The organism is Paenibacillus sp. FSL R7-0273 (assembly GCF_000758625.1).
GTDB lineage: Bacteria > Bacillota > Bacilli > Paenibacillales > Paenibacillaceae > Paenibacillus_AQ.
In genome coordinates this window covers 4,275,082-4,332,752 of sequence record NZ_CP009283.1, presented here as the reverse complement: position 1 = coordinate 4,332,752, position 57,671 = coordinate 4,275,082, and the positions used below count along the sequence as shown (strand labels likewise).

At 46.8% G+C, this 57,671-nt stretch carries 53 protein-coding genes (2 of these 53 only partly in view); 38 read left to right on the top strand and 15 right to left on the bottom strand.

The genetic code is table 11. The features are described from left to right. From R70723_RS18410 to R70723_RS18390, 5 genes are all read left to right on the top strand, one after another. Window positions 1-475 carry the 3' portion of an ABC transporter ATP-binding protein gene (locus R70723_RS18410; RefSeq protein ID WP_039874112.1) on the top strand. The gene continues 1,265 nt to the left of window position 1, outside the view, so the window shows 475 of its 1,740 coding nt (coding positions 1,266-1,740); the start codon falls outside the window, past its left edge; the stop codon is at window positions 473-475. After that, window positions 472-2,211 carry an ABC transporter ATP-binding protein gene (locus R70723_RS18405; protein WP_039874110.1) on the top strand — a complete coding sequence of 580 codons (1,740 nt, stop codon included), beginning with the start codon at window positions 472-474 and terminating at the stop codon, window positions 2,209-2,211. The genes R70723_RS18410 and R70723_RS18405 overlap by 4 nt, the downstream gene beginning before the upstream one ends. A 332-nt stretch (window positions 2,212-2,543) precedes the next feature. Continuing rightward, on the top strand, window positions 2,544-3,077 hold the full coding sequence (locus R70723_RS18400; protein ID WP_039874108.1) for a TetR/AcrR family transcriptional regulator: 534 nt from the start codon (window positions 2,544-2,546) through the stop codon (window positions 3,075-3,077). Between the two features lie 13 nt (window positions 3,078-3,090). Continuing rightward, window positions 3,091-3,420 (top strand): DMT family transporter, encoded by a 330-nt coding sequence (locus R70723_RS18395; protein WP_039874106.1) that lies wholly within the window; start codon window positions 3,091-3,093, stop codon window positions 3,418-3,420. A 36-nt stretch (window positions 3,421-3,456) separates the two neighbouring features. After that, window positions 3,457-3,798 carry a DMT family transporter gene (locus R70723_RS18390; protein WP_039874103.1) on the top strand — a complete coding sequence of 114 codons (342 nt, stop codon included), beginning with the start codon at window positions 3,457-3,459 and terminating at the stop codon, window positions 3,796-3,798. Between the two features lie 72 nt (window positions 3,799-3,870). Here the strand turns inward: R70723_RS18390 and R70723_RS18385 are convergent, their stop codons facing one another. The 3 genes from R70723_RS18385 to R70723_RS18375 form a co-directional block, all read right to left on the bottom strand. Then, window positions 3,871-4,887 (bottom strand): aminoglycoside phosphotransferase family protein, encoded by a 1,017-nt coding sequence (locus R70723_RS18385; RefSeq protein WP_039874098.1) that lies wholly within the window; start codon window positions 4,885-4,887, stop codon window positions 3,871-3,873. Next, complete coding sequence (rsgA, locus tag R70723_RS18380; protein ID WP_039874096.1) at window positions 4,884-5,906, bottom strand: ribosome small subunit-dependent GTPase A; 1,023 nt, start codon at window positions 5,904-5,906, stop codon at window positions 4,884-4,886. Before rsgA ends, R70723_RS18385 begins: the two co-directional genes overlap by 4 nt. A gap of 395 nt (window positions 5,907-6,301) precedes the next feature. Beyond that, window positions 6,302-7,684, bottom strand: a complete 1,383-nt coding sequence (locus R70723_RS18375) for a WD40 repeat domain-containing protein (protein ID WP_039874093.1) — start codon at window positions 7,682-7,684, stop codon at window positions 6,302-6,304. Window positions 7,685-7,879: 195 nt separating this feature from the next. On the opposite strand from R70723_RS18375, the gene R70723_RS18370 reads away from it, so the two are divergent. Next, the gene (locus R70723_RS18370) at window positions 7,880-8,530 is read left to right on the top strand and encodes a hypothetical protein (protein WP_144027041.1); all 651 of its coding nucleotides are present in this window, start codon (window positions 7,880-7,882) and stop codon (window positions 8,528-8,530) included. A 17-nt stretch (window positions 8,531-8,547) separates the two neighbouring features. Continuing rightward, window positions 8,548-9,054: a hypothetical protein gene (locus R70723_RS18365; RefSeq protein WP_039874087.1), complete on the top strand. Its 507-nt coding sequence runs from the start codon at window positions 8,548-8,550 to the stop codon at window positions 9,052-9,054. 617 nt (window positions 9,055-9,671) lie between these two features. On the opposite strand, the gene R70723_RS18360 is transcribed toward R70723_RS18365, so the two are convergent. After that, the gene (locus R70723_RS18360) at window positions 9,672-10,736 is read right to left on the bottom strand and encodes a hypothetical protein (RefSeq protein WP_039874084.1); all 1,065 of its coding nucleotides are present in this window, start codon (window positions 10,734-10,736) and stop codon (window positions 9,672-9,674) included. Further along, window positions 10,736-16,168, bottom strand: coding sequence for an AAA family ATPase (locus R70723_RS18355; RefSeq protein ID WP_052421380.1), 5,433 nt, complete (start codon window positions 16,166-16,168; stop codon window positions 10,736-10,738). The genes R70723_RS18360 and R70723_RS18355 overlap by 1 nt, the downstream gene beginning before the upstream one ends. A gap of 431 nt (window positions 16,169-16,599) precedes the next feature. Here R70723_RS18355 and R70723_RS18350 point away from each other — a divergent pair, with 431 nt between their 5' ends. The 11 genes from R70723_RS18350 (at window position 16,600) to R70723_RS18300 (ending at window position 29,267) form a co-directional block, all read left to right on the top strand. Next, window positions 16,600-16,935, top strand: a complete 336-nt coding sequence (locus R70723_RS18350) for a helix-turn-helix domain-containing protein (RefSeq protein WP_039874082.1) — start codon at window positions 16,600-16,602, stop codon at window positions 16,933-16,935. A 171-nt stretch (window positions 16,936-17,106) separates the two neighbouring features. Continuing rightward, on the top strand, window positions 17,107-19,350 hold the full coding sequence (locus tag R70723_RS18345) for a U32 family peptidase (RefSeq protein WP_039874079.1): 2,244 nt from the start codon (window positions 17,107-17,109) through the stop codon (window positions 19,348-19,350). A gap of 140 nt (window positions 19,351-19,490) precedes the next feature. Next, window positions 19,491-20,174, top strand: a complete 684-nt coding sequence (locus tag R70723_RS18340; protein ID WP_039874075.1) for a response regulator transcription factor — start codon at window positions 19,491-19,493, stop codon at window positions 20,172-20,174. Next, on the top strand, window positions 20,175-21,176 hold the full coding sequence (locus R70723_RS18335) for a sensor histidine kinase (protein WP_039874071.1): 1,002 nt from the start codon (window positions 20,175-20,177) through the stop codon (window positions 21,174-21,176). Between the two features lie 101 nt (window positions 21,177-21,277). Next, window positions 21,278-22,216 carry a VanZ family protein gene (locus tag R70723_RS18330; protein WP_039874069.1) on the top strand — a complete coding sequence of 313 codons (939 nt, stop codon included), beginning with the start codon at window positions 21,278-21,280 and terminating at the stop codon, window positions 22,214-22,216. A gap of 24 nt (window positions 22,217-22,240) precedes the next feature. After that, complete coding sequence (locus R70723_RS18325) at window positions 22,241-22,924, top strand: ABC transporter ATP-binding protein (protein WP_039874067.1); 684 nt, start codon at window positions 22,241-22,243, stop codon at window positions 22,922-22,924. Then, window positions 22,921-25,512, top strand: coding sequence for an ABC transporter permease (locus R70723_RS18320; RefSeq protein ID WP_039874065.1), 2,592 nt, complete (start codon window positions 22,921-22,923; stop codon window positions 25,510-25,512). The genes R70723_RS18325 and R70723_RS18320 overlap by 4 nt, the downstream gene beginning before the upstream one ends. Before the next feature lie 53 nt (window positions 25,513-25,565). Next, window positions 25,566-26,486, top strand: coding sequence for a helix-turn-helix transcriptional regulator (locus tag R70723_RS18315; RefSeq protein WP_039874064.1), 921 nt, complete (start codon window positions 25,566-25,568; stop codon window positions 26,484-26,486). Window positions 26,487-26,881: 395 nt separating this feature from the next. Further along, window positions 26,882-27,550: a type 1 glutamine amidotransferase family protein gene (locus R70723_RS18310; RefSeq protein ID WP_039874061.1), complete on the top strand. Its 669-nt coding sequence runs from the start codon at window positions 26,882-26,884 to the stop codon at window positions 27,548-27,550. A gap of 20 nt (window positions 27,551-27,570) precedes the next feature. Then, window positions 27,571-28,245: a DNA alkylation repair protein gene (locus R70723_RS18305; RefSeq protein WP_039874060.1), complete on the top strand. Its 675-nt coding sequence runs from the start codon at window positions 27,571-27,573 to the stop codon at window positions 28,243-28,245. Then, on the top strand, window positions 28,242-29,267 hold the full coding sequence (locus R70723_RS18300; protein WP_039874058.1) for a polysaccharide pyruvyl transferase family protein: 1,026 nt from the start codon (window positions 28,242-28,244) through the stop codon (window positions 29,265-29,267). Before R70723_RS18305 ends, R70723_RS18300 begins: the two co-directional genes overlap by 4 nt. A 112-nt stretch (window positions 29,268-29,379) precedes the next feature. Here R70723_RS18300 and R70723_RS18295 read toward each other — a convergent pair whose 3' ends face one another. After that, on the bottom strand, window positions 29,380-31,080 hold the full coding sequence (locus tag R70723_RS18295; RefSeq protein ID WP_076418336.1) for an ABC1 kinase family protein: 1,701 nt from the start codon (window positions 31,078-31,080) through the stop codon (window positions 29,380-29,382). 302 nt (window positions 31,081-31,382) lie between these two features. Here R70723_RS18295 and R70723_RS32170 point away from each other — a divergent pair, with 302 nt between their 5' ends. Both R70723_RS32170 and R70723_RS18285 read left to right on the top strand, forming a co-directional pair. Next, window positions 31,383-32,558, top strand: coding sequence for a discoidin domain-containing protein (locus tag R70723_RS32170; RefSeq protein WP_052421378.1), 1,176 nt, complete (start codon window positions 31,383-31,385; stop codon window positions 32,556-32,558). Window positions 32,559-32,850: 292 nt separating this feature from the next. Beyond that, a complete protein-coding gene (locus R70723_RS18285) occupies window positions 32,851-34,734 on the top strand; it encodes an AraC family transcriptional regulator (RefSeq protein WP_231574746.1) in 1,884 nt (627 codons plus the stop codon). A gap of 764 nt (window positions 34,735-35,498) precedes the next feature. Here the strand turns inward: R70723_RS18285 and R70723_RS18280 are convergent. After that, window positions 35,499-35,969 carry a pyridoxamine 5'-phosphate oxidase family protein gene (locus R70723_RS18280; protein ID WP_039874056.1) on the bottom strand — a complete coding sequence of 157 codons (471 nt, stop codon included), beginning with the start codon at window positions 35,967-35,969 and terminating at the stop codon, window positions 35,499-35,501. Window positions 35,970-36,163: 194 nt separating this feature from the next. Here R70723_RS18280 and R70723_RS18275 point away from each other — a divergent pair, with 194 nt between their 5' ends. The 6 genes from R70723_RS18275 (at window position 36,164) to R70723_RS18255 (ending at window position 40,350) form a co-directional block, all read left to right on the top strand. Continuing rightward, window positions 36,164-36,730, top strand: a complete 567-nt coding sequence (locus R70723_RS18275) for a TetR/AcrR family transcriptional regulator (protein ID WP_039874054.1) — start codon at window positions 36,164-36,166, stop codon at window positions 36,728-36,730. Between the two features lie 126 nt (window positions 36,731-36,856). Beyond that, a complete protein-coding gene (locus tag R70723_RS18270; protein WP_039874052.1) occupies window positions 36,857-37,978 on the top strand; it encodes an ABC transporter permease in 1,122 nt (373 codons plus the stop codon). Then, window positions 37,978-38,715, top strand: coding sequence for an ABC transporter ATP-binding protein (locus tag R70723_RS18265; protein WP_039874050.1), 738 nt, complete (start codon window positions 37,978-37,980; stop codon window positions 38,713-38,715). The genes R70723_RS18270 and R70723_RS18265 overlap by 1 nt, the downstream gene beginning before the upstream one ends. A 201-nt stretch (window positions 38,716-38,916) precedes the next feature. After that, the gene (locus R70723_RS32985; protein ID WP_081957426.1) at window positions 38,917-39,159 is read left to right on the top strand and encodes a helix-turn-helix transcriptional regulator; all 243 of its coding nucleotides are present in this window, start codon (window positions 38,917-38,919) and stop codon (window positions 39,157-39,159) included. Between the two features lie 80 nt (window positions 39,160-39,239). Beyond that, on the top strand, window positions 39,240-40,040 hold the full coding sequence (locus tag R70723_RS18260; RefSeq protein WP_039878973.1) for an SDR family oxidoreductase: 801 nt from the start codon (window positions 39,240-39,242) through the stop codon (window positions 40,038-40,040). Between the two features lie 22 nt (window positions 40,041-40,062). Continuing rightward, entirely contained in the window at window positions 40,063-40,350 is a 288-nt protein-coding gene (locus tag R70723_RS18255; RefSeq protein ID WP_039874049.1) for a Dabb family protein, read from the top strand. Between the two features lie 53 nt (window positions 40,351-40,403). Here the strand turns inward: R70723_RS18255 and R70723_RS18250 are convergent, their stop codons facing one another. Beyond that, window positions 40,404-40,862 carry a hypothetical protein gene (locus tag R70723_RS18250; RefSeq protein ID WP_039874046.1) on the bottom strand — a complete coding sequence of 153 codons (459 nt, stop codon included), beginning with the start codon at window positions 40,860-40,862 and terminating at the stop codon, window positions 40,404-40,406. 39 nt (window positions 40,863-40,901) lie between these two features. Further along, window positions 40,902-41,780, bottom strand: coding sequence for an AraC family transcriptional regulator (locus R70723_RS31640; RefSeq protein WP_047171160.1), 879 nt, complete (start codon window positions 41,778-41,780; stop codon window positions 40,902-40,904). Window positions 41,781-41,967: 187 nt separating this feature from the next. Between R70723_RS31640 and R70723_RS18240 the strand changes: the two genes are divergently transcribed. Further along, window positions 41,968-44,040: a beta-galactosidase gene (locus R70723_RS18240; RefSeq protein WP_039874044.1), complete on the top strand. Its 2,073-nt coding sequence runs from the start codon at window positions 41,968-41,970 to the stop codon at window positions 44,038-44,040. Between the two features lie 49 nt (window positions 44,041-44,089). Here R70723_RS18240 and R70723_RS18235 read toward each other — a convergent pair whose 3' ends face one another. Next, window positions 44,090-44,710 carry a flavin reductase family protein gene (locus R70723_RS18235; RefSeq protein WP_039874042.1) on the bottom strand — a complete coding sequence of 207 codons (621 nt, stop codon included), beginning with the start codon at window positions 44,708-44,710 and terminating at the stop codon, window positions 44,090-44,092. 95 nt (window positions 44,711-44,805) lie between these two features. On the opposite strand from R70723_RS18235, the gene R70723_RS18230 reads away from it, so the two are divergent. Then, the gene (locus R70723_RS18230) at window positions 44,806-45,501 is read left to right on the top strand and encodes an ArsR/SmtB family transcription factor (protein ID WP_039874041.1); all 696 of its coding nucleotides are present in this window, start codon (window positions 44,806-44,808) and stop codon (window positions 45,499-45,501) included. Window positions 45,502-45,621: 120 nt separating this feature from the next. On the opposite strand, the gene R70723_RS18225 is transcribed toward R70723_RS18230, so the two are convergent. Then, window positions 45,622-46,422 carry an AAC(3) family N-acetyltransferase gene (locus R70723_RS18225; RefSeq protein WP_039874038.1) on the bottom strand — a complete coding sequence of 267 codons (801 nt, stop codon included), beginning with the start codon at window positions 46,420-46,422 and terminating at the stop codon, window positions 45,622-45,624. A 241-nt stretch (window positions 46,423-46,663) separates the two neighbouring features. Between R70723_RS18225 and R70723_RS18220 the strand changes: the two genes are divergently transcribed. From R70723_RS18220 to R70723_RS18180, 9 genes are all read left to right on the top strand, one after another. Further along, a complete protein-coding gene (locus R70723_RS18220) occupies window positions 46,664-46,933 on the top strand; it encodes a hypothetical protein (RefSeq protein ID WP_039874034.1) in 270 nt (89 codons plus the stop codon). A 129-nt stretch (window positions 46,934-47,062) separates the two neighbouring features. Further along, the gene (locus R70723_RS18215) at window positions 47,063-48,022 is read left to right on the top strand and encodes a sigma-70 family RNA polymerase sigma factor (RefSeq protein ID WP_039874031.1); all 960 of its coding nucleotides are present in this window, start codon (window positions 47,063-47,065) and stop codon (window positions 48,020-48,022) included. A 97-nt stretch (window positions 48,023-48,119) separates the two neighbouring features. After that, a complete protein-coding gene (locus R70723_RS18210; protein WP_039874029.1) occupies window positions 48,120-48,542 on the top strand; it encodes a VOC family protein in 423 nt (140 codons plus the stop codon). A 285-nt stretch (window positions 48,543-48,827) separates the two neighbouring features. Beyond that, window positions 48,828-49,712, top strand: coding sequence for a DegV family protein (locus R70723_RS18205; RefSeq protein ID WP_039874027.1), 885 nt, complete (start codon window positions 48,828-48,830; stop codon window positions 49,710-49,712). Between the two features lie 201 nt (window positions 49,713-49,913). Next, window positions 49,914-50,306 (top strand): transporter, encoded by a 393-nt coding sequence (locus tag R70723_RS33785; RefSeq protein ID WP_076418338.1) that lies wholly within the window; start codon window positions 49,914-49,916, stop codon window positions 50,304-50,306. A gap of 123 nt (window positions 50,307-50,429) precedes the next feature. Further along, entirely contained in the window at window positions 50,430-51,284 is an 855-nt protein-coding gene (locus R70723_RS18195) for a manganese catalase (protein ID WP_039874022.1), read from the top strand. 203 nt (window positions 51,285-51,487) lie between these two features. Further along, window positions 51,488-51,970, top strand: coding sequence for an NUDIX hydrolase (locus R70723_RS18190; RefSeq protein ID WP_039874021.1), 483 nt, complete (start codon window positions 51,488-51,490; stop codon window positions 51,968-51,970). A gap of 24 nt (window positions 51,971-51,994) precedes the next feature. Next, on the top strand, window positions 51,995-52,930 hold the full coding sequence (locus tag R70723_RS18185; RefSeq protein WP_039874020.1) for an alpha/beta fold hydrolase: 936 nt from the start codon (window positions 51,995-51,997) through the stop codon (window positions 52,928-52,930). A gap of 65 nt (window positions 52,931-52,995) precedes the next feature. After that, window positions 52,996-53,373, top strand: coding sequence for a hypothetical protein (locus R70723_RS18180; RefSeq protein ID WP_156123830.1), 378 nt, complete (start codon window positions 52,996-52,998; stop codon window positions 53,371-53,373). 86 nt (window positions 53,374-53,459) lie between these two features. On the opposite strand, the gene R70723_RS18175 is transcribed toward R70723_RS18180, so the two are convergent. Next, entirely contained in the window at window positions 53,460-54,734 is a 1,275-nt protein-coding gene (locus R70723_RS18175) for an MFS transporter (protein ID WP_039874013.1), read from the bottom strand. A gap of 41 nt (window positions 54,735-54,775) precedes the next feature. Further along, on the bottom strand, window positions 54,776-55,399 hold the full coding sequence (locus R70723_RS18170) for an NUDIX hydrolase (protein WP_039874011.1): 624 nt from the start codon (window positions 55,397-55,399) through the stop codon (window positions 54,776-54,778). Window positions 55,400-55,572: 173 nt separating this feature from the next. On the opposite strand from R70723_RS18170, the gene R70723_RS32165 reads away from it, so the two are divergent. Next, window positions 55,573-56,658: a stalk domain-containing protein gene (locus R70723_RS32165; RefSeq protein WP_179088020.1), complete on the top strand. Its 1,086-nt coding sequence runs from the start codon at window positions 55,573-55,575 to the stop codon at window positions 56,656-56,658. A gap of 107 nt (window positions 56,659-56,765) precedes the next feature. Here the strand turns inward: R70723_RS32165 and kduD are convergent, their stop codons facing one another. Both kduD and R70723_RS18155 read right to left on the bottom strand, forming a co-directional pair. Next, on the bottom strand, window positions 56,766-57,521 hold the full coding sequence (gene kduD / locus R70723_RS18160) for a 2-dehydro-3-deoxy-D-gluconate 5-dehydrogenase KduD (RefSeq protein WP_039874009.1): 756 nt from the start codon (window positions 57,519-57,521) through the stop codon (window positions 56,766-56,768). Between the two features lie 37 nt (window positions 57,522-57,558). Next, window positions 57,559-57,671, bottom strand: partial view of a DeoR/GlpR family DNA-binding transcription regulator gene (locus tag R70723_RS18155; RefSeq protein WP_039874007.1) — the end only. Its footprint extends 643 nt past the window's final position; only the last 113 of its 756 coding nucleotides appear in the window; its start codon lies beyond the right edge, outside the window — the gene reads right to left on this strand; its stop codon occupies window positions 57,559-57,561.

The following is a 57,671-nucleotide window of genomic DNA, read 5'->3' as shown; positions in this document are numbered from 1 at the left end:
CACCGGCACGATTGCCGATAACATCCGCTGGGGCAAGCAGGAGGCTACCCGTGACGAGCTTATGCAGGCTGCTGCGGTGGCTCAGGCGGAGGAGTTCATCAGCAAGCTCCCGGAAGGGCTGGAAACGCCGGTAGCCCGGGGCGGCCTGAATCTGTCAGGCGGACAGAAGCAGCGTCTGACCATTGCCCGCGCCGTAGTTGGCCGTCCGCCGGTTCTGATCCTGGACGATTCGTCCAGTGCACTTGACTTTGCAACAGATGCCGCGCTGCGCAAGGCGCTTAAGGAATACGGACGGGAGATGACCGTGCTGCTTGTATCTCAGCGGGTCAGCACGGTGCAGCATGCGGATCAGATTATTGTTTTTGACGAGGGACGGATTGCCGGAACCGGTACTCATGAGGAACTGCTTGCATCCTGCGCCGTTTACCGTGAGATTTGTGAATCACAGCTGTCCAGCCAGGAGGTGGCGCAATGAATACCAAAGAAACATGGAAGAGACTGCTGAATTATACAAGGCAATACCGCGGTATTTCTGTGGGGGCCGTGATTTGCGCCATCCTGAGCGTGGCTGCCAGTCTGGTCGGTCCGCTGCTGATCGGGCGGGCTATCGACCGGATGATCGGGCCGGACAATGTTGATTTTCCGGAAATTCTCCGGCTGCTGCTGGTTCTGGGCGCTGTTTATGTGGTTGGCAGCTTTTTCGGCTGGCTTTTGACCTACTACACCAACAAAATTGCTTATAAAACGGTCTACGATTTGAGACATGATTTATTTGATAAACTGGATACCCTGCCGCTGAAGTTCCACGACAATCACCCGCAGGGCGACAGCATCAGCAGGTTTGTCAACGATATGGATGCCGTCTCTGACGGGCTGCTGCAGGGCTTCTCGACGCTGCTGACTGGTATTGTTACGATTGCCGGTGCCATCGGCTTTATGCTCTATATCAGTCCGGTTATGACTGTGGTGGTGCTATTATCCGCGCCGGTGACCTATTATGTCGCCAAATTCATTACTACACGCTCCCAGAAGCTGTTCCGCGAGCAGGCGAAGATTCTCGGCGGACTTAACGGCTATGTAGAGGAAATTGTCGGCGGGCAAAAGGTTGTGCAGGCCTACCATTATGAGGACCGCTCTTTTGCACGCTTTTCTGAACGCAACAATGAGCTGTATCAGACCGGGGTCAAATCGCAGTTTTACGGCTCGCTGGCTAATCCGACAACCCGGCTGGTCAATAACATTACATTCTCAGTCATTGCAATGATCGGCAGTGTGCTGGTGATCGGAGGACATTTCTCGGTCGGGGAACTGTCGAGCTTCCTGATCTACTCCAACCTGTTCGCTAAGCCGTTTAACGAAATCACCGGTGTTATCACCCAGCTGCAATCGGCGACGGCTTCGGCCCAGCGGGTGTTCAAGATTCTCGATAGGGTGCCGGAAATACCGGATGCTCAGGGCGCTCATGTGCTTGGTGTAAGTCAGGGGACGATCACTTTTGACAAGGTAAGCTTTGCTTATACGCCTGAGCGGCCGCTGATCCGTAATTTCAGTCTTGAAGTGAAGCCGGGTACCCGTGTTGCCATTGTCGGCCAGACAGGAGCAGGGAAGACGACGCTCGTTAACCTGCTTATGCGCTTCTACGATGTGGATAGCGGCAGCATCCGGATTGACGGTGTGGATATTAATCACATCACCCGTGATAGCCTGCGGCAGAACTTCGGGATGGTGCTGCAGGATACGTGGCTGTTCGGCGGCTCGATCCGCGACAATATCGCCTATGGCAAGCCTGAGGCGACAGATGAAGAGGTTATTGCCGCTGCTAAGGCGGCGAGCGCCCACAGCTTCATCAAGCGGCTGCCCGAGGGCTACGCCACCAAGATCAGCGGCTCCGGGGACAATCTGTCCCAGGGCCAGAAGCAGCTGCTGACGATCGCCCGTGTCATGCTGGCCGATCCGCCGATGCTGATCCTGGATGAGGCGACCAGCAGCATTGATACGCTGACTGAAATCCGTATCCAGAAGGCTTTTCTGCGGATGATCTCCGGCCGGACCAGCTTCGTCATCGCCCACCGGCTGTCCACGATCCGCGAGTCGGATATTATCCTCTACATGAAGGACGGGGACATTGTCGAGAGCGGCACTCATGAGGGGCTGCTGGCCAGCGGCGGGCATTATGCGAACCTGTATAACAGCCAGTTTGCGGCGGTGTAAAGCTTTAATATGCGATAAAGACTGCATGCAGTGATATTTTACTGTGTGCAGTCTTTTTGTATGTGTCAATAACAACTCGGGAGCTTATCTTCTTCTGCGGTCATTCATTGTCATAACCATTGCAATAAAAATAACAATTATGATGACTCCGGCTGCTATAAGAATATCCTGCAAATGAAACTCACCTCCGGCAGTAAATAAAAATGGGAATAATTAGGATGAATTGCTGTTACGTAATGATAACACAGCCTATGTCTGTCTCAAAGATCATGCAAATTTTGCTTTGACACCAAAACCGTCCAGACGGTATAGTAAATCCAGAGGTGAATCATATGAACGTTAATTCCAGGCGGGGGGTTATTTTGACGGCCGCATCCTTAATTATCAGGAGCCAGGGAGTGGAGAAGCTTACGCTCGAGGCGGTTGCCAGGGAGGCCGGTGTTAGTAAGGGCGGGCTGCTGCACCATTTTCCGAATAAAAATGCTTTGATCCAGGGGCTGGTCGAAGAGCTGACGGACGGGTTCGTGACCGATGTCCAGGAGCGGGCGGCGGCTTCAGCTGTTAATGATGGTAAGTGGAGCAGGGCATACACGGAGTCTGTGGCCTGTGATATCAAGGACGGGAACGGGATCAGCACGGCGCTGACCGCGGCGCTTTTCAGTAAGCCCGAGCTGCTTGAGAAGCTGCAGGAGCAATATGCGCTATGGCAAAAAGACATTGAAAACGACGGGATCGACCCGGTGCGTTCCACCATTGTACGGCTGGCCGCCGACGGCCTGTGGTTCTCTGAAATGTTCAGCTTAGGGAAGCTGGATGCGGAGCTGCGCGAACAGGTCATACAGGAACTGCTCAAAATGACGGTGTAGGAGGAATAGAATTGTGAACCCCTTTGTGTTATTGGCTTTTGCCATCGTGTCAGAGGTCTGCGGCAGCTCGCTGCTCAAATTAACCAACGGCTTCAGACGGCTATATCCATCTCTTGGGGTGGTAATTGGACTCGGCTCAGCCTTTTACTTTCTGTCGCTGGCGCTGCAGTCGATCTCACTCGGCACGGCTTATGCGATCTGGTCCGGGGCGGGTACGGCGTTAACGGCCATGGTTGGAGTATTCTTTTATAAAGAACGGCTTAACCGGAAAAAAATACTAGGACTGCTGCTGATCATCGGCGGTGTCATTACACTGAAGCTTGCTACAGGCGGGGCGCATTGATTGATTTTACGGGCAAAGAAGAGGATGGGGATTCAATTGAAAAGTTACATGTACCTGGCTATGGCCATCTGCTTTGAAATATTCGGGACAACGATGCTTAAGTTATCGGACGGGTTCACGAATCTGCTGCCCGGGTTGGGTGTAGTAGTGGGGATGGGGTTATCTTTTTTCTGCTTATCCATGAGTCTGCGGGTTATTCCCCTAAGCTTCGCATATGCGGTCTGGTCAGGCGTCGGGACAGCTATTACAGCCCTGCTTGGTGTGGTGGTGTGGGGCGATCCGTTCACCTTTGTGTCCTTCATCGGTATCGCGGCCATCATCGGCGGTGTGGTGCTGCTGAATGCTTCTAATCATCCGGAGAAAGCTCCACAGGGATAATTGTGAATATAAAAGAAACTCCGAAACCCGCTGCATTCGCGGATATACGGAGTTCTTTTTTTGAGATTAAATTCAGCTCAGGACAGGAGTGTTCTTCATTTCATAGATTTTTTGGAGTGTCTGGAGGTTAAGCAGCTTCCCGTCTTCGTTCTTTGCATGGAGATACCCTTCCACAAGCCTGTACCCGAAAATGATCAGGATCAGCTCGCAAACGCAATGCTCTGTCACAGGGGGAGTATCCGCATGCTCTGCAAAGCCTTTGTAGTACGCAGGGACGCACCGCTGGTAGTATTCGATCATGTGATTAAGATCCACTTCATCCGCAAGCAGGCTGGCGAGATCCTCGCCCAGGTAGCCCCATCCGGAGGTATCCCAGTCGATGAGCGCTATTGTCCCGCCTGAATAGATCAGATTGGTCACCCAGAAGTCCCGGTGGCACAGCACAAGCGGCAATTGCTCGATGCGGGCGAAAATATCGTCAGCGTGTTCATCGATATCAATCATCATCTGACGCACATGCTGCGGGAATTCACATTCCTCCGAACGGATATAGTCGTAGACGAGCGGCCAGGACCGGTAATGCAGGTACGTGTTCTTCACGAGATCCGCCCGGCTCAAGTTGGTTAGACTCTCCAGTACAGCAGGCTGCTCCGCATACAGCTTGCCCTGATAACGCCCTAACTCCAGTGCAGCCTGCTCATACATGTCACCGGTCAAGTCTAAGCCGGATACGCCATCGATGAATTCCAGCCACAGCTGATATTCATTCTGCCCGGTATTCATTTCAGCGTGATAGCATTCCGGCCAGCGGAAGGTATCCGGGAAGGTATCTCCCAAGTCAGATGAATAGAGATCATACTCCCGGCGCCATGACCCCGGATCATTGTAGCGCTCCCATTGTTTCTGGATCTTCAGCACGACACGGTACGGCAGCTTCTCTCCATCAGCAGCTTCGGCGGTTCCTGTTACCAAATGCACATTTCCCACAGTTCCGCCCTGTAAAGCTACGGTCTGGTAGTCAGCTGTGATAATATTCTTCTTAAACTGTTGGCTTAAGGCATATATCAGTGTTTCGTTTGTAATATTCATTTTTTCCATCCCCCGTTTGTTTTGGTTTGCTTCGTTCTTTTCTGGACATATTTGTGCTCATGCTGCTGGGTAAGATAATGCTCCAAGCGTTCACGCGGCAACGTACCGTCTTCCAGTGCGGCTAGAACGGCACAGCCCGGCTCGGCCACATGACGGCAATCGGCGAAGCGGCACTTCGCAAACCATTCCTCCACATCACTAAAGCTTGCTTGTAAGCCTTCACCGGCATCAAAAAGCCCAAGCTCACGCATCCCCGGCGTATCAATGACCATCGTGCCGGAGGGGAGCATGAACAGCTGACGGTGTGTTGTCGTATGCCGCCCCCTGCTGTCAGCCTCCCGGATGGACTGGACCTTCATTACATCCTGTTCCATCAATGCATTTAACAGTGAGGATTTGCCGACACCGGACATGCCGAGAAAGACGGCAGTTTTGCCCGGCATCAGGTAAGGTGCGAGTTGGTCCAGCCCCAGGCGGGAATGACTGCAAATGGCGTGAACCGGCACACCGGGAATGCTACTTATAACTTCTGCGAGCAGGGGATGATAATCTTCAACGAGATCAGCTTTGGTCAAAATAACGACCGGCTGGCCGCCGCTCTGTCTGACTTGGGTCAAATACCGTATAATTCGGGTTACGTTGAAATCCAGGTTAAGCGAAGTCACTATAAACACATAATCAAAGTTGGTGGCGACGACCTGCTCCCGGATGGTTTTGGCATAGCCTGCAGCATGCCCGGAGTAATCAGCGCGTGAGAACTTGGAGCGGCGGGGGAGTACGGTAACGATGAGCGAATCTCCGCTTCCGTTGTGCTGCAGCAGGACGAAATCACCGACGCATGGAAAATCTGAGCGCATATCAGCACCGTGATAAAAGGCCCCTTTGAGCACAGCCGTAACTTCGCCGTGTCCGGTCATAACAGTAAAACGCTCGCGCCGCAGCTCCGTCACTCTGCCGGGCACTAATCCTTCTTGAATATCCTCTGTTTCAATATAGCCATAGGTTTTTAAATCGGTCATGGTTGTGTGGTTAGCTCCTTTAATGTTGTTTTTTGGACGCAAAAATGCCGCGGACCAGCAGCCTCAAAAGAAGCTGCTGATACACGGCATAAGAACGCACCTGAAGATACGATCCTTATCGTATCCTGTAAACAGCAATTTTCACGAAAGGTTACTTTGGATGGCATCACAAAGAATACGGGCAAAATCCCGCGTTGTTCATGAATGCCTGCTATTCGATTCTAAGACGAAACCACCATATTAGTAGTAGTTGCCATTAAAATCACATCCCCTTTCGTGTACGGAACTTGCTTATCGCTAAGCTTTCTTAAAGGTATCCTATTATGGAAAAATGTTCAATGTACTAAATGATTATAATTAAAGTGCACACTTATCGTCGTAGTAACCCGGATTGCTCAAAAAGTATAAGCATGGCCTCCAACATCTGCCCAGGCGAGCGTCCCGTCCGGCATCCAGCCAAGCAGAACGCCTGCTGCCACGAAGGTTATGGTCCGTTCTTGTTTGTCATACAGACGGATTGTACTTGTGCCGGAGGTGTAAGCCGCGAACCTGCCGTCCGGCGACCAGGTGAGGGTAGACAGAACATAATAACTCTGCTGCCGCTCATGCTCCCAAATATCCTTTTTAACCTGCTCCGTAATCCGATTGTCCGGCATGACGTCAGAGGTTCCTTTGCCGGTGTCAAAACGGATTTTGCCAAGCAGGTTGCTCTTCCCGTTGTCTGCAGGAAGGATAAGGATCGAGTTGTCCTCCCAGGCCAGCGGATACACGAACAGGAAGCCGTCACTGTGCGAGAGGAAAGCTGCGTTCTCCCGGGACAACAGCGTATTTCCCTTCTGGTCCAATACCAGTAAATCCGCTCCGGGGCCGATGTAATCATCATGGGCGTATAATACGGCGATGCGGGTACCATCCGGTGATGAGGACATTCCGTAGACAGGCTTGTCAAAAACATGAAGCTTCTTACGGCTGAAATCCTGCAGGTCTACCCGGTACAGCGTTTTGTTGCCCGATACCATATAGGTGTAGCCGGGATAAAAGCGGTCGGAATACATCTCATCGTAACCATAATCATTGCCGTAAGCGCCCTCCTCCCGGGGAAAAGAAGGGATCGTAAGCTCCCGGCCTGTCATAGCCTGAACCAGATGATGCTCTTCTTGTCCATAGAACAGAAAGGAAGGGACCGTATATTCCTGGTTATCGACGGCCTTGACCCAGCCCGTATTCCAGACTGGAATCATCCGCTCAGTGCCGGATACGATGCCTTTGAAATGTACACTGCCCTGATCAGTCAGGGATCTGACAACGACAGTATTGCGGTACGGCTGCTCTGTGCTCGCATAGCTTCGCCCATCTGCTGTGTTAGCTTCATCCAGATTAAATGTCCCGGAAAAAGCGGTATCCTCGTCCATCTGCAGACGAATCTGTACAAACCTCGGTGACTCCCATTCCATCGTATAGTTGAACGCTGTCTGCGGATTGCTGGTCTGCAGGCTTTTTTTCAGTGCGGACTCCAGTGAAACTTTATCTATATCGGTATTGGACTTCACCTGCACCACTTGCCCGTATCCTCCCAGGCTCTTCATCTGCTCTATATAGAGAAAAGGCTCCTCCTGGTTTAAGGATGCTGCGGATGAAGGTGTGGCCGGAGTAGCTGTAGCTGTCTGGAGCGTTGCCGAAGGCGGGAGCGGAGAAGGGTCCGTTTGTTCTGCTGTGTCATTCTTCTGACATCCTGCCAGCATAGCAGTCGCCAGTATAAGAACTGTTAAATAACGCATAGATAAACCTCCCAGCTGAATAGTTAGAGTTTTCCATATTGATATGGACGTTGTTTAGGCGGATAAGTTGCTGAGACTGACTATTTAGCAGGGCTGCCCGGATAAGATAATCGTTAGTGCATTGACTAGTCTGGAAGCAGCAACGTATAATTTTTCCAAATGTGTTTTAAAGTTTGATGTTAAAGGGGATTTAGGATGAAGCGATTATGGTGGAACATATTGATCTATTCCGTGCTGTTTGTGGTTGTATTATTCCTGGTATTGAATGACTATTCACCGGTGCTGATCGCAGGATTTACTTTCATGGCGATCCTTATTGCTTTTACAATTCAATTCTATTATCCGGCGGTTTTGGACAAGCGAGTGGACCGTGTGGAATCTTTTTTACGCAGCCAAAAAAATAATCCGGGCTTGTATATCCAGTATGTTCTTGCGAACAAACTTGAGGACGAGGCAAAAATAGTTATGGAGCAGATTATGGGTAAATATAAGCGGACAACGGCACAGGCACCGTTCAAGGCGGCCTACGGGCTTTACCGTAAAGATATGGCTATTGTGCAGGAAGCTGTGAAGGATATCCGTTATCCCGATTACCGGGCTTATTACGAAGCAGCAATAATGGTGGAGGACGGCAAAAGTACTGAGGCTCGGAAACATCTGGAGTCTATAAAAAAGCGGTGGATGAGATCTGCACTGCTCTCAGAAATAGAACGCAGAGCGGGAGACATCGAAGCCGCAGTCAAACACGCCAGGGAAGCTGTGGACGCATCGGGAGGCGCCCAGCGTTATATTTTACATAAGGAATATGAAAGAACGTTACCGCAGGCGGTGGAGCGGGTATCGTGAGGCTGGAGGAGTAAAATATGAGGAAAACAGACTGGATTAAAGTACTCCTAGCAGTATCGCTAATCGGCAATGCGACTTTATTTATCAATCATAAACGTGACAGCCAGAGACAGGAACTAAGATATGAGTTGTTAAATGCATACATTTACCGTGATCTAACTCAACTAGAAATGACTATTCAGCATCAAATAGATAATAACTGGGTAAGCGAACCTCTCGTTCCTCAGAAATTGGATGATGCCATTGATTCGGTTATCCTACATATGGGAATGGAACAAGACGATGATAAGGAAGCTACGCTCTGGACATTACATGATTACTTGAAGGGATTCAGCGTAAATGACGATACCTACTCGGTAAGCTTAACGGATAAGCAGCGGGCAGATTACATTCGTTTGGGGGAGGAGCTGCGCTCCAGCGGATGGAACTACGGTGTAGGTTCTGATACTAAGTGGGATGCTTTTGAAGCAAGGGTGGAGGAGCTTGTATTGGATACAAAAAAATTTAAAAATGAAGCTTTTTGATGAGGGGTTGCTGGGGGATTCATTGAAAGTTTACTGCGGAGAGCCGTATCATAAGTAGGGCAAGTTTTTTGTGGGAAAACTCGCAGGAGCCTGTATTTGCAACATACCGAGGATAGGAGCAGGGTAGGCAACACTCCTGTCGGAATGGTGCGTAAATGGGCTTCTGCGGGTTAATTTGTGCTATAGAATGATGATGTACTTTGAAGGGGACTTTTGCCGATTCACAGCAAAAGCCCTTACGCCGTTTCGGCAGAAGGGGCCAGTTCAAAAAAATGCTGTTGCACCTGCGGGTTGAATTCCAGTTCTACGCTTCGCATGTCCTTCGTGACGCCGAAGTGAATCTGCCTAATGACGCATGGAAGAGGGTCTTCTGCGTCTCAGGGGGCGAAGTGCTGAGAACACATGGGAATGGCTGAGCAATCCCTACGCCGTAGTATAATAGTTACTGATTACCCTCGGAGGCATTTTATTAGACCGATTGAGGGATAGAGATATTCTATGCTACATAGACAAATTCGTTAGTCTGCTCTTCTAGTCAACAAGAATACCAAAATGGTACTGAAGGCAACTTTCGTGAAAACAAAGATCATCCAACTGGTTGGATGATCTTTGTTTTTCTATTTCCGAAGTATTTTGTCACTTTTCAATGCAAAGATACTCTTAATGACTTGTCCGCTTAATAGATTGAGATGAGCAAGATCATTTCTGCTGTTATAAATGAGCTTGAAAGTATTATTGTCTTTATTACTTTTAAAACCACCATTGATTTTAAGATAGTAATAGCGAATATGGCGTAATTCTAAATCCTCGGGAAGCTCAATCTTTCTCCCGAATTCATCTGTAACAGGAAGGACATTTAGGAGTTCATGATAATAAGATTCAATTATTTTACGTCTTTCTTGTTCAATAATGGGAAAAACAGTTTGGATTTGTGCTTCCCAAAGAATTTGTTCTACATGTGTTTTCCTTTCCGGAATAAGTGCAGCATCAGGAATGCTCTGTGCAAGGCGGCTTAATAACCCGAAAATATCATCTGTGAGTTCTTCAACAGCCAATTCCTTGCAAAGCTCGGGGTTATTTCCAGCTAAGCTTGATGCAATTTGTGTAATATAATTTTTCATCATAAACGATAAATTAGAGAGGTTGGATATGCAGTAAGAAGCAAATAACTGCATATCATAAGTGGTAATGTACTTATTTAGTTCAAGTACTGCAATTTTTTTTTGTTTATTTAGTTGTGGAATTCCTTCACTAAAAGTAAATAAAATTGAGCCGCTGTTTAATGAGCAATATTTGGCGAATTCAGTTGCAATATCAACCCAACGCTTATCCTTCTCTATTTGACGAACAATTAGAACTCGTCCATTTAATAAATTGTTTTTAGCAATAATTTTTGAAGGAGGGCCCTCCATGGGATGATAATTGTGATCGGGTGCATATTTTTGAAGTAGATATTCTTCAATATTTTCTAATTGAAAAAAATCATCGGCATTACAGTTAATAATTTGCAATTTGCTATTTTTATAGAGCAGCTTGTCTTTAAGTACGGAGAAGAATTGATCCATGTATGTTGTTTCTTCGAGGACAGTTACTCCACCGTTTGAAACAGACTCAAGAGTATCCTGTAAGTATCGGGATGGCCCTGATACTTGACTCCACCAGAGAGCTTCCTCATTTAACATTATTGTACTCCTTGTTCGGCATATTTTTCTAATTGTTCCCATACGTTTTCAAAACTTCCTAGCATTTGAAAGAAGCTATACCGATTGAATATATATTTTTCTGAGCCCATTTGCTCTTGTCTAAGAATATTAAGTTCATCCATTTCTTCAAGAAGAGCCTTTAAATTGTCTTCAGACATACGACAAATTTTCTTGATTTCAAAATCTTTGCAAACATTCATAATGTCCTTTACTGCGGCGGCTTTACCTATACCTTCAGAGTAATAGTAATATGCCATTGCATTTGCCAAGATATCATAAAGATCATCTTTATCCAATTGCAGAGTAATACGGAATCTATCCTCAATCATTTCCAAAAATTCCGATTGTCCCAAAAGTGTTTTCAGATGCTTCTCGTCAAGTAAATATGGAGGAGCAGAATTTTCATTGTAACTCCCATTTCTGTAACTGTCGACGGTAGCTTCAATCAGTTTTTGACAGTAAAAATGAATTAGTCCAGGATAGTAATTAGTTTTAGCCAAAATTAGGCTGATCATGTAATCATCGGTTTCATCAATACGGAAACCTAAGTATTGTAAAGGTTTTTGTAACAGATCACAGGCATCAGTATATGCAAGAGGACGTATTGTGATATGCCCCATGTGTGCTAGAACACTATTACCGCTTAAACGACGCTTGTTAAAACGAACAACGTCGCGAAGTCCAGCTAACACAAATTTAAATTGATCATTAAAAGAATCTTTAAGTTCCTTAAGGATCTCAAGTGGTCGATTATTGTCCTGTTCACAACTTGAGAGAAATCTATCTGCTTCATCTAGTAATAATAACAGCTTATGAATTGGTTTTTCTTTACTATTAAGACGGATTTTCAGAGCTGTTTTTAATTCTTCCCAAGTTGAGTATTCCCGGTCTAAAATGTTAGAAAAAACAAGTTCTTCACTAATTTTTTTTGGAGCGGTATGGCAATTATCCTGTTTGAGATCAATAAAAACAGCATAACTTCCTTTTTCAGGATGGTGATCAAGGTTTTTAGCTTGACGGAGTAAAGCTGTTTTTCCAAGTTGTCTACCACCATATACCAATACAGGTCCTGTTAGGTTTCGAATTCTATTAAGTTCATCTGTTCGCCCAATAAACATTTCAGGAGGAATAATTCCATTGGGAATATAAGGTTGGACATTGCTGGAAGGAAGTGCAATCTGTAACATTACATTACCCCGTTCTAGTTGGTTATATCCAGCAAGAAAAAGTGCCATTACACGATCAACAACCAAGATGATTTCCGGAATTCCTCTAAGTTTAATGGATTTGGCAAGAAGCGTACGTTCTGCAAGTGGTAGTGCATAATCTAACAGAACTATTGTCGAAGCTGCTCCACTAGCTCCATACTGTATCATTTCGTCTAATATATTCTCAGCTGATCTAGTTCCAGCCATGTGAATAACACGTAAACCTTTTTGAAAAGCTTGTGTTCCAAAAGCAGCAAAAGGATGACTGTACTGACCAAGGGTACCATCAATGGCTTCAGGAAAAATAAAAAGTTCTTTATTTTTCCCCGATGTAACTTTTTTGATTTCATGGAATGACAAATGTTTTATTATAGACTGAATATTCTCAGTATTAGAGAGTTTCGACCATAAGCGAATAAATTCATCAGCATTTACTGTGTTGCGGTTACGTTGATTTGCAAAGAAGCTTGACTTAATCTCTTTTTCATAAATACGATTTAAATCAACACTCTTGTTCGTATTACAAGCAGTATAAAGACTTTGGTAGCGTTCGTAGAAAAGGCTAAACGGATCGGAAGCATACTTTTGAATTGACGGTATATCTTTCTGTCCATAACCATTGTTTGCTAATTGGATATAGTCCTCTGCAACCGTCATATTACGTTTCTCAAGCATTTGATCGATTTTATCAAGAATAGGCCAACTCTTAAATATTACTTCTGTATCTATATTTTCCGAATTTTTTTCTGCGGCTTGAAGAATATTGTGCTTAAGTTCCTCCAGCCTAGCTTGTGTTGCTTCCATACGTTCCTTAGAATCCTGTTTTATCTGTTTGTTGCAAGCGTCAAGAAGTCTGTTATAAAATCCACAATTACTCATCTTTTCTGCATGCTGTTCCGCTGCAATAGCAAGGCGGAAGTAATTGTCCATAATTCCCTTGCTAGAAATTTGTCCATAGTTCTGTGCAATTTCCACGCTGGTCATAAATTCTTCTTTGTAACGAGTTATCTGAGAGGGTGCTTTTTTACGGGTACTATTCACAGCTGATTCATCAAAAGAAATTTCCTGACTGAACCTACGGATAATTAAATCATATCTACCCATATCATAATCACGAAGTGCGTTTAACGCCGCATCTTGCCATGTATAGTTATGGTCATCGCAATGGCGAATTGCTCTTTCCCATAAACGAAAACCTGCAACGTGGGGCAACTCGTACATCCAATTATCTAGTACTGGTAAGTAATGATTATCAAGTTCAATTTCCCCCGTGAGAAGTAAATTTTCGTAGAAGTATGATTCCTGTTCAATATCTTCATTTAGAGAATCTTGAAGTTGTTTAATTACTACACAAAGAAATGAAAAACCTGGATCTCCAAGATCATCTTGTTTGTATTGAGAAAGTTGCTGTAAAACCTCCAACATAAGTTCACTTGCTGTATTACGGTATTTATTGACAGCCTCTGGGCTAACTAAATCCATCATACCTTGCTTTTCTGCGTTAAACCGGTAAATATAGTGATTTATCAATGGGGTAACAGCTTCACGAAGCCAACTACGTTGATGATCACGCTCCTTCCCTAAAAAGGAAACATTTTTTCCGAAGTTAGATTTGAAATCCATCGTGTCCCAATATTTATCAATGAATTCTTCTAGTTTTTTATCATCGGGATTGGTATTTAGAAAAGGAGTGTTAGACAATAAATCTATAACAGTAAACTGCTGACAGAAGGCTCTTAATTCATCCAAAGGCATTGAAGGGGCTTCTCGTACTTTCTCCGTCATTAATCCATTATTTCCGTAGAACTCTAAAACCAGCTGATGAGCTTTTCTATGGCCAATCTTGGCCTTGATGTTACGAGTATTAAAGATACTAAGAGCTTCTATGAGCTGTTGATTGGTTTGATTAAGTTTATTAGTTAGTTCCATTTGAATGCGTGCAGTTCCTGAGGTGCAGAACTTGAACCCAGTATGATGGCGCTCTAGGAACAACCAAAAGTGACTAATTAGCTGTTTTAGAGCAGGACAGTTTTGCAAAACAGGATTGGAATAATCACTACTGATTTGTCCCCAACGTGATTTTAAGCGATGGTCATTAGGATTATCAGGATTGAAAAAAATACGTAGCCACATTGCAATATTCAAGTAATCATTAACTGTATCAACATTTTTCACAGAAAGATTGACTGGAGTGTCGCTTAATGTGAATAAATCTTCATATTTGCATAAAGGATCCTCCAGAATAAAAGAGATCTTGTCCTTTAATATTTTTGCTTCAGGTGAGAAATTGGCTACAGAATGAAGCAATATCATGGCTTCTGCAAATTTGTTCTCGGTAACCATAAGTAAGGCTTTTTCAATAACTGATTGTAAGTCTCCATTCTCAATATATGGCATAAGTTCAGCTGATGTTTCCTCGCTCTTAGACAGATTAGTATCTTCATTTGGCATTTCATCTTCTTGTCTGACTAAATTAACCATTTCAGGTTTTTCAATATTATCTAATATAGAATTAAGTTCTTCGTCTTCAAGGAAATGATTTGTTTCCTCTTGTTCTTTAACACTAGAAATTTGACTTGTAACTGTGACGGTAGCATCGAAGGTATCCACAATTCCCACTTCCTGGGCCCTTTTCTCCGCAATTAGGTTTATTTGATCAAAAATTAATGAGAAGCAATCTAAACCCTCTTTATCACCTAAAAATAGTATATTATCATCGTTTGTGAGGAAATATACTGAATGGCTAGTCCCTGATAAAGCTTGGGCCCAAGTGCAGCCAGCTATACGAGAGGACGTCCAAATAATTGGAATACAATCTGTTTTCATTTGAAGGATCTGCTCTATGTAGTTTAACTCATTTTTTGAACTTTCAAAATTGGAGAATGGTGCTATAAGTACTACACGAATTCCTGACTTTCTAAACTCAAGATCTCTATGTGGGATAGGGGTGAGAGTTCTCCAATCATCTAGAATAAAGTTTGATTTTAATGCTTTTTCTAATAGTCCCTGTGCTTGATTTATCATGCTCAGTTGACGTGCAATTAAAAATGGGCTTTCGTAATCTTCTAAACTCCAAAGTTCTTCCCCGGCTTGTCGATAAATAGGTCTAAGTGATGAATATAACAGTAACTGCTTACGGCTAGTTTCTTTTTGAAATGCATCAATACCAATAGGACTAAGAGTATAAAAGACAAAGTTGTTATCACTGTCTAAACTAACTGTACAAGAAGTTAGATATCCTTTCTGGCATAAACCTTGTAGTATCATTCGAAAGTAATTGAGTTTCTCTTCAGAAGATGAAGAAGTGTCTGAAATGAATAGTGGTAACTCATCTTCCCCTAATATTCCATAATTATTTATGTAGGTTAAAAGAAATGAAGAAGGACCCCGACGAGAAGAAATTCGCTTTAAATCCTGTTCAAATTTGCTTGCTGAAAATCTCTGTAATTTTTTCCCGGAGTAGACGATTTTATATTCACCAGTAAAGAGAAGATCATCTTTTAGTTGGACATGGCTATCCTCATTCAAAACAAGTGTAAGTGGATCATTTGAATCGCTATTAAAAGGATTAATGGTTGGAAAAATCTCAGCTGAGGCAGCAACTAAGTCTTTTGCAGCTGGAATACTGAATAACCCTTTTCTCAATGCATAGCTTGTAGCAAGTCCAATTTCTTTTGTTATTCGGCTATAATGATTAGCATCAGGAATGATCAGTTTGAAGGCAATCTTTATGGCCAAATCATATTTTTCCCCTAATTCAATAAGCATTTCATTTGATGAGTAACTTTCAAGCAACTCTTTAGCAGTTGCTTGCTGTTGCTTGATTTCTTCTATAAAGTCTTCATTAACACATTGTAAATTAATGAATTTAGAGATACTTTGTTTCATGTTTTCAACTGTTTCAAAAATTTGTTCATTGAGTTCGATTTCTTTTAAGATTTTATCAATATCTTGTAGAGTGACTATCTGTTGTTCATCGTTAATCGATAAATAATCAAGTAAATCTTTTTGCTTAATCGAGAGATTGGAAAGTGCTTTAAGCGCATCATTGAGAGTGGCTTCAGAGGGGAATTTATCACTATTTATATCTGCAACTATTGGCTCAATGCTGTTAATTGTATAATGTCGTAAATTAACTAATGAATCTACTTTTTGTTTTAAATTTATGGTTTTAGAATATGTAGCGATTTGATCAGTAGACAAAATAATACCTCCAATTATTAATGAGTTTTTTCTGAAATAGATCCTTTCAATCTGAATTTTATATTGATTTTGCGATTAACAATTACATTATAGAGTTATTGTACTGTCGTTTACTGTCGCTTTATGCTGTCGAAAAGAGAACTGATAATAAAGTTAGGTATAATGACTTAATAAGAATAAAAAAAGTGGGTTTCTAGGTACAGAAATCCCACAGAAAAGAATAGTTGTCCGAGATATACCTTAAAGAACTAGAATGAACCTCGAAGGGGACTTTTGCCGATTCACAGCAAAAGCCCCTTCCGCCGTTTCGGCAGAAGGGGCCAGTTCAAAAAAATGCTGTTGCTAAATATTAAATTAAATAATAATAATTATTGTTTGGTGTTTACCTTTATCAAACTTGTCTACACTTTTGACATGGAGAGGTGAATACCGTGATGGATAAGGAAATATTGAAGCTCGTCGGAACCCGGATTCGTGCTCTTCGGAAAGAGCGGGGTTTATCGCAGGAAGCACTTGGGGAGAAAGGCGGATTTCATTTTTCATACATAGGGCAGATTGAGCGTGGTGAGAAGAATGTTTCTTTATTGAATTTACATAAGATCGCGGAATCGCTTGAAGTTAATTTAGTTCAGCTGTTTGCGTATCAGGATGAAGAGTTCATGGTCACCGCAGCAGAGAGTGATATTCAGCAGATCGTCAGTATGCTTCGTGACGCTAATGATGAGAAGGTACGCGTGGCCAAAAATGTACTAAAGGAATTATTATAAAGAATAATGATGATGCAAGCTCTCAGGGCGAATTAGGTCTTTAGAAACAAAAGCGCAAACCATTGGTTTGTGCTTTTTGCCGTAGCTTAAGTGTAAATCTTATTTTATGATCAATGGTGCTGAGTTTGACTTATATAGGCTTAACAAAAAATATCCCATACGGAGGAAGAAATGACTGAATTATTAGCTCCAGCAGGAAATATGGAAGCTTTAAAAGCTGCAATATCTAACGGTTGTGATGCAATATACTTAGGAATGCAAAAATTTGGTGCACGCGCATACTCTTCTAATTTTGATGTTGAATCGTTAAAAGAGGCTGTTACTTATGCGCACCTGAGGGACGTTAAAATCTATGTTGCCATGAATACCATCGTTTTCGAAAACGAAGTTGAAGAGATGAAGGCGCAGATACGCGAATTAAATGAAATCGGTGTGGATGGCGTTATCGTCCAGGACCTGACTGCTTTTGATTACATCGTCAAAAACTTTCTTGATATGGAAGCACATTGTTCAACGCAAATGGGAATCGACGATGTAGACGGAACTTTATTATTTAAAGAACTTGGTGCTAAGAGAGTTGTTCTGTCCCGTGAGGTTAAGATTGAAAAAGTAAAAGAGATCAAAAGAATAGCTGAAATCCCTTTAGAAATTTTCGTTCACGGTGCTTTATGTGTATCTTATTCCGGGAACTGTCTAATGTCAGGATTACTCGGCAATCGGTGCGCAAACCGCGGAAGATGTGTGGGTTCATGCCGTAAGGAGTATGAGCTAATGGATAAGACGACAGATACCTCTTTAGGGAAAAGCTATATTCTATCTACTAAGGACTTAAACACAATCGATTACGTTGATGATTTAAAAGAAATCGATTCTTTGAAAATAGAAGGCAGAATGAAAGCACCTACGTATGTTGCTAATGTTGTATCCAAATATCGCCGGGCCTTAGATCATAAAGTAACCGAAGAAGATAAGGAAAATTTGAAAAAAACATTCAATAGAACCTTTACTAAAGGATATTTGTTTAACGAAGACAGGAGAAATATTACAAACATCTCAAAGCCTAATAACTTTGGTTATGAAATTGGAACAATCAGCAAGGTGGATAAAGACCGGTATGAAATAACACTTACACGTACTCTAAATCAAAACGATACGATCCGGATAAATCATAACAATGAAGATGTTAATTTAATGGTTGCAAAGCTGTACGATAAAAATGGCGAATTAATCAGCAAAGCACAGGATGTCTGCTATATCAAAATCAAAGAAAAGTTGGCTACAGGAGATTTAGTATATAAAACGAAGGATTATTTCTATACCAAAGAATTAGAAGCATCACTGGAAAAAGAATTTAAGCGGTTTAACCTGGATATTAGAGTATATGCAAGTCCGGGTTCAAAGCTTTTCATAGATGCGGAGGGCTTAGGCTTTCATTATTTTTATGAGAGTGAGGAAATACTAGGCGAAGCCATTAATAACCCAACAACAAAAGACCAGTTAATCAAGCAATTCTCAAGATTAAATGATACAATATTCGAACTTAATGATGTCGATTTTGAGGAATGCAATGCATTTATTCCGGCTAAACTGTTAAATGCAGCAAGAAGAGATATTGTGCAGGGATTATATGACTTAAAGCTTAACAGCCGGAAGAAAAGAACCAAGGCTTTAATAGCAAAAGAAAAAATAAGCTTTGCCCCTGAAAAGCCATACCTTACGGCCTCTGTAACGAATAAGGAGCAGTATGATGCTTGCGTGAGCTGCGGGATTAAGGAAATCTATTTTGAAAATGTAGTTAGAAGAAATGAGAATGATTATAAGGACAAAGAAGGGCAGCTGCTAATCGGAGGATATGGCGGTATTTATCACTACAGAGCAACAAATCCGTTTGTTACGGACTATTCTTTAAACGTTATTAATGCTACCAGCTGCTATGAATTGTATAAATTAGGTGCAAAACGGGTTACTTTATCTCATGAATTGAATAAGAGCCAAATTGATGATTTAATGAATGCCTATTATGAAGAAAATGATGGCTATCCTGCACTGGAAATGATTGTATACGGCAGGGCTCCTTTGATGTTTACGAAATATTGTCCGATGAAAAAAATGAATCAATGCAGAATCTGTAAAACGAAGAGCTATGAGCTAAAAGATGAACACGGAACGTTCCCTATCCTTTCCCATGAGGATTGTACAACGACTATTCTTAACGGGAAGACGCTTAATCTTTTAGATGAGCTGCCAGACATCAAAGGAATCGAGGCGCTCAGATTAAACTTCACAGTTGAATCTAAAGAGCAGGTTGTGAAAGTGATTAATATGGCCTCAGGCAAATTAAATGGCTCCATGAATAATGCTGTCTTTAATCAGGAAACAGACACCCGAGGACATTTTAATAAAGAGATTGTGTAGGTTGCCTGGTTCTGTTCAAATTCAAAAATTGAAGACCCCTTACGCAAGGGGTCTTTGTGTGTTGTAAGATCATGGTATATGCTATTCGTTGAATTCATTAAATTTTCTAAAATCAAAATAATCATAAGGATGACCTTCAGATGAAAATATTATTAGTTGAAGATGATAAGACGATCGCGTCGGGACTGGAATATTCGCTGCAGCAAGAGGGTTATTGGACCGTTCTCTGCCATGATGCCGCATCAGCCCGAAAGGTGCTCGCCGAGGACATCGATCAGTTCACTTTATGCCTGTTCGATTTACAGCTTCCAGACGGAACAGGCTATGAATTATGCAAGCAGGTGAAGGAACGACGGGATATTCCGGTCATTTTCTTAACGGTGATTGATGATGAGGTCAACGTCGTGATGGGACTCGATATGGGAGCCGATGATTACATTACCAAACCTTTTCGGGTTCGCGAGCTTCTCTCCCGGATCAAGTCCGTCCTGCGGAGATACCAGAAGCTGTCCCACGCCGGAGCGGTCATCGACATTGACAATGTGCGCATCCATACGCTGGAAGGCAAAGTATATAAAAATGGTGCCGAAATTTCGCTAACCGCCTTGGAATACCGCTTATTGCTGATCTTTGGGAACCACGTTGGACAGGTCCTCAGCAGAAATCAGCTCCTGGAGCAAATCTGGGACGTGGCCGGCGACTTCGTTAATGACAATACGTTAACGGTCTATATCAAAAGGCTAAGGGAAAAGCTGGAGGATAATCCGGAGCAGCCGGCTCTGATCAAAACGGTACGCGGTTTAGGCTATAAGGTTGGTGAATAGATGCTGCGCAATCGGGAAAATCAAATATTATTACTCGTCATGGGCTCGATCAGCTTATCGGCGATCGTCATTGCTGCCTTCATTTCGTCCGCCGCCGCAGCCCTCGTTATTATTGTATCCGTACTGCTTACCGGCACAGCTTTATTATTCACAAAACGGAGATATTACGAGCTAGAGAAGCTGTCCGTCTATTTGCGGGAGATTAGCAGCGGCCGGGACTCCCTTGACCCTCGCGATAATCAGGAAGGTGAGCTTAGCATCTTAAAGAATGATATTTACAAGGTGACACGCATGCTCTCCGAGCACCGGTCGCTATTGCAGCGGGATAAACTTCAGCTGACCGATGCCATCTCCGATATTTCACACCAGCTCAAAACACCGATCACCTCTATGACAGTCATGGCAGATCTGTTAAGCGCGCCTGACCTGCCTCCACTCAAAAGAGCGGAGTTCACCCATCATATTCGCATTCAGCTTGAACGGATCGATTGGCTTGTTTCATCCTTATTAAAGCTAGCGAAAATGGAAGCGGGAACCATCCCGTTCAAAAAAGATCGAATACACATTAAAACCCTTATCCAAAAGGCACTGGAGCCGGTTATGATTCCGATGGATATTAAGGGACAGACCGTTTCCGTCACGGGGGATGACAACGTCTCATTTACAGGCGATTTCCGTTGGACTGCTGAAGCGGTTATCAATATTTTAAAAAATGGAGTGGAGCATACACCTGAAGGCGGTGCGATTACCATCACATTTTCCGACAACGTGCTATTTACAGAAATTGTTATTGCTGATAACGGAGAGGGCATTCCGAGAGAGGATTTGCCTTATATTTTCAAACGCTTTTATAAAGGAAAGAATGCTAATGAAGGAAGCATTGGTATAGGGCTTGCGATGGCTCACAGCATCATTGCAAGCCAGAACGGCGTAATTGATGTAACGAGCGACAGCGGGACGGGTACACAGTTTCGGATCAAATTTTATAAGCATGTGATTTAAAAGCACTCCTTAAGTGACTGAATTGTCACCTCCAACGTCACTGTAAAGTCATTTTGGACAGATAAAATGATATTCATCAGATGAACGATGGAGGTACAACCATGCAAGTGAAGCAGCAACGCAAGATTACTTTTATTATCACCATAGGCTACACCCTGATTATTCTTTATTTTATGCTTTTTGCTTTTGGCAGAGCGGATAAGGTGGATCAAATCAGTCAGTATACCTTTATTTTTTTGCCGGACAGTTTTTTTAGGGTGCCGGGTCTTTCCGATCTTCAGCATCCGACACTGATGGACTTGGTGGGTATTGGAAACTTTGCAGCCTTCATACCTTTTGGCATACTGCTTCCGTTGTTATACCGCACCAGCTTTGTTCGCTTCATGACAGGGTTTATCCTGTCCATTCTTGTGGTGGAGACCATCCAGGCACTAACATTCCTCGGCAGCTTTGACACGAACGACGTCATACAGAACTCATTGGGCGCTGCTATAGGATTCGGGGCGTACAAGATTGGCTTTCGTACAAAAAATTACTGGAGAAATATCGCTGCTACGGGAATTGCCAGTGCTGCCTTAATGCTCGGCGTGTGGGGGGTCTTCGGAATAGTGGATCAAGTGCTCACCAAAGAGGTGGGCCCTTTTGTAGCGATAAACGAATGGAAGGATAGTACCGGAAATCCATTAACGGGAACCAGACAGGACCGTCTTAAGATTGGCGGTCAAGACGTGAAACCCGAATATAATGTGTATGACACCAACGGTAAAAAGAAGGAAACCTATACGTATTCGTTAGGCAATAAGGGAGAGCTGTATCTTAGCTTGAATTATGGAATTCCTGATCATAAGGATTTTCAGGGCAGCATTAAGGTTACCGTTGACGGGCAAGAGCTCCTGTCTGTATCTGCAGAAGATCAGCTCCATGAGCCGGATATGAGGATCCTTTATATCACCCGTGCTAAGGAGCTTAAGATAACCATTGAGGGAAATGAAACCCTTTGGGATGTTGGATATAGAGAGATGGTATATACCTGGAATTGAGCATCTAGGGAAGGGGGGATGAGAATGGAGATTTTAACAATTGAAAATTTGTCTAAAATATACGGCACAGGCGAATCGGCGGTGAAGGCGCTTGATGATGTTTCCTTTTCGGTCCAAAAAGGTGAATTCGTCGCAATTATCGGACCTTCCGGTTCGGGAAAATCGACACTCCTTCATATGCTGGGCGGTGTGGATCGACCGACCGGCGGGAAAGTGTATGTTCAGGATACGGATATGTATACCTTGAACGAAACGCAGCTGGCCATCTTCAGGCGCAGGCAAATCGGGCTGATCTACCAGTTTTTCAATCTGATTCCCGTCCTGACGGTGGAAGAGAATATTACGCTGCCGCTCTTGCTGGATCAACAAAAGGTAGATCAAAAGCAATTGGCTGATCTTGTGAATACGTTGAATTTGCAGCATCGATTAAACCATCTGCCGAATCAGCTATCCGGCGGACAGCAGCAGCGTGTCTCGATTGGCAGGGCGATCATCGGCAATCCTGCGATCATGCTGGCTGACGAACCCACCGGGAATCTGGACAGCAGAAATAGCAGCGAGATCGTCGATTTATTGAAAATGCTGAATAAGACCTATCATCAGACACTGATCGTAATCACGCATGACGAACGGATTGCCCTGCAAGCCGACAGAATCATTTCGATTGAAGATGGGAGGATTGCCAAAGACGAGGTGATAAGGCGATGAATATTGTCAATACCTTAACCATCCGGCATCTGAAGCAGAACAAGAGACGAACACTTGTGACTATTGTTGGCGTGATTATTTCGGTATCCATGATGACCGCTGTCATTACGCTTATTTTTTCCTTTGCGGATTTAATGATCAGACAAACGATCGCAGATACAGGGGAGTGGCATATTCAGTATCAAGATATAACCAAAGAACAGCTTGCGGCTATACAGGGCGATGATGCAACCAAAACGGCTGCAATCACAAGAGACCTTGGGTATGCCCCATTAGAAGGGGGACAAAATTCCAATAAGCCGTACTTGTTCATCAAGGAATATGATGTGCAAGGGTTCGCACAATTTCAAGTTGAAATAAGCAAGGGACGTCTTCCTCATACGGACAAGGAGGTTGTGATCTCCGAGTCTATTGCAGCAAATGGCAAAGTGAAATACGAAATCGGCGACCGTCTAACGCTTCGTGTCGGCGACCGATTCGAACCAGGGGGCGATCATCCCCTGGATCAGACGGATCCGCTGCGCAGGGAAGACGGCACATTGACCGAGACATTACAGCATAGCATAATTAGGGATTATACGGTGGTAGGCTTCATTAAACGTCCGGTGTCGGAAACGGCCTGGGCCCCGGGTTATACGGTCATTAGCTATGTCGATGATCATATCCTCGGGGGGGATGATCGGGTCGATGCGTCGGTGGTCTTGCAGCAGGTCAATCCGTTCTTGTTCGCACATGCGGAGAAGCTGGCTGAGAAAAACCAAATTGACACTGTCCAATATAATAACGATTTGCTTCATTATTATGGCTTGTCCAGCAGCGGAGCCTCATCCAGCATGATGTTCTCATTATCGGCAATCATTATGGGGGCCATTATAATTGGCTCGGTTGGGCTCATCTATAACGCTTTTGCGATATCCGTCTCGGAGCGTTCCCGCCATTTAGGGATGCTCGCGAGCGTGGGGGCGACGAAAAGGCAGAAGCGAAATTCCGTATTTTTTGAAGGTATCGTCATTGGTTTGATCAGCATTCCTATTGGCATCTTATGCGGTCTTGCCGGAATCGGAATCACCTTTTCGTTCATGAACTCAATGATTGAAGGGGCATTATGGACTAGTGAAAAGCTGAGGCTTATCGTCACGCCGCTATTGCTCTTGATTACTAGTCTTGTTTCGATGCTGACGATTTTCATTTCGACGTATCTCCCGGCGGTTAAAGCATCCCGGGTATCTCCCATGGACGCGATTCGCCAAACCACTGATGTTAAGCTTACGGCCAAAGCAGTGAAGACGCCCGAGATCATTCGTAAGCTCTTCGGAATTGAAGCAGAAATCGGGCTGAAAAACTTAAAAAGGAACAAACGAAGACATCATGTTATTCTTTTTTCGCTTGTCATCAGCATCGTTTTGTTTTTGACGATATCGTTTTTCACGGCTGGCCTGACACAATCTCTGGCATTGTCGCAGGAAGGCATCGATTACGATATTGAAGTGTCGTCCAGTAATGGAAAAGGACTGGATGATCGGTTGATGCAATCGCTTGTATCTCTGGATGGCATCACGGAATACAACGTCATTCATGAGTTACTCGGGAACGCTTGGATCGATGCGGCAAGCATCGCCGACGTGTTGCAAGAGAAGATTAAGCAGGATAAGAGTATGCTGCAAGACGGGAAATACCCTTACGACATTAAACTCCATGCACTGAATGATTCGAGCCTGCAAGCCTATGCCAGAGCGGTAGGCGCAGATTACGAACAGCTTACGGATCTGGAGCATCCCGCCGCAATCGTGATGGATACGATTCATTACAAAGATATGGATACGGGGAAATATATTCAGACGAAGTCCATATATGCGAATATCGGCCAACATATCGAGCTAACGAGTTTTATTAAAGAGGGTGGGGAAGAAACGAAGGCAAATAAAGTGATATTTGCCGCATTGACGGATAAGGCACCGATGGGGATGAGCCCGGTAGGCGTAGGCGGGTTAAATATGATTGTGTCGGAACGCGTCATGAATCGGCTGGCAGACAACGAAGAGCTGGCTAACGCTTCGATGTACCTCCATTTGAAAAGCACGGAACCGGTGAAAACGCAGCAGGAAATTGAAGAGATGAATGAGACCAATCTGAATGTCTACAATGTATATCAATCCAGAAAAAGCGAAGAACAACAAATTCTGCTGATGAACGTCTTTGCTTACGGTTTTATCGTATTAATCACTGCGATTTCCGTTGCGAACATCTTTAATACGATCTCGACAGGGCTGGCTCTTCGCAAACGGGAATTCGCGATGCTGAAATCCGTAGGCGCTACGCCAAAGGGGTTTGCAAGAATGTTGAACTATGAGAGTGTATTTTATGGGGTCAAGTCGCTCTTGTATGGGCTTCCTGTCAGTTTCGCCGTGATGGTTCTGATCTACAAAGCATTTTCGAACAAATTCAGCTATGGGTTCACCCTGCCCTGGATGAGCATTCTGTCTGTCATTGTGGGCGTATTTGTCATTGTCAGCTCTGCGGTTGCTTATTCCGGCGCTAAAGTAAAAAAGGAGAATATTATTGATGCATTAAAGCAAGAGAATATATGATTCACTTACTTCACCCAGAGGAGGAAGACGTTACTTTAGCGTCACACACAATCATGCGAGTCGATCGATTACTCTCCATGCTGCTGATCATCTCCGGTAAAGGTACGGTAACGGGCAAGGAGCTTGCCGAGCATTTTGAAGTATCCTTGCGGACAATCTACCGGGATATCGAAAAAATAAGCGAAGCCGGCATACCGGTTGCAGCGTCCAGCGGCAAGGGCGGAGGATACTATATTATGGACAGCTATAATATAAGTAGCCTCTTTTTAAACCGGGATGAAGCGCATACGTTTGTAACGGTAATGAAGAATTTACACGGCTTATTCGGCAGGAACGAAGCCTTTAATGACATTATGCTGAAGGTTGAGCATACCTATAAGCCGGGGCCCGATAAGGACAAACTGACTCTGGATCTGTCCCATTTCAGCATGGAGCAGGAAATTAAAGAATACCTTGGAATCATAAGCAGGGCCATTACGGATAACAGGCTGCTCGTGTTCAAATATATCAACAGGGATATGGAATACCTGGAGCGGACGGTAGAGCCAAGCTCGATTGACTTTCGCCACGGCCATTGGTATGTGACAGGCTTTTGCCGGGTCAGAAGGGACTACCGCAGATTCAAGCTTGTGCGGATTAAGCAGCTGGAGCAGGGGCCGGCTTTTGAGAAAAGAGAGCTGGCAGCAGACCGGATTGCCGAGGTCATTGAGCAGAGCTACTCACAGCGGGACATACAGGTTGTGTTGAGATTCACTTCGCGGATTGGCGTACAGCTTACTGAGTATTTTCAGAAGGAAAAGATTAGCCGGAGGGAAGATGGCTTTTATCTTGTTTCGGATACTTTTCCGAATGAGGAGGGCCTGCTAAAGTTCATTCTAAGCTTCGGCAAGGAGTGCGAGCTGCTGGAGCCCCGTGAATTACGTGCGGAGCTGCAGCAATATATACGAAATATGCTTTTATCCTACAATGACTGACGCCCTGGTGTCAGTCATTGTGTTTTATAGTAGGGATATCGGCGGGAGCCACACATAACGCCCGCTATAACTACTCTAGGAGGCAAGCGACCAAATGCACGAGGATACGCGAACAGAACTGATACGAAAGCTGCAAGACTGGAGAAGGAACGCTATATCCTGCGTGAGGGAGAAAGGTTACAGGACTTTACTTATCTGATGCTGCGGCATATTGGCGACCCGGAGCCGGAGAGAATCGCTAGAGTTAACGGGAAACATTTTGTGCGCAGTCTGTATTTCAGAACAACGGCCCGGAGTGACGGACATCATCTTATTCTTAACGGTGCCATGCTGGCGGCTGAAGCTAAATTAAACTGCTTTAATGACGTTAAATAATACATACGGAGGTAATTAATTTGAATACTCACTACTATTTCAGCTGGTTTAATAATTTTTTTCCAGAGAGGCTTGTTAAGTGCTTGCAGGAGGATATCCAAGACCGGAAATCACTTGTTATGATTAGCGCTGGGCCGTCTGGTTGTGAAGATGAGCAAATTAACTTTGCTGATATTTCTGAATGGACCTGGCTGCATGAGGCAAACCTTATTTTTGATGAATATCATTTCATTGATTACCGCATGCAAAAGGAAGAGGCCCGGCGGGTCATTCAAAACGCGTCTGTCATTTTCTTATGCGGCGGAGATCCGGTACTACAGAACGATTTTTTGGTAGAATATAAATTAACGGAAGTTATTAAGAATAGCAATGCCGTTATATTGGGTGCCAGCGCCGGTTCGTTAAATATGGCTGCGAAATGGCTTAAATTGGATGACGCAGACGGTGACGCTGAAACAGGCAGTGTAAATGTTGGAATGGGCTTTGATCCTTTTGCCTATGAATCTCATTCTAAACGCGACTACGCCACATTTGTTCAAGGCTACCTGTTCCCCTTATCTGAAGAGATTGATGTTTATGCGGCAGAACAGGAGAGCGCTATACGTGTAAAGGACGGCAGAGTAGAAATAATGGGTCCTGTATATTTAATCTCCCGTTCAAAGATTCAGAAATTGGCTGAGACGCTTTAATTTTAAAGGAGCTGTGCTTAATGAATCAGAACAAAAGTACAGAAATGAATTGCTCTACAAAAGCAGGCGATATTTTATTACAGCTCAATAGTAAAACTAAGCTAGGCGACTTGCGGAAAATCGCGAAGGACATTAAAAAAGATCACGGGCTGGCTATGGAGCTTTGGTCAACCGGCGAGTATTTGCCCAGACTGTTAGCAATTCTAATTATGGATAAAAAGCTTCTTTCAGAAGAAGAGCTGAATAAGCTTGATCAGGATATGCAGACGCACACCTTTGATGAGCGGAACTACTTAGTAGACTGGTTAATGGCTAATCAGCTCACCAAAGACAAGAAGACCATTGCATTAATCGAGTCATGGGAAAATAGCTCTAGTGCTCTGCAAAGACGGGTTTACTGGTATTATCAGGCACGGTTGAGATGGACCGGACAAGCCCCGCCAGATAACACCGCAGCCTTACTATCTAAGATAGAAGCGAATATTACGCAGGAAGATCCGGAAGTTCAATGGGCCATGAATTTCACCGCAGGCTGGATAGGCGTTTATGATGAGAAGTATCGTGCACGTTGTATTAAGCTGGGTGAGGTAACGGGGCTCTATAAAGGTGACATGGTATCCAGGGGCTGTACTCCCGATTATTTGCCGGAGTTCATTGCGATTGAAGTTAACAAACGAAAGGATAATCAGTTATGAAAAGAGTCGGGATTATTACTCTTTATTATAAAAACTACAATTATGGTGGCCAACTTGGCGCTTATGCACTGCAAAAAGCTATAGCTAAGCTAGGCTTTCATTGTGAGCAGATTACATTCAAGTGGCTAAACGAACACACCTTACAAACATATGAAAGCGCTAAAGGTGCTGAACATTTCAGGATTTTTTCCGAAAGCATTCCCCACAGCAAACGCTTATATACAGTATCTGATATTGCAGAATGTGTGGATGATTACGATTCTTTTGTGTGCGGCAGTGACCAGATATGGGGGTTGCCATGGGTTATTTCCGACGGCGTTCTACCCTGCATGGCACTTTCTTTTGTCCCTGCATCAAAAACGAAAATTGCATACGCAGCAAGCATGGGAGGAGCAGAAATAGAGCCTGATCGAAAAAGTATCCTTGCTCCGCACGTTAATTCTTTAGACTTCGTTTCTGTTCGTGAAAAAAGCGCCATTCCCTTTGTGTCAACGATGAATAATGGAGTTATAGCTCATGTATTGGATCCTGTGATGCTTCTCGATAGATCCGAATGGGATGAAATATGTGCAGCTCCTGTAGAAAAAGCCTATATACTGACCTATGATTTACGAGATACAGGGGTTCAGGAATATGCCGAAGCACTTTCACGAAAGTACGGCTACGAGATTATAACTCTTGCAGCTGCTGGAGCAGCTACGGTTGGTCCGGAGGAATTTGTAGGATACATAAAACATGCTAAGTATTTTATTACCAGTGCTTTCCATGGGGCTGTTTTTGCTATTTTATATAAGGTTCCATTTCTGGTTTTCCCGGTATCGGATAATCCGCAGGACCCCAAATCAATGGATTCAAGACTGTTAGCTCTGCTGGATACGTTTAGATTATCTTCTTGTTATGTTTATGACACATCAAACATTCCAAATATCGATGAGGTTACTTTTCATCATATTGACGAATCAAAAACAAGTGCATTTCGCGATAGCTCACTTCAATTTCTTAAAGCTGCTTTGGAATTTTAAAATAAACGTAAGCATATGTCCGGCGCGAACCGTCGTTAATCGCTACCCTGGCAATAGAAAGAGGACCGATCGAATATCGGTCCTTTATGATCCGGCTAATTTTAATCCTATTTCACTTCGGTCTTTCCAATCTGCTCCGTTCACGCATGGCGTTCATATGCTTGACCTGTCTTGCTTCACGGCGGTTTCCTCCCGTTATCAGCTGGCTCAGCATAATGAGCAGCCCCAGGGTGCCCAGCACATAAGAAACGATAGGGTTCACTTCATTCCACATGTTGGAAGCAGTCAGAAGAAATACCGCTCCAATGATCGTAGCAACAATCCGTCTTGTATTTTTATTTTGCGTCTCAATCAATTTTTTCTCAAAGGTAGTTGATAGCTTTACCCGTAAATTTCCGCTATCCATTTTATCTACTGTAGAAATAAACTTTTTGGTCGTAGGAAGGATTCCTTTGAGCAGGCCCGTGCTTTCATTCAGAACGGTGGAAAAGACACTTCCTTTCAGATCTTTAAGCACAACCTTCTGGATGTAAGGCTTAGCGGTCCCAATCAAGTCCAGCTCAGGGTCCAGTCCCAGACAGAGTCCATAAATCGTGATCATTGCCTTGCCCAAAAAGGTTGTGTTTGCCGGTAGCTGAAAGGGCTGGGAATAGAAGAAATCACGTAACTCCTCAACATTGTCACCTGATGTCACGAAGCTGAGGTCAAACGTATCCCCATTAATTTGGTCAAATAATAACGCGAGATTCCTGGAAAACACCTCTAAATCTGTATTCCGTCTTAAAAAGTGCAAACGATTAAGGGCGTTAATTGCGCCGGGGACATCTTTGAAATACACCGCCATTAAAAGGGCAACCATTTGCGTCTTCATATCCGCAGGAATTCGTCCGACCATTCCAAAATCAATTAAGGCTATGGTGCCGTCAGGCTGCACGAGAACATTGCCCGGGTGCGGGTCTGCGTGAAAGAAGCCGTTAATCAGAATCTGTTCTACAAGAATCTCCATCAATGATTTCGCTAATTTCGTCCGGTCCACACCCCAATCAGCAAGCTGTGCGAAATTATTGATTTTTACACCTTCCATAAACTCCATGGTAAGCACCTTTGAGGTTGTATGGGACCAGTGAATACCTGGAACAACGATATCCTTCCGGCGGGTGAACTGCTGCTGGAATTCTTCGGCATTTCGTCCCTCTTTTTGATAATCGAGCTCGTCCATAACGGTATCGTAGAACTCATCATACACCACATCAAGATCCATGAAGGCTGCAATCTGGGTCTGACGTTTCATTAACCGGACGGCAATTTGAATGGATTTCGAATCGATTTCGATAATATCCTCGATACCTGGACGCATAACCTTGACTGCGACTTGTTCGCCGGTCCGCAATGTTGCCCGATGTACCTGACCTAAGGAAGCCGCTGCGATAGGAGCTGTATTAAACTCGGCAAAAATCTCGTTAATGGACGCGCCGAGCTCACTCTCTACCTTAAGTTTTATCTCAGAAAAATCCACCGGCTCTACAGAGTCCTGCAGCTTGGACAATTCATCAAGAATTTCCTTCGGCAAAAAATCCACCTGCGCACTGACATGCTGCCCAAGCTTGATAATTAATCCGCCCATATCCATTGCAGTTCTCGTAAAATAAGCAGCCTGCTTTTGGTATAAGGCTTTTGTTTTCGCTTCTAAGCGCCGTCCCGGTATAAAATACTTCTGCTTGCTCAGCCACCAGAAAGCCCAGGCGAACTTAAAAATCATCCGCATGGTTCTTCTGAACCGGAGATCTTTCATCAATCTTAAAAATTCGCTCATTCTTTTTATCTGCCTCTCATTTGTGATAAACAATCTGCACATAAGTATGATATTTCATACTCATCATATCATCAATGACTCTGACGGCTAAAGCCTGCAATCCGTTATTTGTCTAAAAACAGTCAAAAAAAACGGTTCTAACTCCGCACCAAACAAGCATTCTTTCGCGTTTCTGTGAATACCATCTAGGAATGGTACAGAAGCGCTAATGTGCAGAGCAGGAGAAAGGGGCATGGATAATGAAAGGGTCAGAGCTTGGTCAGAGGAAAAAAAGGATCACAGCGAGGATAAGAGGTTACTTAATGACGGTAGCTATTATCGTTTCGTTGATGATATCGGGAGCTCCTGCAATTGCCGGAGGCGATCAAGGGGGAGGCCCCATCCAGCTGGTCGTGACTTATGATACGAACGGAGGCTCAACCATTGCCCCTCAGCATGTGGCGGGGTCCGGAGGCAGGGTGTTGTTTCAGGCTACACCGGTGAAGGAATGCTACAGCTTCGAAGGCTGGTACTACGACAGTGCGCTGACGCAAGCCTATATCTGGTCAGATCTAATCACTACGGATGTAACGCTATATGCAAAATGGACGGCCCAGGCAGAAAATACGCTGTGCAGCACCATAATTGGGAGTTCTCCGAATTTGGCATTGAATAAACCCGCAACGGTTGACAGCACTTGCAACGCCTCGCAAACTGCGGCCAATGCCGTGGACAGCAGCGTTACTAATGATAGTAAATGGTGCTCCAAGTCCGGCAGCCGCTGGCTGCAGATTGATCTCGGCTCGGTGAAGCAGGTGAATCAATTTGTGATCAAGCATGCAGCAGAAGGCGGAGAGACCGCCTCCTATAACACGAAAGCTTACCATATCCAGGTCAGTAATGACGGGACGAATTGGAGCACAGTAGTCAAAGTGGCCAATAATACGAAGAGCGTGACAGTTGACAACATCGCCTCAGTATCAGCAAGATATATTAAGCTGAATGTTACGACACCTACGCAAACCACGAACGCTGCGGCAAGAATTTATGAATTTGAGGTATACGGACCTCTAAATCTGGCATTAAATAAACCCGCAACAGCTGACAGCACATGCAACGCCTCGCAAACTGCGGCAAAAGCTGTAGACGGCAGCGTCATTAATGACAGAAAATGGTGCTCCAAGTCCGGCAGCCGCTGGCTGCAGATTGATCTTGGCTCCGTGAAGCAGGTGAATCAATTTGTGATCAAGCATGCAGCAGAAGGCGGAGAGACCGCCTCCTATAATACTAGAGCTTATCATATCCAGGTCAGTAATGACGGGACGAATTGGAGCACAGTAGTCAAAGCGGCCAATAATACGAAAAGCATAACGGTAGACAACATCGCGTCAGTATCAGCAAGATACATCAAGCTCAACGTTACGACACCTACACAAACCACGAACGCTGCGGCAAGAATCTTTGAGTTTGAGGTATATGGACCGCCCGCTGGCGGCTGATTCGTTTGTAAGGGGTAGAGGACGGCACTAAGCTAAATATAAACCATATGCTTCTCCGTTGTCTCTACATCTGGAAAGATGTTAAGCAGCGGGGATTTTTTGTGAGGAGAGCGGAATTTCGCATCCTAGTATCCGGCAACATCTTGTTGACAGTACTGGTCGTATTCGTTATTGTGTTTAGAAACATGGTTCAATTGAGAATGATTATCTATTAGATAAAGTAGAGGGAGCTTGCCAATCAGCTATGGATGTTCTGAGACTTATACAAATATGGAATCAGGTGAGTATACGCGTGCTGGACGTGCGGCTAAAGCAGGCCGGAACGGATGGCGATCTGCAGCAATACCGCTTGCCGTCAAGCGCGTTCATATTTGCATTCCAGGGACAAGGCGAGCTGTGGGTTGATGATGAGGTGTGGCTGTGCGACCGTTTCTATGTCCTTCATGCCGGTAAAGGCTCCCAGCTGACGGTTCGGAGCAGAGAAGGGCTGAAAATGTATATCGTACTCTACAAAGCGTCGCTCCCCGCTGCAGCCCCGCAAGAATTACATAGGATCATTCAGGAGACCAATCCGTTTTTGGACAGCTGGGGATTCCCGCCCGGTGAGCCGCTGGCCATGCTTGAGCTGCTTCAGACAATACGCAGGGGCTTTCTTGAATCGAATGATGGATTGACCGGACTATCGGTCAAGGGAGAATTTATCCGCTTTGTCCATGCTGTTCTGAGAGAGCGTCTGTTCGGCGCCGGTGAGCTATCCTTATCGGAGCAGGTTATTCGGTATTTGTCCAGAAATTACCGCAAGACGATCTCGTTTGAGGAGCTTGCGCGGCAATTGAATTACAGCCAGCAATACATTTCAAGAAAATGTAAGGAGCAGACAGGGCTTAGTCCGCTGGATTACGTTATTCGTTTTCGGATGGAAGATGCGATGGCACTGCTGGCCGGAACGAGGGCAACACAACAGGAAATCGCATCGCATGTCGGTTATCCCGACCTTATATATTTCAACCGGATGTTTAAAAAGTATGCCGGCCTGACGCCGGGGCAATATCGTAAACGAAATGGCCAGCCCGTTTCAGATTATGCAAGAAATAGGTCGCAATCCTCCGTTGTTCCAAGCCGGTCATTAGGCTATCCTTTTTATATGAGTGATATTGATTATCAATTTCATCGGGAAGGGTCGAATAAAATGACTAGAGCAACAAGAAGTTTCTATACAGTTATGCTGTTATGCTTGACTGTGATGTTAACGGCGTGTGGCGGGGCGGTGAACAATGGAGCCGCAGCACAAAATCAAGCTGCCGCCAGCGCTTCTCCAAGTGCGATTACCCAAGAGGCAGAGACTCCTGCAGCTGTAGAGACCAAAATGGTTAAGACTGCATTCGGTGATGTCGAGGTTCCTGCACGTCCTCAGCGTGTAGCAGCCATTTCTTATCTCGGTACCGTACTTGCGCTGGATGTTCAGCCGGTCGCAGCGGAATCGTTCCTGATGTCGAGTCCCTATCTCGAGGGCATGCTGGATGTCGTAACAGATGTAGGCGACTCGTTAGAGAAGCTGCTGGAGCTGGGTCCGGATTTAATCATAACGCATAATCCGCAGCCTGAGGTAGTTGAGAAATACCAGAAGATCGCACCTACGGTATCTGTTCCTTACAATCAGTTTGCATCCATTCAGGAAGAAATGCTGTATTTCGGCGACTTGCTGGATAGAAGTGAAGCAGCGGAGAAATGGAACGAACAGTTCGAGAAGGATATTGCTGACATCCGGGAGAAGGTCCAACAGGCTGTTCCTGAGGGTGAGACACTTTCGATTATGCAGGAGTACGATGGAATCGTAAGCCTGTTTGGCCCGAAGTCGGGACGGGGCGGACGGCTGATGTATGAAATCATGGGGCTGAAGCCGCCGGTGGCGGTACCTGAGTTCATGCTAAAGGAATCCTACTATGAATTTTCGCTGGAAAAACTTTCGGAGTACATGGGTGATTATCTGATTCTGACGACGGAATCCAGCCTGGAATCGCTGCAGGCTGATCCGGTCTGGGGATCACTGGAGCCGATTCGCAATAATAAGGTGTTTTTATGGACGGAGAACCAATCCTGGTACCGCGACCCGATTGCAGTGAAAAGACAAATCAATGAATTGACCGACTGGATCATCGAGGCAGCGGGCCGTTAACGGTCCAAAGCATAGATGGAGTGGATAACGGCAATATCTCCCAAGAAACAAATACGTTTCAGAGGAGTCGGTAGTAAACGCATGCAGTCCCTAGTGGCTGATGCGTTTTTTGTTTTGCAATGGTAAGTCGAACTGTATATTGCGTAACTCTACAGTTCGACTATATATAGAACGCAACTAAGTTGATAACCTGACGAGAAGACGACCTATCGCTTCCGCAGTTAAAGTCCTTTAGTGAGGCAAAGCCCTTTTTCTGCTGGGTAAGCAGCGAGAAGATCGTGTGAAACCAAATAAAGGCGGCAATGCCCGTCTTTTCTTCTTCTCGGTGCTGCACTTGTCCTGTTTCGTAGGTAATGGCACAGCATAATGAATGCGCCGGACTTAAGTAACTGTACTTTCTGCAATTAAACCTGGCTCATTAGCTCTGCTGCAGGTTTTAACTGCACTCTATACATTTATATTCGCCTAAAACACCCGGAAACGGATTTTTAGAGGAAAATAGATGTACAGAATACAGTTATCTCCGTATAATAGCTAATTCCCCTTCTGAACCCACTGATTCAGGCTAGCATTTGGCAGGGGAGAGCAATCCGCTCTCGCAGCTTTACCTAAGGCGGGAACAGGAGCCGTTTGGTTAGTCTCTTAAGACGCTCTATATAGTTCAGCTGTATTAAGTCTTTTTCAGGAGTAGCCCGTTATTACCAGTAAGGGATTGGAGTGTAACCGTGACCGTATTTCCGGCAGTTAAGAAGTATCATCGGTTATCAATTTGCCGTCTTATTCACAAAATCAATCTCATTCCTGATGCCTTTATGGGCGTCATACCACAGGCCTTTTGTCAGGCGAATGCGCAGCAGGCAGGTGTTAGGGTCTTCGTCATTATTGGCTTCGTTATACCATCCGGCGAATATTGTGTGTAGCTTGGACATCATCTCCGCGTTTTTCTCATCACATACCCAGCCCAGATTTTCACCGATCCCGTCGGCCGTAAAGTTCTCGACGATGATACAAACGGCGACTTCAGGGTTTTGGGCGATCTGCAGCATCTTGCCTGAGGTTGCGTAAGTAACGGTGTAGAATGCGCCGTCTTCATAATAGGCATCTACAATGCGTGACGCGGGACGGCTTTTGCCGTTAGCCCCCGGTTCCAGCGCGATGGTGGACAGAGTGATCAGGCCGTCTTTGTTACCTGCTTGTTCATCCAGCAGCTTCATGGCTTCGTCGAATTTGCTCATTATATTACCTCCTAAAGTGTTGTTAGGCGTATATGAACAAGCTTATCATTGTAAAATCCTGGTGCATGTGAAGAATGATGCCGCTATCACTAGTCTTGGTATTGGGAAATGCTTAAAAACAATGCTAAACTGATAATAAATAAAACAGAGATAGAACTATATTCTATTTAACATGATACAAAGGAAGAGATCCGATGGGAAGAAAACAGTCTTTTACGGAGACAGAGCTGCTAGATACGACAAAAAAACTGGTGCTTGAGCATGGGTATGACGGTTTTCATCTCAAGTTACTCTCACAGCATCTGTCAGGGGCCCGAAGCACTATTTATCAATATTACTCTAACAAAGAAGAAATTGTGGCTGCTTGTATGAAACGTGTAATGGTAAAGGTATTAGAAAAGGCATTAGCCATTGATGAAACAGATCCTATGGATGCCCTCGAGCAGCTGCTTTTTGTTTATGTGGAAGAGTCTGCGCTGCATCAGCTTTTGGGGAATGCGGGTAAAATTAATGTTGCTAACTCTTCAGCAGCAGCGAAGGATCTTGAATTTATTGAAGAAGCACATATGACGCTAAAGGTTCAATTGTCACGTTTATTTGAACGCGCACAACAGAATAAAGGACTGCGGCAGGATATTCCACTTCCTGTACTTATTGGTGTGTTTTTTAACTTGATTGATACCCCTAATATGATGAATATCCCTGCTCCTGACTGGGGAAGGCTGTTGTTTCAAATGTGGATCGGAGGAGCCAAGAGCTAACCCCGGTCTTGGATTTAATTTGACACATGTGTCATTTATGTTGTTTAATAAATATGGCGAGCCTAGTAGTGGTATTAAAATGACACATGTGTCGAAAAAAAGAGGACGAAGGAGCTGGTAAGGAGAATGTTTTTAGCTGTTAAAGAACTGATGCATAGTAAAATGAGATTTTTAATGATCGTCATTATTTTTGTACTGCTGGCCTGGCTGGTATTTATCTTATCCGGTTTAGGGAACGGATTATCCACGTTAGCTGCGTCAACATTCAAAACGATGAAGGCTGATTATGTCATTTTTGAAGAAGGCTCGCAATCTTCGATGAGCAAGTCGCTGCTGTCTGATCAAATGATAGAGGAAGCTAAGCTGCTGCCTAATGTGATTGCTGCCGCACCTATGGGGAGTACGATGGCAACAGCGTTAAAGGAACAACGCGCCAAAAACGAAGATAAGCTGGATATCGCGCTCATAGGCATTAACCCGGGAAGCTTTCTGGAGCCGGCTGTTGTGGAAGGGGAAAGCCTATCTTCTAATAACCCCACTGGTGTCATAGTGAATTCGACCATGAAGGAGGAGGGCTATGCCATCGGCGATACTTTTCAGTTAGACGGCACGACGCAATCATTAACCATCATAGGATTTGTCGAGAATCAGACCTATAACCATGTCGCATCTGTATTCACCCCGATGGCTGAATGGCGGAAGATTGCCTTTGCGGCTCCGGGTTCAGATAAAGGTATTACAGGGCCTGTTAATGCCATTATGCTGCAGGGCAAGGACATTGATCCAGACGTAATGGACAGCAGGCTAACAGGTACGGACACGGTTACCCGGTCGGGAGCTGTTCAAGGAATGCCGGGGTACAAAGAAGAGAACGGCACTATTTTCATGATGCTGGCCTTTCTGCTTGCCATCGCCGCATTTGTGCTCGGTGTGTTCTTTTATGTGATTACAATGCAGAAGACGAACCAGTTCGGCATTATGAAAGCTATTGGTGCGAGCAACAAATTCTTGAGCAAAGCCATTGTCTCGCAAGTGTTTGTGCTTTCGCTGATTAGTATTGTCGTTGGAATCTTGCTTACTTATGGAACGGCAGCCATCATGCCGAAGGGAATGCCATTTAAACTTGAAACGAATCTGGTTGTGACTTATTCCATCATTTTACTGGTTATCTCCATTTTAAGTTCTATGGTGTCGGTCCGGAAGATTACAAAGATTGATCCGCTCAAGGCACTCGGGAGGGTTGAATAATGACTAAGGGATTACAAATGAAGGAGCTCACACAGTACTATTACCAAGGAAGTAATCGGATTTCCGCACTTGATCATGTGTCCATATCAGTGGAGCCGGGTGAGTTTGTTGCTGTAGTTGGACCGTCCGGTTCCGGGAAAAGCACATTTTTGTCCATTGCCGGAGCGCTGCTTAAAGCTTCGGAAGGCGAAGTTAAGCTGAACGGAAATAACATTTCTGCGCTTACTGCCCAAGAGCTGGCGCATACAAGACTAAAAGAAATCGGATTTATTATGCAATCCTCGAATTTGGTTCCCTATCTGCATGTCCTTGATCAGCTGCTCATTATAAAGAGGATGTCGGGAAAGGTTAAAAGAGAGGATAAAGAATTTGCCACTAAGCTGCTGGAAAAGCTGGGGCTGGGCTCGAAGCTAAAGAGCTTTCCGGAAGAACTGTCCGGCGGTGAGAAGCAGCGGACAGCGATTGCCCGTGCCCTGATTAATAATCCCAACATCATCCTGGCAGATGAACCGACAGCAAGCCTGGATACCAGACGTGCACATGAAGTAGTCAGTCTGATTGCGCAAGAGGTGAATACAGGCCAGAAAGCGGCGATTATGGTTACTCACGATGAGCGTATGCTTGAATACTGCGACAAGGTATACCGGATGGAAGACGGGAAATTGTCTTTGCAGCAGGCAGCTAAGAAGTCGAATCTCAAAGAGCCTGCCGGGACGAGGCGAAGTCTGCTGCAGTAATGAGTATGGAAGAATAACAACTAAAAGAGTGTAGAAGAAAGGCATCCGCGTCCGGATGCCTTTCTACAGCTTCATGGCTTCGTCGTATTTGCTCATCATATTACCTCCTAAAGTGTTGTTAGGCGTATATGAACAAGCTTATCATTGTAAAATCCTGGTGCATGTGAAGAATAGTATAACTTGACATAAACCTGTCAGTAAATCTCTCTGGTATTAAATATAGAACCGGCGGCAGCCTACCGTATCGTGGATGAATTTAAGGAAGATGATCTCGTGAAGCTGGAGGACGGCTCTTTCCATGTCAATACAGATATGCCCTCCGGAGAATGGCTTATTCAATATCTTTTTTCGTATGGAGATTTACTGGAGGTAGTGGAGCCGGAATCCCTCAGGCTGGAGATGAAAGCCCGCACAGCCAAAATGGCCGGAAAATATTTAGGATAACTGGACACGCAGCTGTCAGGTTCTGTTGATTACACTAGCCTTGTATTCAAACAAAATACCAAGGAGGATTCAGCAGAATGATGAATAACAGCCCGGACATATTTAATATGAGTAAAGAATTTACTGGTAAAAGAGTACTGGTAACCGGCGGCACCCGGGGAATCGGCCTCGCGATCGTAAAGCGCCTGCATGCGGCGGGGGCTAAGGTCATGGCTACGGCAAGATCTATACCTGAGGCATTACCGGAGGGAGTAGGGTTCATTCAGGCCGATGTGAGTCTTCCGGAAGGCGTGGATCATATCGTTCAGCAGACGATTGAACAGCTCGGGGGTCTGGATATTTTGATTAACAATGTGGGCGGCTCCTCTACAAGTACAGCAGGAGCGTTAGCTTTAACAGATGAAGACTGGCAAACCACCTTCACTGCCAACCTGTTTTCTTCCGTCCGGCTCGATCGCGGGTTTCTACCTTACATGGCCAAGCAGCAAAGCGGAGTGATTGTCCATATCTCTTCGATTCAACGTAAGCTTCCCGGCATCATGACCATGCCTTATTCGGCTGCCAAAGCTGCGCTCGTCAACTATAGTAAGAATCTGGCTACCCAGTTCGGACCTAAGGGGATAAGAATTAATGCACTGGCACCGGGATTTACTGAGACGGAATCGGCGGAACGCCTTATCGGGAGGATGGCTGAGCAGGCTGGAACGGACTATACTGCTGCGCGCCAGCAGCTAATGAACGAGCTTGGTGGCATTCCCCTCGGCCGTCCGGCCAGACCCGAGGAGGTTGCCGAGCTGGCGGCCTTCCTTGCCTCAGACAGAGCCTCTTATATCACCGGGTGTGAGTATGTCATTGACGGCGGAACGATTCGCACCGTGTAACGAAAATACAAAGGAGCCTGATATGATAGTAAATCATCTGCTGTTGAAGCTGAAGGACCGGAGCCCGGAGAACCTTGAGCGCATTCAGACCGCACTGCTTAGCATGAGAGGTAGAATAGATGTTCTTCTTGATGCTCAGGCTGAGATTAACGTGCGCCCCAGCCCTTCTGCGTATGATCTGATTCTGATTACCAGGTTTGCCTCTTTAGCAGACATGGAGGAATACCTTATACACCCGGCCCATCAGGAGGTAGCGGGGTTGATTGGGACGGCTCTTGAGACGCAGGCTTCTGTTTGCTGCGAGATCTGATAGAAGCTGTCTGCGTGTTTGGTTCTTTAATCCAAAATGAAGTGTGGGAGCAGTTAGTGTTTCTCCAGCTGCATCTCCAGCGGGACTACCGGTACATAAATTCCGCTATAATTCACCAATCTGCGCTTCTCCCAAACTACCGGGCTTAGTTCCGCGTAGTCTTGATCCATTGTATTCGCAAGCTCGAGCTGGAACCCCTTAATCATTATCCGGGCAAAAGCCCAGGTTCCAGCCTCGCTACACACAGTATATGTAACAGCTCTCTTTGATGAAAGCCAGTGTTTATTGAAAATCAGAGAAGGGCCGGTTTCCGGTAAAAGGTCCATAAACAATCGTGCGGAACGTTTCACATCACTGCTTCGTTTTACCATAATATCCAGGTCATTAGGCTGGATTGGACAGCCCTGAATTAAGGAGGCGCCTGATCCGACTACGATCCATTCAAAATCCTTGCATACTGAGATCCTTTCATTGAAAAGCAGAAGGGTCTCACAGAAACGTGCTGTTGTCATAAAACTTCCCTCCTTCATTGTACAAGCGTGCCTTATAGGCTATCCAAGTGGACTATCCCGCTCACCCGCAAGCCGGCTGCGCATAACACCCGGCGTACAGCCGTAAGTCTTGCGGAATACCCGGATAAAGTAATTCGTCTCCATTCCGACGTTCAGCGCGAGATCCTGAACCGGCCGCTCAGGGCTCTCGGTAATCATCTGCAGCGCACGCTGCAGGCGCAGATTCTGCAGGTATTTATGCGGCGTAACACCATACACCTGCAGGAACAGGCGCTGGAAATGCTGCACCGAGTATCCCACAGCAGAAGCCAGGTTGGCAATCAGCAGCGGCTCGGTAAAGTGCTCGTTGATCAGGCTGACCGCTTTTTGCAGCGCTTCGTTGCGGACCGTTTCGGTTTCCGGACGTTCGGTCTGATTAAGGGAGGAATCCCCGCGGCGCAGCATCAGAAGCAGCCTATACAGGGTGATGGACAGCTCCTGCATGGTATGCTCATCCAGCCGGGCGGCGTTATGCCGGTCAACGGTATGCCAGATTCCGGCGATCATGTCCCAGCATTCTTCAAACCGTTCAGTCCTTACAGGCACAGAGGGCAGCAGGCGCAGCCCCTCTAATACTGCGGCAGACTGGCCGCCGTCAAAGCCGATAAAAGCCAGATGCCACGGCTCATGGGACAGCGGATAATATTCATGCCCGCGGTCCGGCGGGAATGCAAATACCATCCCCGGACTAAGCACCGTTTCTGTGCCGTCCGTAAGATCGCGGAACAGCCCGCTGCCGCTGCGGATCAGGAACACCTGATGCACGGGGAACCCGGCAGGGCGGACATGATGATACTGGATATGGTGGCCTACAGAGTAGGGATAGAGCGGGAATTCATCAGGCTGGCGGGGCAGCTCTACTAAAGAAAATGGAAGCAAAGTGGACACCTCATATTCATTTTGTGCTATGCAGTCGCGAGTTTATTCCTACTGTCTCGCAGCATTTATCCTTTATTATAAATAGTATAAATGATTATCCGTGATTTGGACAAGGATGCTGAGTGAATGTAATCAGAGAAAAGTCCCATCCTAACACGGAAGATGATGAGAGGATGAATCTACTACTATGAGTCTTAAATTACCTGCGATCAGCAGCAAGGCCCCGGTCATGCTGCATGGAGCCGATTATAATCCCGAGCAATGGCTGAAATACCCTGAAATTTTCAAAGAGGATATCCGCCTGATGAAGCTGGCAGGCTGTAACGTGATGTCCGTCGGCATATTCTCCTGGGTGTCCCTGGAGCCGGAAGAGGGCGTCTTCACCTTTGAATGGCTGGATCATGTACTGGATACCTTTGCCGAGAACGGTATTTATGCTTTCCTGGCGACTCCGAGCGGCGCGCGTCCGGCCTGGATGTCCGCTAAATATCCGGAAGTTCTGCGTATAGAACGCAACCGTGTACGTAATCTGCATGGCGTCCGCCACAATCACTGCTTCACTTCTCCGGTCTACCGGGAAAAGACAGCACTGATTAACTCCAAGCTGGCAGAGCGTTACGCTCACCATCCTGCAGTTATCGGCTGGCACATCTCCAATGAGTTCGGCGGCGAATGCCACTGTGATTACTGTCAGAACGCATTCAGAGATTGGCTCAAAGTGAAATATAACGGCAGTCTGGAAGAGGTTAACCATGCCTGGTGGGCGACCTTCTGGAGTCACACGTATACTGCCTGGGAGCAGATCGAATCTCCGGCTCCGCACGGTGAGACTCAGGTGCACGGCCTGAATCTGGACTGGCGCCGGTTTGTCAGTGAGCAGACGATTGATTTCTGCAGCCATGAAATGTCTGCAGTGCGTGACTACAATCCGGAATTGCCGATTACGACCAATATGCATAACATCGACGGTATCGACTACCGCGAAATGGCCAAAATTCTTGATGTAGTTTCTTGGGATGCTTACCCGGACTGGGGCTATACTGAGGATAACGATGATGCCCGTCTGGCTGCCTGGACAGCGATGCACCATGACATGTTCCGCACCTTCAAGCATAAGCCGTTCCTGCTGATGGAGAGCACGCCTTCCCTTACCAACTGGCAGACGGTCAGCAAGCTGAAGCGTCCGGGCATGCACAAGCTGTCTTCCCTGCAGGCGGTTGCACACGGTTCGGATTCCGTGCAGTACTTCCAATGGCGTAAGAGCCGCGGCTCCAGTGAGAAGTTCCACGGTGCCGTGCTGGATCACAGCGGACATGGCGAGACCCGTGTATTCAAGGATGTAGCCGAAGTAGGCCAGGTTCTGGCAGGTCTGACCGATGTGGTCGGCACCTCTACTCCTGTACAGACAGCGATTCTGTATGACTGGGACAACCGCTGGGCAATTAAAGATGCCCAAGGGATCCGCAATTCCGGTCTGAAGTTCGAAGAGACTGTACTGCAGCACTACCGTGCGCTGTGGGAGCAGGGCATTCCGGTTGACATCGTCGGCTCCGGTGACGATCTGTCCCGCTATAAGCTGGTAATCGCACCGATGCTGTACCTGATCAGCGAAAAAGATGGACAGAACATTGAGCAGTATGTAGAGCAGGGCGGTACGTTCCTGGCAACCTACTGGTCGGGCGTTGTAGGCGAGACAGATCTGTGCCATCTGGGAGGCTTCCCTGGTCCGCTGCGCAAGACGCTGGGCATCTGGGCGGAAGAGACAGAAGGACTGCACAGCCGTGATCTGAACGGCCTGGTAATGGAAAATGGCAATGCCCTGGGCTTGTCCGGCGATTATGATGCACATGAGATTGCTGAGCTGATTCACCTGGAGGGTGCTGAAGCACTCGGCCACTACCGCACCGACTTCTATGCCGGACGTCCGGCATTGACCGTTAACAAGCTTGGCGCAGGTGAAGCCTACCATCTGGCTACCCGTGTTAAGGACCTGGCGTTCTATGTGGAGCTGTACGCTGCCATCACTGCTAAGCTTGGAATTACCCGTACACTGGAATCGGAGCTGCCTGTAGGTGTAACTGCACAGCTGCGTACAGACGGAGAGAACGATTTTGTATTCGTACAGAACTTCAGCGGCGAAGCACAGACCGTGAAGCTGGACGGACGCGATTATACCGATCTGGAGACAGGCACTGAGGCTCCTGCAGAGCTTGAGCTGCCGGTGAACGGATTGGCAATACTGAAGCGTCAAGCGGAGTAATAAGAGAAAGACCCGCACGGCCGGTGGATGGCTGGGCGGGTCTTTTTATCTAGTTTTCAGACCTAAAGGTTTTTCCGAGCTGCTTACCCAGACCAAAATAATGACGAAAATTATAGATTAGCGGACTCCATTTTTGGGGATCGATATGATTTTCATTAATAATAATATCCTTGTGGGCATGGACATGAACAGCCTGGGTCTCAATAATGGCAAATGTAGTCGAATAATCGGGTATCCGAATGCTTTTAACTCTTGCTTCAATTTGTAAGGGGCATTCCATTATTCTTGTGGGTTTAACCGTCATAGATGCTATGGGCGTTAGTCCACTGGCAGCATATTTGTCTTTTTGATAGGAGCACCCATACGCTTTCTTACACTCAGGGACTGGATTTTTCCCTGTGTAGGGGGCTAGCTGTTCAACGTTCTCCCAGAGCGAAGGCCCGGGAATATTAATTACGCACTCGGGGAGCCGTTCTACATTTTCAATTGCTTTTCCCCCAAGACCAACCCCCAGTACAATACAGTCTCCTAATGCCCAAGATGATGAAATCGGACTAATATTTACTGTTTCATCTTCATTAGATGTGTTCAGCAAGATTACAGGAGTTCCATAATATAAAATCTTAGGCTGTATCGTTTCTGCGGTTGGGATCTGCTGTGTGTTATCCATTCTGTTTGTCCTCCTATTCTATACATCCTGCCTAAATTGTATAATATAAATAGTTCCACGATCATCGAAGTATGGATTACACAATGGAGGCCAAAATGAAAGCACAATCAAACGCAGCTATGATCGCTACTCTGGTAAGTGAAGCTTCACGCGCGGCAATATTAACTGTCTTACTGGACGGGAGATTCCATGCAGCAGGTGAGCTGGCATATATGGCGGGAATTACGCCTCAGACAGCAAGCTTTCATTTGGCGAAAATGGTCAATGCGAATGTAGTTGCTGTTGAGAAGCAAGGCAGGCATCGATACTATGGAATCCGCGATCAGGAGGTTGCCCGGGTCATGGAAACTTTATTATCCATTGCGCCGCCGGTTGAAATAAAGTCGTTAAAGCAATCTTCAGAAGACAAGGCGCTGCGTTACGCAAGAACCTGTTATGATCATCTCGCCGGGAGTTTAGGGGTGCGATTAACCGATGCACTGCTTAAAACGGATCTTTTGTGTGAGGAAAAAGAAGGGTTTGCTATTACTGAGAATGGGGAGAAGTTTTTTACAGACCTTCAAATTGACTTAGATAGGGTTAAGAAGAAGCGCCGTGCTTTTACCCACAAATGCCTGGATTGGAGTGAAAGACGTCATCACCTTGCCGGAGCATTAGGAAATGCCTTGCTGGAGCGGTTTTTAGAGCTGAAATGGGTCCGACGTCTGCCTGGAACACGCGCGATACAAATTACTGCTGAGGGTGAAAAGGGCTTCAAAGAAGTATTTTTGCTGGATATAAAATCAATGTGACACAAAGTTAAAGATAGAGGACACCAATATGGGTGCCCTCTTCTCGTCATTAGAGCGATACGGTGAACCTTACCACAAATAACTGCGAGTTTTACAACAATGGAGTCTAATCTTTTAACATTAGACCCTGTTGCACTCCATCCATGCTGTAGCCCAGTCAACCAAGGGGCGCTGCTCCAGGAGGCGGACATCTGCGTTTCCGATCCTATGAATCGTGACACTCTTTTCGCTATCATAAATCTGCCCCAGCCGGACAAAATCCTCATCGTCCACGGCCTGAGTCCTGTAAGTAACCCATTCGCGCTTCCCGTTAACCAGCATGGCGCTGCTCTCCTCGCTAAACCTCTTGCCGGGGAAATTTGCCCGCGTTTCCGCCAGGTGCAGTGACGTGTTTTTATCGTATCCGACACCAACCAAAAGCACATGACCCTTCAGACCGTACAGTCTATCCAGCGGCGAGTCCTCCCCGAAAATGTTGCTCAGATCATGGTTTTCCGTTAAGTAATCAGCGTATTTGCCCACTGCTGCTACAGAGCGGGCAGGGTGACCGGATCTTTTGGCCCCCGGCCATTTACGGAACATCTCGGCTACAATTCCCATACCAATTGCCGGAGTAACCTCTTTATCATAGGCGGGCCAATGCTCCCTGATGGCAGGCCACCACTCTGCAGGCTCCTCCCAGTGCACACCTGTGGAAGGGTCAAGATTCTTCCAGGTTTGGGATGGCATCATCAGCGTTCCTTCATCTCCTACGATTTCAAGAAGAGCGCGGATGAGCGTCTCGGCTCCGCCTACAACAAAACCAAGCTTACTTAATGAAGAATGAACCATAACATTTTGTCCAGCCATGAGCCCGCAGTTTTTGAACTGTCCGATGAGGTCTTCTTTGGTGAGGAGGGGTCTTGTTTCGTCCGGGAACATAATCGGAATCGCCGCCTTATCAGTTAATTTAAGAAACGAAAAATAACCCGGCTACAAGTAGCGGGGTTGTCTCTAGCGATGCTAGCGAAGCAGTGCCCTTAATTTCTATTCCTTACATCAGTATACACATTCCCAATATGTGGTACAATTACTGATTTTGATTCAGCAATCCGAATTTCCTGTTTGGCTAAACGCAGCAGTGTTTAGTATTAAGAAAGACAGCCAAACAAGGAGGGGTAACATGAGTGGTCTGTGGATGGCATTCGTTTATCCAGGCAGCTTCCTGTCTCTGCTCGGTGCCGTGTTGCTGATAATAGGTTACAAAAGGCGGCGTACCGGCCGGCGTACAGGTCAGGAAGGCGTGGTTGCAAAGCCTGGTCCGCCTGCGCCCGGAGGGCCCGGTACTGCGTCGTTTCAACAGGAGGCCAGATATTCTCTGATAGGAGGCATTTTGCTGGGCATCGGTGTGCTGCTGCTTGCTGCAATTGGGTTTACATCACTTCTTGACTAATATGAAGCTGCTGGATAAGCAGTTAAAGGACCATGCTCCGCATCTTCTGGTGAGGGGAATGGTCCTTTTATTGATGGGTGGAAAATAATCCGGTTAGCGTTTATAGTTTCCTGGAGGGGGGATACGTAGATGAGCCAAAAGCAAGCTGAGTTAGACCTGCTCCAGGAGATGCGTTCTGAATTAACGGGATATTGTTACCGGATGATGGGGTCGATTGTTGAGGCGGAGGATGCGGTCCAGGATACGATGCTCCGTGCCTGGCAGGGCTGGGATCAGCTCAGAGATCATTCCTCGCGCAGAGCCTGGGTATACCGGATTGCTACCAACATCTGTCTGGACAGGCTGAGGTCTGCCAAACGCCGGGCGCTTCCGATGGATATATCGGAACCGGCAGCTACTGTAGCCGAGCCCCGGGACAGCCTGCCCCGGGATTCCTGGATCTGGCCGGCCCCCGGTGATGGCGCAGACCCGGCTGATATCCTGATAAGCAGGGAAAGCATCCGGTTATCCTTTATCGCCATACTTCAGCTATTGCCGCCCCGGCAGCGCGCTGTACTGATTCTGAATGATGTCTTCCGCTGGTCGGCGGGAGAATCCGCAGACGCGCTGGGGATGAGCACAGCAGCTGTCAACAGTGCCTTGCAGCGGGCAAGGGCGGCGGTTAACCGGTCGGATCTCCGCTCAGAGGAATTGAAGAAGGGAGCTGCCGAAGCAGACGCGGAGCTGATCGACAGTTATGTAGAAGCGTTTGAACAGTACAATATCGAAGCATTAATAGCCTTGTTTAACGGAGACGGAAGCCTGTCCATGCCGCCGTTTACAATGTGGGTGCGCGGCAGCTCGGATCTATCATCGTTCTACAGTATAACACGCAGCCATTGTCTGGGGTCCAGGCTGGTGCCGGTCCGTGCTAACGGGAATAGCCCCGCTTTTGCCCAGTATGCTCCGGCTGGAGCAGAAGGGCCTTTAACGCCGTGGGCCATTCATGTCCTGGAGATCAGCCAGGGTAAGATTGCCCATATTCATCACTTCATAGATTCTGAATTATTTGCCCGCTTCGGATTACCTCCTGAACTTAAAAGAAATTAAGGATTTGATATTCCTACCGATGATTTTCCGGCTGCGGAAACGTCTATACTAATGAATCACAAATCTGATTCCATTCAAACTCAAGGAGGAACATATCATGTCAGTAAAACTTACCCCCTATATTACTTTGGAGGGGCGCTCAAAGGAAGCGATTCACTTTTATGAACAGGCCATAGGTGCGGAGCTTCTCTCTATTACTACTTACGGTGAAATGCCGGACATGCCTGATACGTTTACGGATGATCTGAGGAGTCTTGTGGCACATGCCAAGCTGAAAATCGGCGGGTCGGAGCTCATGTTCTCGGATGCTCCTGGCGGTACTCCGGTTGAAAATGGAAAGCGTGTAACCATTTGCATTACCACAAACGATGTAGAGCAATCAAGAAAAATATATGAAGCTTTGCGTGTAGACGGTACAGTCAATTTACCTTTTAGCGAGGAAGCCTTCAGCCCCGGGTTTGGGGATGTAACAGATAAATTCGGTGTAACCTTTCAAATTTATACAGAGCTTGAAGGCTGAATACCGGGAAGAGCTGCACAGAAATTGTGCGGCTCTTTTCTTTAAGAAACAGCAGGTGTTTATCCATTTTTTTGTATTTACATAACATAGTCTGCCTGTTCATTAATAGGTATATCTATCATATATAATGTGATGATATGTCGAATTTAGTTGAAAAAAAGTGCAGGGATATTCACGTAAACGCTATACGGACGCCTGGCTTCCTGTATAATTTACGCATAAGCAGATCATTAAGGCTGCCGCTTCCGAATAATATCAAATCCCTCACGAAAGAGAGTAATGACTATGAAATCCATCGCCTGGGTAACCGACAGCACGAGCACCATTGATTCTGAATTCGCCAAGAATAACCATGTTTACATTATCCCTTTACGTCTAATTATTGATAATGAATGTTATAAGGAAAATATAGATATCAGCGCTGATCAATTCTATGAAAAAATGCGTAAGAGCGATAAGGCAGGCAGCTCCCAGCCGCCGATCGGTGAATTTGTAGAGCTATACGAGCGTCTGAAGGAAGAGTATGACGAGATTATTGCGATTCATTGCTCCTCCGAGCTAAGCGGTACGTTTCATACCTCGATGCAGGCGGCAGACATCGCCGGCGTTGATGTCATCGGTATTGATTCCAGGGTAGGTGCTTATCCGATTCGTGAGATGATCCGCCGCGGTGTTCACTGGCAGCAGGCAGGCTGCTCTGCACTGGAGATTAAGGATAGAATCGGGGATATGATTAAAGAGATGTCCTTCTATCTGATTCCGGCCAGCCTGAGCCAGCTGCACCGCAGCGGGCGGCTCTCCGGCTCCCAGCTGCTGCTGGGCCAGCTGATGCGGATACATCTGCTGCTGAAGTTCGATGAGGGGAAAATTGTCGTTGTGGACAAAATCCGCACCTACAAGAAGACGAAGCAGGTCCTGCTGGAGACCCTCCGTAAGGATATCCGGCAGATCCAGGATATTTGCATTATGCATGCCAACAATATTGAAGAGGCGCTGAGCCTGGAGTCGGTCATTAAGGAAATCTCACCCTCTATCCGTACTGAAATCATGACGTTTGTTCCCGTTGTAGGCGTTCACATGGGCGAGGGCACACTTGCGCTTTCATGGATCAACAGCACAGCCGTTAACAGCATTACAGCTCCGGATATGGAGATGGAGCCTGCACACTAAAGCTAAGGCCTTGCTTTAAGGCAACAGCCTTGCATATGAAACCGGCGGTCCCGCGAGAAGCGGGGCTGCCGGTTTATTTTTTTCTCTTGTCTTTAAGCTGTAGCGGCCGGTCCGGGGTGTTTAACAGGGCATCCGCCCAAGCGATCCATCCGCGGATGCATATGATGATTATGCCTAAACAATTGGAAGGAGCGATCACATATGGGATTTTTTCCAGCGCCGGGACCCGGCGGAGGCTTTCCGGGATTCCCGGGTGGACCTGGTATACCTGGAGGGCCCGGAGGGCCAGGAGGCCCGGGAGGCCCCGGTGGACCCGGTGGACCGGGTGGAGGCCCGGGAGGGGTTCAGCCACCAACGGCACCGCCGCCGCAATTCGTACCGCAAATGTCCGCCACCGCATATGCCGTCGATCCCGGCGGGATCAGACGCTGCCTGTTCCGCAACACCTACGTCTGGTTGAACAACGGCGAGCAGTTCTGGTTCTACCCGGTATTCGTCGGGCGTAATTCTATCGCAGGGTTCAGATGGTACGGATTTTTCTGGGGATACTTCGGTATAGATTTGAACCGGGTTAGCTCGTTCACCTGCTTCTAAGGCTGACGGCTGGAAGAACAGTCTGCGGACTGTTCTTTTTTTGCTTCTGATTAATTCCTGGTGATGCGGGTAATGGAATTAGGACAAATCAGACACCAAACATGGACAAGGAGGATGCATACTATGTTTTATCACATCAAGGAACTCCAGTACCGGGCAAAGCCTGAGAGACCAGACCCGGTGTATGCCCGTAAACTCCAGGAGGTGCTGGGCGGCCAATACGGTGAAATGTCAGTTATGATGCAGTATCTGTTCCAGGGCTTTAACTGCCGGGCGGAGCAGAAATACCGGGATATGCTTCTGGATATCGGAACCGAGGAAATCGGACATGTTGAGATGCTGTGTACGATGATCGCCCAGCTGCTGGACGGTGCTCCCGCTGCCGAGCTGGATGCTGCTGCTCAGGACCCGCTGGTTGCAGCCGTGCTTGGCGGAACCAACCCGCAGCATTTGATCGTTTCCGGTATGGGGGCAGCTCCGACCGACAGTAACGGTTATCCGTGGAACAGTAAATATATTATCTCCAGCGGCAATCTGCTGGCCGATTTCAGAGCCAACCTGAACGCAGAGTCCCAAGGGCTGGTGCAGGTCGTGCGTCTGTATGAGCAGACCACCGACCCCGGCATCCGCGATATGCTCTCCTTTATGATCTCGCGTGACATTCTGCACCAGAACCAGTGGAAGGCGGCAATCGCCGAGATTGAGGAGATGGAGGGAATTATCGCTCCGGCCTCCTTCCCGCGCGAGCTGACGGTTGAACCGGCGACGCGCCAGTTCCTTAACCTCTCTGAGGGTGAGGAGAGCAGTCAGGGCAGCTGGGCCAGCGGGCCGCTGCCGGATGGAACCGGCGATTTCGAATATGTCTCGAAGCCGGTTCCGCAGGGTGGTGCGCCTATGCTGGCGCAGCCGGCAGATCATCAGCATTCCACGTTAGGCTCGGGTCCTTACCTCGTCAATAAGGGAATGGAAAGCCTGTAAAAGGCTGCCCAAGCTTTTACAAGCAGATAAATATAGTAAGCAGTGCACAGACAGAAGGACTGTACTCCACACCATCGGTGAGGGGGGACAGTCCTTCTGTCTGTATTGGCCGCACAACGGAGAGGTTTTTTGAAATTGCCCGCGAATATAATGGGATACATAAGGCTCTGCATAATACTTTTGATCAATAGGGAGGAATGTGTATGGTGTGGCCAACGCATATTGTTGCGGTCAGCGGGATTGTGGAGAATGAGGAAGGGCAAATTCTTTTGGTGAAGACTTTTCGGGGAGGCTGGGTGTGCCCGGGAGGACAGGTGGAGATCGGAGAGAATCTGCTGGATGCCTTGATCAGGGAGATCCATGAAGAAAGCGGAATAGACGTAACCGTCTCACAGCTATATGGGGTTGTTTCCAACACGGGTGTTCATAAATGGTATGACGGTGTGACTACTGTACCGACGAAAGTAATGCTGGATTTTATCTGCAAGCCTGTCGGCGGGGAGCTGCGTACCTCCGATGAGACCTCAGACTGCCGCTGGGTCGCTAAGGATCAGGTGCTTGAGCTGATTACTGCCCCGGCTATCCGCGCGCGTTATCAGGCTTATCTCGATTTTGACGGGAAAACGCACTATATGGATTATGTTACTAAGCCGGATTTTGAAGTGAAATTAAACAGAACGATATAATTCGTCAAATGCGGGGGGGGGCTTATGGGATCTATTTTTAAGAGTAAAGCAGCCGAAGAAGAATACTATCATTACTATGCCAAATGCCTGGAGCATTTTGATTTAAAAGGGACGTCACGCTATATCGCGACGGCATTCGGAGATACATATGTGACCTGTTTCGGTGATTCAGATAAGCAGCCGCTGATTCTTCTCCATGGTATGACCATGAGCAGCACGATGTGGTATCCCAACATTAAGGCTTTGCTTCAAGAGCGGTGCGTGTATGCGGTCGATGTAATGGGCGATTTCGGAAAAAGCAAACCGGCTGCCGCAATAAAAAACCGGAAGGCTGCCAATGAGTGGCTGCTTGAGGTTTTGGATGCGCTGCAGTGTTCAAGGGCAGATGTGGCCGGCCATTCGATGGGCGGATTCCTGGCAGTGAATTTTGCGCTCGCGCATCCGGAACGGGTGTTAAAGCTGCTGCTGTATGCCCCTGCCGGAACGTTCCACCGAATGAGCCTGAAGTTTTTTGCAAAAATCTATCCGGCATTATTGTTTCACACCGAAAAGTGGATCGATCAGGCCTTCTTATGGTTTTCAGGCAAAGGCGAGCCGCTGCACCCTGTATTTCGCGATCAGGTAATCTCGGGCTACAGCCATGCAAAGCCGCTTCTGCAGTTGATGCCCTCTGTCTTTGACCGGAAGGAATTCAGTAACTTTCAAGTTCCTGCCCTGCTCCTGATAGGCGATAAGGAGGTCATCTATCCTGCCGGGAAGGCGATGGCTAAAGCCAAGGGACTAATTCCTGATCTGGAGACCCACTTGATTGCCGGGGCCAGCCATTCTTTGACGATGGAGCATGCGGAGGCTGTGAACAGGCTGAGTGTACTTTTCTTGCAAAAGGGTGATAGTGCGGGGACGCACCATGATAAAAATGTGATTAACAACACTGTTGTCATGTCTGATCATATCGGGTAATAGGTATAAATAGGACTTTCAAAACAGGCTGAATCAGAGTGGCAGCCGGGGAAACGGAGGGGAAGATGATGGGCATGCAGAACGTAACAGGTATCAGCCCGGTACAGGTAATATCGGCTTACGGCGGTACGCAGAGCGATGTGAGTTCCATGGAGAAGCAGCGGGACCGGCTGATGATGGAGCTGGAGAAGGTGAACGCAGCGCCGGGCGGTGCGGCTACGGTTAACCGCCGTGAGCAGCTGCAGCGGCAAATCCGGCTGATCGAGGTACAGCTCGCGCAAAAAATCGGCAGCACGGCATCAGCTGAAAGTATCCCCTCACCCGCGCAGAACGCAAGCACACTCGGACGCACGGAATGGAAGGGAGCCTTCCGGGGAATCGGCATGACAGACCCGCGGACGGCGACGGTAGACTCGGAGGGCCATTTTAACGCGTTGATTTAGGCGGAACATACAAAGGTGCGAAGGCGTCCGGATGGTAATAAGCCGGATGCTTCGCATCTTTTTGCATTTTATTGATCCGTCAGATTTCAATGCCCGGGAAGCTCAGTGTCCTCAACCTTCCGCAGTGATTTGGCGTAGACTATTCCAACGGCCACTGCAGAGCAGGTCAGGCAAGCGGCAAAAATATACAGCCTGACGATACCGAACGTTTCAGCCGCCCAGGCCATTCCCAGCAGGGAGATGCAGAAGAACAGGTGGAGCACTGTCGCCTGTGCGGATAATACCTTCGGCAGCTGCTCACTGTTCACGCTGTGCTGGACAAGGGTGCGGCGGGTTACGATACTCAGCTCCGCAAAGGGTCCCATCAGAAGGACAAGTACAAGCGCAAGGATAAGGTTTGTATTGACCGCGTACAGGAAAGTGAGCAGTCCGTAACCGGCCATGCCGATCAGCATAAACCGCAGCAGTCTGCTGCCGATCCGGCGCACAGCCGAAATGACCAGCAGTCCTCCGCCGATGGTGCCGGCAAAATAAGCAGCGTTAATGAATCCCCACCATTCTTCGCCCTGTCCCAAAGCCTGCTGGACAAAAATAAGCGTGAACGCACCGACCCAGACCGAGCCTCCGAGCATATCGATCGCATCAATAGCGGTAAGTGCTCTTAAAGCGGGGGTACGCCAGATGATTTTCCAGCCTTCACTCAGTACCAACCACCCGGAGCCCTTCGGAGCATTGTCTCCGCTGCCGCCGTCAGACGTCTCTTTGCCTGCATTGCCGGATTCCGGCTCCCGGATCTGCAAGGTGAACAGGGCAGCTAGCGCGTAGATTACAGCAGTAAGCAGGAGAGTGGAGGAGGTTCCGATCCAGATGATAATCAGGCCGCTGAGACCCCAGCCGGCGAACTGGACGACCTGATCGCTGACGGATAACAGGCCGTTGGCCCGCAGCAGTCCTTCACGGGAAGGGGTAAGCCGCGGGACGAGTGCATTGCGGGCAGGGACGGTCCAGCCGTCCAGGAAGGACATTGCAAAGATCAGCAGGAACACAATGGGCAGTGAAGCATGGCTGCCCTGCATTCCGAGATAGGCTGCCATAACGGCAAAGAATACAAACTGGCCAGACTGCGACAGCAGGAGGAGGCGGGACAGCTTAAACCGTTCGATGAGCAGGGGAGCGAGCAGGCCGCTGAGCATCTGTGAGAGTGAGCGGAACAGAGGGACCAGCGTCGCCGAGATCAGGCTGCCGGTATGGTCCAGTACCAGCACAGTTAAAGCCATAATATAGAGGACATCCGCAGCATTTGCCGCCGACTGGGTGCCCCATAAGTAGTAAAAGGATTTGCTGAGCCGAATCTTATTCATTACAGTAAAGTCTCCATTATCTCGGATGTGATTTGGTATAATTAAGCAAATGCAGCAGAAATGCCGGCGATGATCTTCCTGTAATAGGATGGTTCATGCGGAACAAAGGAGGGTATACCGGCATCTTCGTCAATTGGTATACGGCGTGCACCTTCCATACGGAAGCCCCTGATCCGTATAGAGCTGCTGGAGCCCTCCCAAAGACTGCAGAAATCTGTGAAGCTGGCGGTGACGAGGCCGGCTACCTCTTCAGGCTGCAGTCTAAAGGCCTCCAGGGGCAAGTCTGTTTCGAGTATAAAGACATTCGCACGTTCACGGTCAAGGAAGCCCGCTGTATCCATGGTATATGGAATAATGCCCAGCGGATGCAATGCCGCAAAGGGAACTGAAATCCCAAGCTCCTCTTCAAGCTCGCGGATGCCGTCCTGCGGAGTTTCATGGGAAAGCAGATGTCCTGCGGCAGTTATATCCAGCAGGCCGGCATAATCCCGTTTCTCCTGGCTGCGCAGCTGGAGCCAGATGGACAAGCCGCCGTCAGCTTCCCGGCTGATCAGCCAGCAGTGGAAGGTCTCATGCCAGAGCCCGAGCCGGTGTACGGTATCGCGGGGAGCAGAACCTGTAATATTCCCGTATTCATCAAACGTAGTGAGTAATTCATCGTTCATGCAGGTTACCCCTTTGCTATGTAAGTGTATGTTGTAGTCCTGACATAAGATTGCTTGAAGGACTTGTGGTTAAGTAATATAGACAGCCCGCTGTTCATCGGCTAAATATAGCATAGCTTTTGATATGCGGGCAATGCTTTGTCCATTTCATTCATCATCAGGGAGGTATGTTTGTGAATACTCTATTAACCTCACGTTTGAGCAGGCTGATTCTTGCTTCTGCCATTATGTTCTCCGGACTATTTGCCGGCACTGCCGCTACAAGGGTCTATGCGGATTCCCCGGTCACCTCAACAGCTATTTATAAGGCTTATCTGGATGTGAATATCGTCGCGGCCGCCGAGCAAAAGGGTCTCACCCGTTCAGTAGCTGACTATCTGGCTTCATCAGGCAATCCCTTGGATGTGAAGGCGGCAGCTATTAATGCCTTGTATTCAGACCTGGCGTGGTCCGACAGGGAGCATGCGGAGGAATATGCGCAGCTGGTGTACGGGAAGTCAACTGCAGCACTGGATAAGTCTGCTATGAGTGCCCAGCAGCTGTTTGTTATCGGATATCTGAAGGTGCTGGATCATTATCTCGACCCGGATATTACATGGATAACTGCAGCGCAGAAGGCGCTGCCGGACAGCCAGACTGTTGCCTTAATCCATGCACTGGCGGCTTCACAGCAGAATATGGACTGCAGCTGGGTTATCACGGAACCGGTGCTTAATGATGCGGAGCTGACCAAGGATCTGAGACAGGGTGCGGTGGATATTATTACTGAGTATATGGTGCTGTACAAGGGGAGCCCATGCCAGCAGTCAGGAGAGGAGCCGGCTGTAGACAGACTGGTAAATGATATTTTACAGGATGCTGTTGTCCTGTCCATCGGGCAATCGGCTGTGCTGGTTAAAGGCAGTGCGGCAGCAATAGACAGTGCGAACTCAAGTGTGGTGCCGTATATCCGCAACAATACAACAATGGTCCCGCTGAAATTTATTTCCGATAAGTTCGGTGCCCGCATCGAGGTCAATACGAAAAAGCTGGAGGCCACTGTTGTATATCTGAATCAGAAGACGGTTGTCCCGAAGGTTGAGATCAGAAACGGGCGGACCTTTGTCCCGCTTAGGGCTGTAATGGATATTTTTAACAAGCAGACTTATTACAACAAGGGATTAATCATCATCACAGCCAATATCGCTCTGGATGCGCAGAATCCGTTGAACCAGCAGGCGGCTGAGCTGATCAGACAAGAGCTGCTGTCTCTCGATTAACCGTTAAACCTGAATTCATTACTTTACAAAAAAGCACCCGCATGCCTGTGGCATGCGGGTGCAAGTGTATGTGATAAAGCTCCTTCATTCGGAGGAATGAAGAGATATTATCTGGCCAGCCATCCGCCGTCTACAGCCAGTACGTGGCCGTTCAGGTAGTCGGAAGCAGCAGATGCCAGGAATACAGCAGGGCCCTTAACATCTTCAGCTGTTCCCCAACGGCCTGCAGGAATACGGTCAAGGATTGAATCGGAACGGCTCTGGTCAGCACGGATAGGAGCTGTGTTCTCAGTAGCCATGTATCCTGGAGCAATTGCGTTAACGTTCAGGCCGAATTGTGCCCATTCGTTAGCAAATGCCTTAGTCAGACCGGCAACAGCATGTTTACTTGCTGTGTAGCCTGGAACGTTGATGCCGCCCTGGTAGGACAGCATGGAGCAGATGTTGATGATTTTACCAGTGCCTCTTTCGATGAAGTGGCGGCCGGCGATCTGGGACAGCAGGAATACAGTGTTCTGGTTAAGGTTGATTACGTCGAACCAGTCTTTTTCACTGTGGTCTTTAGCAGGAGTACGGCGGATCATGCCTGCGCAGTTAACAAGAATGTCAACGTGGCCGGTCAGTTCCAGAGCCTGGTCAAAAGCGCCCTGCAGCTTGCTGTGATCGCTCAGGTCAGCTTCGATGCTGAGTGCTTTTACGCCGTAAGCTTCTGCAGCTTTTACGGACTCTTCACTGCTGTTCAGGGAGATGGATACTACATCCGCGCCTGCTTCAGCGAATGCGAGCAGAATGCCTTGACCAAGGCCCTGTGCTGCTCCTGTTACGATTGCTGTTTTGCCTGCCAGACTGAATAATGATGACATAATAATATTCGCTCCTTTAAATGTGCTGTTATTTGAATTACCCGACTTCAATATTGATGCCTGCACTGCGGAACTGCTCTGCCGTTTCGGACGGGAGGCCGCTGTCTGTAAGCAGCACATCAACCTCCTGAAGGGAAGCGAAGGTGCGCA

Excerpts from the sequence above, each read along its gene's own strand:
- R70723_RS18240 (WP_039874044.1), top strand. The coding sequence starts at position 41,968 with ATGAGTCTTAAATTACCTGCGATCAGCAGCAAGGCCCCGGTCATGCTG.
- R70723_RS18375 (WP_039874093.1), bottom strand. The coding sequence starts at position 7,684 with ATGCGTTATTTAACAGTTCTTATACTGGCGACTGCTATGCTGGCAGGA.
- R70723_RS18205 (WP_039874027.1), top strand. The coding sequence starts at position 48,828 with ATGAAATCCATCGCCTGGGTAACCGACAGCACGAGCACCATTGATTCT.
- R70723_RS18280 (WP_039874056.1), bottom strand. The coding sequence starts at position 35,969 with ATGAGCAAATTCGACGAAGCCATGAAGCTGCTGGATGAACAAGCAGGT.
- R70723_RS18265 (WP_039874050.1), top strand. The coding sequence starts at position 37,978 with ATGACTAAGGGATTACAAATGAAGGAGCTCACACAGTACTATTACCAA.
- R70723_RS18190 (WP_039874021.1), top strand. The coding sequence starts at position 51,488 with ATGGTGTGGCCAACGCATATTGTTGCGGTCAGCGGGATTGTGGAGAAT.
- R70723_RS18340 (WP_039874075.1), top strand. The coding sequence starts at position 19,491 with ATGAAAATATTATTAGTTGAAGATGATAAGACGATCGCGTCGGGACTG.
- R70723_RS18185 (WP_039874020.1), top strand. The coding sequence starts at position 51,995 with ATGGGATCTATTTTTAAGAGTAAAGCAGCCGAAGAAGAATACTATCAT.
- R70723_RS18405 (WP_039874110.1), top strand. The coding sequence starts at position 472 with ATGAATACCAAAGAAACATGGAAGAGACTGCTGAATTATACAAGGCAA.
- R70723_RS18255 (WP_039874049.1), top strand. The coding sequence starts at position 40,063 with ATGATAGTAAATCATCTGCTGTTGAAGCTGAAGGACCGGAGCCCGGAG.
- R70723_RS18220 (WP_039874034.1), top strand. The coding sequence starts at position 46,664 with ATGAGTGGTCTGTGGATGGCATTCGTTTATCCAGGCAGCTTCCTGTCT.
- R70723_RS18320 (WP_039874065.1), top strand. The coding sequence starts at position 22,921 with ATGAATATTGTCAATACCTTAACCATCCGGCATCTGAAGCAGAACAAG.
- R70723_RS18295 (WP_076418336.1), bottom strand. The coding sequence starts at position 31,080 with ATGAGCGAATTTTTAAGATTGATGAAAGATCTCCGGTTCAGAAGAACC.
- R70723_RS18385 (WP_039874098.1), bottom strand. The coding sequence starts at position 4,887 with ATGAATATTACAAACGAAACACTGATATATGCCTTAAGCCAACAGTTT.
- R70723_RS18215 (WP_039874031.1), top strand. The coding sequence starts at position 47,063 with ATGAGCCAAAAGCAAGCTGAGTTAGACCTGCTCCAGGAGATGCGTTCT.
- R70723_RS32170 (WP_052421378.1), top strand. The coding sequence starts at position 31,383 with ATGACGGTAGCTATTATCGTTTCGTTGATGATATCGGGAGCTCCTGCA.
- R70723_RS18400 (WP_039874108.1), top strand. The coding sequence starts at position 2,544 with ATGAACGTTAATTCCAGGCGGGGGGTTATTTTGACGGCCGCATCCTTA.
- R70723_RS18370 (WP_144027041.1), top strand. The coding sequence starts at position 7,880 with ATGAAGCGATTATGGTGGAACATATTGATCTATTCCGTGCTGTTTGTG.
- R70723_RS18300 (WP_039874058.1), top strand. The coding sequence starts at position 28,242 with ATGAAAAGAGTCGGGATTATTACTCTTTATTATAAAAACTACAATTAT.
- rsgA (WP_039874096.1), bottom strand. The coding sequence starts at position 5,906 with ATGACCGATTTAAAAACCTATGGCTATATTGAAACAGAGGATATTCAA.
- R70723_RS18210 (WP_039874029.1), top strand. The coding sequence starts at position 48,120 with ATGTCAGTAAAACTTACCCCCTATATTACTTTGGAGGGGCGCTCAAAG.
- R70723_RS18270 (WP_039874052.1), top strand. The coding sequence starts at position 36,857 with ATGTTTTTAGCTGTTAAAGAACTGATGCATAGTAAAATGAGATTTTTA.
- R70723_RS18345 (WP_039874079.1), top strand. The coding sequence starts at position 17,107 with ATGACTGAATTATTAGCTCCAGCAGGAAATATGGAAGCTTTAAAAGCT.
- R70723_RS18330 (WP_039874069.1), top strand. The coding sequence starts at position 21,278 with ATGCAAGTGAAGCAGCAACGCAAGATTACTTTTATTATCACCATAGGC.
- R70723_RS33785 (WP_076418338.1), top strand. The coding sequence starts at position 49,914 with ATGGGATTTTTTCCAGCGCCGGGACCCGGCGGAGGCTTTCCGGGATTC.
- R70723_RS18250 (WP_039874046.1), bottom strand. The coding sequence starts at position 40,862 with ATGACAACAGCACGTTTCTGTGAGACCCTTCTGCTTTTCAATGAAAGG.
- R70723_RS18335 (WP_039874071.1), top strand. The coding sequence starts at position 20,175 with ATGCTGCGCAATCGGGAAAATCAAATATTATTACTCGTCATGGGCTCG.
- R70723_RS18195 (WP_039874022.1), top strand. The coding sequence starts at position 50,430 with ATGTTTTATCACATCAAGGAACTCCAGTACCGGGCAAAGCCTGAGAGA.
- R70723_RS18225 (WP_039874038.1), bottom strand. The coding sequence starts at position 46,422 with ATGTTCCCGGACGAAACAAGACCCCTCCTCACCAAAGAAGACCTCATC.
- R70723_RS18325 (WP_039874067.1), top strand. The coding sequence starts at position 22,241 with ATGGAGATTTTAACAATTGAAAATTTGTCTAAAATATACGGCACAGGC.
- R70723_RS18235 (WP_039874042.1), bottom strand. The coding sequence starts at position 44,710 with ATGGATAACACACAGCAGATCCCAACCGCAGAAACGATACAGCCTAAG.
- R70723_RS18175 (WP_039874013.1), bottom strand. The coding sequence starts at position 54,734 with ATGAATAAGATTCGGCTCAGCAAATCCTTTTACTACTTATGGGGCACC.
- R70723_RS18305 (WP_039874060.1), top strand. The coding sequence starts at position 27,571 with ATGAATCAGAACAAAAGTACAGAAATGAATTGCTCTACAAAAGCAGGC.
- R70723_RS18170 (WP_039874011.1), bottom strand. The coding sequence starts at position 55,399 with ATGAACGATGAATTACTCACTACGTTTGATGAATACGGGAATATTACA.
- R70723_RS18180 (WP_156123830.1), top strand. The coding sequence starts at position 52,996 with ATGATGGGCATGCAGAACGTAACAGGTATCAGCCCGGTACAGGTAATA.
- R70723_RS18315 (WP_039874064.1), top strand. The coding sequence starts at position 25,566 with ATGCGAGTCGATCGATTACTCTCCATGCTGCTGATCATCTCCGGTAAA.
- R70723_RS18360 (WP_039874084.1), bottom strand. The coding sequence starts at position 10,736 with ATGTTAAATGAGGAAGCTCTCTGGTGGAGTCAAGTATCAGGGCCATCC.
- R70723_RS18230 (WP_039874041.1), top strand. The coding sequence starts at position 44,806 with ATGAAAGCACAATCAAACGCAGCTATGATCGCTACTCTGGTAAGTGAA.
- R70723_RS18260 (WP_039878973.1), top strand. The coding sequence starts at position 39,240 with ATGAATAACAGCCCGGACATATTTAATATGAGTAAAGAATTTACTGGT.
- R70723_RS18365 (WP_039874087.1), top strand. The coding sequence starts at position 8,548 with ATGAGGAAAACAGACTGGATTAAAGTACTCCTAGCAGTATCGCTAATC.
- kduD (WP_039874009.1), bottom strand. The coding sequence starts at position 57,521 with ATGTCATCATTATTCAGTCTGGCAGGCAAAACAGCAATCGTAACAGGA.
- R70723_RS18275 (WP_039874054.1), top strand. The coding sequence starts at position 36,164 with ATGGGAAGAAAACAGTCTTTTACGGAGACAGAGCTGCTAGATACGACA.